Annotated in this window: 49 protein-coding genes; 31 read left to right on the top strand and 18 right to left on the bottom strand. The window is 45.5% G+C overall.

The genetic code is table 11. The annotated features are described in order from the left end of the window. From Q0218_RS06180 to Q0218_RS06145, 8 genes are all read right to left on the bottom strand, one after another. Window positions 1-187: ATP-dependent Clp protease adaptor ClpS (locus Q0218_RS06180; protein WP_297967559.1), on the bottom strand; the 187-nt coding region annotated here is incomplete at its 3' end. Further along, window positions 177-791 (bottom strand): redoxin family protein, encoded by a 615-nt coding sequence (locus Q0218_RS06175; protein ID WP_297967557.1) that lies wholly within the window; start codon window positions 789-791, stop codon window positions 177-179. The genes Q0218_RS06175 and Q0218_RS06180, both read right to left, overlap by 11 nt. A 1-nt stretch (window position 792) precedes the next feature. Then, entirely contained in the window at window positions 793-1,005 is a 213-nt protein-coding gene (locus Q0218_RS06170; protein ID WP_002946585.1) for a 4-oxalocrotonate tautomerase family protein, read from the bottom strand. A 9-nt stretch (window positions 1,006-1,014) separates the two neighbouring features. Continuing rightward, window positions 1,015-1,470 (bottom strand): SsrA-binding protein SmpB, encoded by a 456-nt coding sequence (smpB, locus tag Q0218_RS06165; protein WP_009495234.1) that lies wholly within the window; start codon window positions 1,468-1,470, stop codon window positions 1,015-1,017. 10 nt (window positions 1,471-1,480) lie between these two features. Further along, the gene (locus Q0218_RS06160; protein ID WP_297967554.1) at window positions 1,481-2,224 is read right to left on the bottom strand and encodes a 4-(cytidine 5'-diphospho)-2-C-methyl-D-erythritol kinase; all 744 of its coding nucleotides are present in this window, start codon (window positions 2,222-2,224) and stop codon (window positions 1,481-1,483) included. Further along, complete coding sequence (gene csrA, locus Q0218_RS06155) at window positions 2,224-2,454, bottom strand: carbon storage regulator CsrA (protein ID WP_002946591.1); 231 nt, start codon at window positions 2,452-2,454, stop codon at window positions 2,224-2,226. The genes Q0218_RS06160 and csrA overlap by 1 nt, the downstream gene beginning before the upstream one ends. Continuing rightward, entirely contained in the window at window positions 2,448-3,269 is an 822-nt protein-coding gene (gene truB / locus Q0218_RS06150; protein ID WP_297967553.1) for a tRNA pseudouridine(55) synthase TruB, read from the bottom strand. Before truB ends, csrA begins: the two co-directional genes overlap by 7 nt. A 118-nt stretch (window positions 3,270-3,387) precedes the next feature. Then, a complete protein-coding gene (locus tag Q0218_RS06145; RefSeq protein ID WP_297967551.1) occupies window positions 3,388-5,472 on the bottom strand; it encodes a UvrD-helicase domain-containing protein in 2,085 nt (694 codons plus the stop codon). Window positions 5,473-5,637: 165 nt separating this feature from the next. Between Q0218_RS06145 and Q0218_RS06140 the strand changes: the two genes are divergently transcribed. After that, window positions 5,638-6,510 carry a LysR family transcriptional regulator gene (locus Q0218_RS06140; RefSeq protein WP_297967550.1) on the top strand — a complete coding sequence of 291 codons (873 nt, stop codon included), beginning with the start codon at window positions 5,638-5,640 and terminating at the stop codon, window positions 6,508-6,510. Window positions 6,511-6,677: 167 nt separating this feature from the next. On the opposite strand, the gene Q0218_RS06135 is transcribed toward Q0218_RS06140, so the two are convergent. From Q0218_RS06135 to sstT, 4 genes are all read right to left on the bottom strand, one after another. Then, window positions 6,678-9,638, bottom strand: a complete 2,961-nt coding sequence (locus Q0218_RS06135; RefSeq protein WP_297967547.1) for a TonB-dependent hemoglobin/transferrin/lactoferrin family receptor — start codon at window positions 9,636-9,638, stop codon at window positions 6,678-6,680. 367 nt (window positions 9,639-10,005) lie between these two features. Beyond that, window positions 10,006-10,443: a hypothetical protein gene (locus Q0218_RS06130; RefSeq protein WP_297967544.1), complete on the bottom strand. Its 438-nt coding sequence runs from the start codon at window positions 10,441-10,443 to the stop codon at window positions 10,006-10,008. A 130-nt stretch (window positions 10,444-10,573) separates the two neighbouring features. Further along, window positions 10,574-12,295 carry a M3 family oligoendopeptidase gene (locus Q0218_RS06125; protein WP_297967542.1) on the bottom strand — a complete coding sequence of 574 codons (1,722 nt, stop codon included), beginning with the start codon at window positions 12,293-12,295 and terminating at the stop codon, window positions 10,574-10,576. Between the two features lie 16 nt (window positions 12,296-12,311). Then, on the bottom strand, window positions 12,312-13,616 hold the full coding sequence (gene sstT, locus Q0218_RS06120) for a serine/threonine transporter SstT (protein ID WP_297967539.1): 1,305 nt from the start codon (window positions 13,614-13,616) through the stop codon (window positions 12,312-12,314). A gap of 144 nt (window positions 13,617-13,760) precedes the next feature. On the opposite strand from sstT, the gene metK reads away from it, so the two are divergent. Together metK and Q0218_RS06110 are read left to right on the top strand one after the other, a co-directional pair. After that, a complete protein-coding gene (metK, locus tag Q0218_RS06115) occupies window positions 13,761-14,963 on the top strand; it encodes a methionine adenosyltransferase (protein ID WP_297967537.1) in 1,203 nt (400 codons plus the stop codon). Window positions 14,964-15,094: 131 nt separating this feature from the next. After that, the gene (locus tag Q0218_RS06110; RefSeq protein ID WP_297967536.1) at window positions 15,095-15,562 is read left to right on the top strand and encodes a hypothetical protein; all 468 of its coding nucleotides are present in this window, start codon (window positions 15,095-15,097) and stop codon (window positions 15,560-15,562) included. Window positions 15,563-15,705: 143 nt separating this feature from the next. On the opposite strand, the gene Q0218_RS06105 is transcribed toward Q0218_RS06110, so the two are convergent. Beyond that, entirely contained in the window at window positions 15,706-17,007 is a 1,302-nt protein-coding gene (locus tag Q0218_RS06105; protein ID WP_297967533.1) for an apolipoprotein N-acyltransferase, read from the bottom strand. On the opposite strand from Q0218_RS06105, the gene yajC reads away from it, so the two are divergent. The 15 genes from yajC (at window position 16,980) to cysE (ending at window position 33,833) form a co-directional block, all read left to right on the top strand. Further along, a complete protein-coding gene (gene yajC / locus Q0218_RS06100) occupies window positions 16,980-17,270 on the top strand; it encodes a preprotein translocase subunit YajC (RefSeq protein WP_297967531.1) in 291 nt (96 codons plus the stop codon). The two genes, Q0218_RS06105 and yajC, sit on opposite strands and share 28 nt — an antisense overlap. Beyond that, window positions 17,263-18,843 carry a protein translocase subunit SecD gene (secD, locus tag Q0218_RS06095; RefSeq protein WP_297967529.1) on the top strand — a complete coding sequence of 527 codons (1,581 nt, stop codon included), beginning with the start codon at window positions 17,263-17,265 and terminating at the stop codon, window positions 18,841-18,843. The genes yajC and secD overlap by 8 nt, the downstream gene beginning before the upstream one ends. Continuing rightward, window positions 18,844-19,815, top strand: coding sequence for a protein translocase subunit SecF (gene secF / locus Q0218_RS06090; protein ID WP_297967526.1), 972 nt, complete (start codon window positions 18,844-18,846; stop codon window positions 19,813-19,815). It begins immediately after the preceding gene. 9 nt (window positions 19,816-19,824) lie between these two features. Beyond that, the gene (locus Q0218_RS06085; RefSeq protein ID WP_297967523.1) at window positions 19,825-20,163 is read left to right on the top strand and encodes a DUF6394 family protein; all 339 of its coding nucleotides are present in this window, start codon (window positions 19,825-19,827) and stop codon (window positions 20,161-20,163) included. Window positions 20,164-20,171: 8 nt separating this feature from the next. Next, window positions 20,172-22,643, top strand: coding sequence for a leucine--tRNA ligase (gene leuS, locus Q0218_RS06080; protein ID WP_297967520.1), 2,472 nt, complete (start codon window positions 20,172-20,174; stop codon window positions 22,641-22,643). A 3-nt stretch (window positions 22,644-22,646) separates the two neighbouring features. Then, window positions 22,647-23,180, top strand: coding sequence for a penicillin-binding protein (locus Q0218_RS06075; RefSeq protein WP_297967518.1), 534 nt, complete (start codon window positions 22,647-22,649; stop codon window positions 23,178-23,180). Continuing rightward, window positions 23,170-24,714 (top strand): diguanylate cyclase, encoded by a 1,545-nt coding sequence (locus Q0218_RS06070; protein ID WP_297967515.1) that lies wholly within the window; start codon window positions 23,170-23,172, stop codon window positions 24,712-24,714. Before Q0218_RS06075 ends, Q0218_RS06070 begins: the two co-directional genes overlap by 11 nt. Next, entirely contained in the window at window positions 24,714-25,868 is a 1,155-nt protein-coding gene (locus Q0218_RS06065; protein WP_297967512.1) for a bifunctional folylpolyglutamate synthase/dihydrofolate synthase, read from the top strand. The genes Q0218_RS06070 and Q0218_RS06065 overlap by 1 nt, the downstream gene beginning before the upstream one ends. Then, window positions 25,858-28,815 carry a transcription-repair coupling factor gene (gene mfd / locus Q0218_RS06060; protein WP_297967510.1) on the top strand — a complete coding sequence of 986 codons (2,958 nt, stop codon included), beginning with the start codon at window positions 25,858-25,860 and terminating at the stop codon, window positions 28,813-28,815. The genes Q0218_RS06065 and mfd overlap by 11 nt, the downstream gene beginning before the upstream one ends. Then, window positions 28,812-29,573, top strand: coding sequence for an ATP-binding protein (locus Q0218_RS06055; RefSeq protein WP_297967507.1), 762 nt, complete (start codon window positions 28,812-28,814; stop codon window positions 29,571-29,573). The genes mfd and Q0218_RS06055 overlap by 4 nt, the downstream gene beginning before the upstream one ends. Then, window positions 29,573-30,385 (top strand): TIGR00282 family metallophosphoesterase, encoded by an 813-nt coding sequence (locus Q0218_RS06050; protein ID WP_297967504.1) that lies wholly within the window; start codon window positions 29,573-29,575, stop codon window positions 30,383-30,385. Before Q0218_RS06055 ends, Q0218_RS06050 begins: the two co-directional genes overlap by 1 nt. Before the next feature lies 1 nt (window position 30,386). After that, on the top strand, window positions 30,387-31,613 hold the full coding sequence (locus Q0218_RS06045; protein WP_297967500.1) for a chloride channel protein: 1,227 nt from the start codon (window positions 30,387-30,389) through the stop codon (window positions 31,611-31,613). An 11-nt stretch (window positions 31,614-31,624) separates the two neighbouring features. Further along, window positions 31,625-32,293, top strand: a complete 669-nt coding sequence (locus Q0218_RS06040; RefSeq protein ID WP_297967497.1) for a 3-methyladenine DNA glycosylase — start codon at window positions 31,625-31,627, stop codon at window positions 32,291-32,293. Window positions 32,294-32,374: 81 nt separating this feature from the next. Next, window positions 32,375-33,286, top strand: coding sequence for a cysteine synthase A (gene cysK / locus Q0218_RS06035; protein WP_297967494.1), 912 nt, complete (start codon window positions 32,375-32,377; stop codon window positions 33,284-33,286). A gap of 1 nt (window position 33,287) precedes the next feature. After that, entirely contained in the window at window positions 33,288-33,833 is a 546-nt protein-coding gene (gene cysE / locus Q0218_RS06030; protein ID WP_297967492.1) for a serine O-acetyltransferase, read from the top strand. A gap of 870 nt (window positions 33,834-34,703) precedes the next feature. Here cysE and Q0218_RS06025 read toward each other — a convergent pair. The 3 genes from Q0218_RS06025 to Q0218_RS06015 are packed head-to-tail and all read right to left on the bottom strand — an operon-like array spanning window position 34,704 to window position 37,535. Then, the gene (locus Q0218_RS06025; RefSeq protein ID WP_297967489.1) at window positions 34,704-35,516 is read right to left on the bottom strand and encodes a 3'-5' exonuclease; all 813 of its coding nucleotides are present in this window, start codon (window positions 35,514-35,516) and stop codon (window positions 34,704-34,706) included. Further along, on the bottom strand, window positions 35,513-36,160 hold the full coding sequence (gene rpe / locus Q0218_RS06020; protein WP_297967486.1) for a ribulose-phosphate 3-epimerase: 648 nt from the start codon (window positions 36,158-36,160) through the stop codon (window positions 35,513-35,515). Before rpe ends, Q0218_RS06025 begins: the two co-directional genes overlap by 4 nt. 10 nt (window positions 36,161-36,170) lie before the next feature. Then, window positions 36,171-37,535: an STAS domain-containing protein gene (locus tag Q0218_RS06015; RefSeq protein ID WP_297967484.1), complete on the bottom strand. Its 1,365-nt coding sequence runs from the start codon at window positions 37,533-37,535 to the stop codon at window positions 36,171-36,173. Window positions 37,536-37,750: 215 nt separating this feature from the next. Between Q0218_RS06015 and rpmB the strand changes: the two genes are divergently transcribed. The 6 genes from rpmB (at window position 37,751) to Q0218_RS05985 (ending at window position 43,811) form a co-directional block, all read left to right on the top strand. Continuing rightward, on the top strand, window positions 37,751-37,942 hold the full coding sequence (rpmB, locus tag Q0218_RS06010; protein WP_002945979.1) for a 50S ribosomal protein L28: 192 nt from the start codon (window positions 37,751-37,753) through the stop codon (window positions 37,940-37,942). Window positions 37,943-37,963: 21 nt separating this feature from the next. Beyond that, window positions 37,964-39,094, top strand: coding sequence for a potassium channel protein (locus Q0218_RS06005; protein WP_297967480.1), 1,131 nt, complete (start codon window positions 37,964-37,966; stop codon window positions 39,092-39,094). A gap of 274 nt (window positions 39,095-39,368) precedes the next feature. Further along, entirely contained in the window at window positions 39,369-39,593 is a 225-nt protein-coding gene (locus Q0218_RS06000) for a YdcH family protein (RefSeq protein ID WP_297967478.1), read from the top strand. 390 nt (window positions 39,594-39,983) lie between these two features. After that, window positions 39,984-42,077: an RNA degradosome polyphosphate kinase gene (locus Q0218_RS05995; RefSeq protein WP_297967475.1), complete on the top strand. Its 2,094-nt coding sequence runs from the start codon at window positions 39,984-39,986 to the stop codon at window positions 42,075-42,077. Window positions 42,078-42,416: 339 nt separating this feature from the next. Then, window positions 42,417-43,100 (top strand): hypothetical protein, encoded by a 684-nt coding sequence (locus tag Q0218_RS05990; protein WP_297967472.1) that lies wholly within the window; start codon window positions 42,417-42,419, stop codon window positions 43,098-43,100. An 18-nt stretch (window positions 43,101-43,118) separates the two neighbouring features. Continuing rightward, a complete protein-coding gene (locus Q0218_RS05985; RefSeq protein ID WP_297967469.1) occupies window positions 43,119-43,811 on the top strand; it encodes a metallophosphoesterase in 693 nt (230 codons plus the stop codon). A 2-nt stretch (window positions 43,812-43,813) separates the two neighbouring features. On the opposite strand, the gene Q0218_RS05980 is transcribed toward Q0218_RS05985, so the two are convergent. Then, a complete protein-coding gene (locus Q0218_RS05980) occupies window positions 43,814-44,173 on the bottom strand; it encodes a hypothetical protein (RefSeq protein WP_297967467.1) in 360 nt (119 codons plus the stop codon). A gap of 316 nt (window positions 44,174-44,489) precedes the next feature. Next, window positions 44,490-46,466, bottom strand: coding sequence for an excinuclease ABC subunit UvrB (gene uvrB, locus Q0218_RS05975; protein ID WP_297967464.1), 1,977 nt, complete (start codon window positions 46,464-46,466; stop codon window positions 44,490-44,492). 67 nt (window positions 46,467-46,533) lie between these two features. On the opposite strand from uvrB, the gene Q0218_RS05970 reads away from it, so the two are divergent. The 7 genes from Q0218_RS05970 (at window position 46,534) to Q0218_RS05940 (ending at window position 53,466) form a co-directional block, all read left to right on the top strand. Beyond that, window positions 46,534-46,767: a hypothetical protein gene (locus Q0218_RS05970; protein ID WP_002946661.1), complete on the top strand. Its 234-nt coding sequence runs from the start codon at window positions 46,534-46,536 to the stop codon at window positions 46,765-46,767. Between the two features lie 18 nt (window positions 46,768-46,785). Then, window positions 46,786-47,010, top strand: coding sequence for a hypothetical protein (locus Q0218_RS05965; protein ID WP_295144485.1), 225 nt, complete (start codon window positions 46,786-46,788; stop codon window positions 47,008-47,010). Window positions 47,011-47,324: 314 nt separating this feature from the next. After that, on the top strand, window positions 47,325-47,819 hold the full coding sequence (locus Q0218_RS05960) for a type II secretion system protein (protein ID WP_297967461.1): 495 nt from the start codon (window positions 47,325-47,327) through the stop codon (window positions 47,817-47,819). Between the two features lie 90 nt (window positions 47,820-47,909). Then, on the top strand, window positions 47,910-48,362 hold the full coding sequence (locus Q0218_RS05955) for a hypothetical protein (protein ID WP_297967458.1): 453 nt from the start codon (window positions 47,910-47,912) through the stop codon (window positions 48,360-48,362). Between the two features lie 30 nt (window positions 48,363-48,392). Further along, window positions 48,393-48,788, top strand: coding sequence for a type II secretion system protein (locus Q0218_RS05950; protein WP_297967456.1), 396 nt, complete (start codon window positions 48,393-48,395; stop codon window positions 48,786-48,788). A 1,634-nt stretch (window positions 48,789-50,422) separates the two neighbouring features. Continuing rightward, window positions 50,423-52,669, top strand: a complete 2,247-nt coding sequence (locus Q0218_RS05945; protein ID WP_297967455.1) for a primosomal protein N' — start codon at window positions 50,423-50,425, stop codon at window positions 52,667-52,669. Between the two features lie 164 nt (window positions 52,670-52,833). Then, window positions 52,834-53,466: a DUF417 family protein gene (locus Q0218_RS05940; RefSeq protein ID WP_297967452.1), complete on the top strand. Its 633-nt coding sequence runs from the start codon at window positions 52,834-52,836 to the stop codon at window positions 53,464-53,466. Window positions 53,467-53,724 lie beyond the last annotated feature (258 nt).

The raw sequence follows: 53,724 nt of genomic DNA, 5'->3' as shown, positions 1-53,724 counted from the left end.
GGATTTTTAGCATCACGGCTACCGCGCTTTGCATATCGCGATTAAAAATCTCTACCAGCACGCTCACGACAAAATCCATACTCGTAACATCGTCGTTTAACAAAATAACCTTAAATTTACTCGGAAATTCGGGTTTTTCCTTTAGCGCGACGTCTCGCTCCCGCCGGGTGGCGGTTTTAGCGGGCATTTTTTATTCTCTCGTAATCTTTCGTCATCGCGTCCAAACGGATGCCGCCTAGGTAGTATTTCACGCCGAATTTTCCGCTATCTACGTCGGTTAGCTCCTGATATACGCCGCCTTTTAGCACCATTTTTATCGGTACGCTCTCGAGTCGCTCGTATTTTATATCCTCTAAAATTTGCGCGGCAAGCCTGTCGTTGATTTTAGCGTCGTTTGAGATGAAGTAAAAGGCGTTGTATTTTTGCGCGAAATTTTCCACGACGTATTCGTTCGTGACGTTTTCAAAGTGCGTGAGAGCGACTACCGTAAAGTCGTTTAGATTATCGATCTGAAATTTAGTGAGATCAGGCGCTTCTTTTTGACACGGCGGACAAAACGTGCCGAATATATCAAACATCAAAATTTTATCTTCCTCGCCCTTGATGACAAAGCCGCCCTCGACGCGCTTTAGCGTGAGCTCTTTACCGAACACGCTTTTTAGCGCGATCTCCTCGCCAGTTTTGTAGCCTTCTATCTTTGCGGGAGCCTTTGCCGTCTCGTCCTCGCCGCAGCCTGCTAAAAATATCGCGCAGGCTAAAGCCGCAAAAATCGCCTTTATTGTTTTTTTCATATTATTTTCCTTGTTTTGATCTTAGTTCGGTTATGCTCTCGCCGCCAAAGCCGTAGTCATCGGTGCTAACTTCCTCTATCACGACGACGGTTCTGCTCGCGTCGCGCTTTAGCGTATCGCCTAGCAGTTTTGTCACGCCTGCTATGAGCGCGCGCTTTTGCTCGGCGCTTACGGCCTCTTTTTCTTTTGTGATTTTTATATTTACGTATGGCATCTGCTTTCCTTAAGCGTATTTTTTCATCGCTGCACGCGCTTCTTTGTCGGCTTCTTTACGCTTTATCGTCTCGCGCTTATCGTGCAAATTCTTACCTTTTGCAAGCGCTACTCGCGCCTTTACGATATTTTTGTCGTTTAGATAGAGCGCTAAAACCACTAGCGTGAGGCCATCTTGCGTGACTTGACCGAAAATTTTATCTATCTGCTTGCGGTGCATCAGCAGTTTTCTAGGAGCCCTTTCGTCCGGGCGAAACGCCGAGTGCGTCGTGTTTAGGTGGCTGATGTGCGCGTTTAGCAAAAACAGCTCGCCCTTTATCACGCGCGCGAAGCTATCTTTTAGGTTTGCGCGGCCCGCCCTTAGAGCCTTTACCTCGCTACCCTTTAGCACTATGCCCGCCTCGAAGGTCTCGATGATGCTAAAGTCAAACAGAGCCTTTTTATTTTTGGCTAAATCCTTACCCATTTTTTACCTTTTATTTTAAGAAAAACACGCTAGCGCCGCTACCGCTTAGGAAAAAATCTTTAAATTTATCCATCTGCGGATAAATTTTAAAGCACGGCGCAAAAAGATCGTTTAGCTTGCGATTTTCATATCGCTCCAGCAGCTGCGCCGTCGTCATCTCGCGCATTTTTTCCGCTAGATTTACGTCGATACTATCCATAAAATTTGCCCTAAATTCGCCGTAAACCGCAGGCGTCGAACAAAACACGCTCGGCGTTAAAATTTCTACCTCCGGCACTTCGTCGTCAAAATCGCTTATTATCTCGCCGATACCGCTAACGTTTGCAGCCTCGAAATCGCTAGCGAAAAACGCCACGTCCGCCCCGATATTCGCGCCTATTTTCATCAAATTTTCGCGCGTTAGTTTTAGATTTAACTCCTCGTTTGCCATCTTTAAAAACGTAGCCGCGTTTGAGCTGCCTCCGCCTAGACCCGCACCCAGCGGGATTTGCTTTTTTATCACGATTTTATGCGAGGCGAAAAATTCGTCCAGCTCGTTTTTAAAGCCCGCTTTTTCCAGCTCAAATTTAGCTTTTAAAACGATATTATTTTCGATATTTTCGTTATCGCACTCAAGCGCGAAGCCGCTAGATTTTTCAAAGAAAATTTCGTCGTAAATCTCGCACCGCAAAACAAAGCGAGAGACGATCTCGTGGTAGTTGCCGCGAGTGCCGACGATCTTTAAAAAGGAGTTTATCTTCGCGTAGCTTTTCATTATTTTACGATTTTATCGCTGAGCTCTTTTAGGCTCGCTTCGCCCGCGCCGTTTAAGGCTTGTTTGTTTTCCGCCGCCACGTCCTCGACGAGCTCGGAGCGTAGGATCATCATATTTTTAGGCGCGTCGATACCGATTTTTACGCCGCCTTTTGAGATACCTACGACCGTGATTTTGATATCGTTTCCCAGCATTATGCTTTCGTCTTCTTTTCTTGCGAGTATTAGCATTTTTCGACCTTATTTAGTTTATATGTTACGGTTTCGTCTTTGATTTCAATGATACTAAAAAAATCATCAAAGTTTATTAAATATAGCCCCTGGGCGCCAAATTTTAGCTTTTCTACGCTCAGTTTTTTGCCCAGCATCACGTCTGCAGGACCCCCTAGATATTCGTTTTGCGGTAGAGAGATATAATCAAGCGGATTTAAAAACCTCTCGTTTTCATAAACGAATTTGCCTTCGCTCACGCGTTTTAGCGCGCTTAGAGTGGCTCTCGCGCCAAGCTTTTGGGCTAAAATTTGAGCGTACGAGCGCACGTACGAGCCCTCGCTAACGCTAATACGAAAGCTCAAAAACGGATGCATATATGCCCTCAAATTTACGTCAAAAACGCTCATCGTTTGGCTTTTTAGCTCAAATTCCTCGCCCGCTCTTGCTAGCTCATACGCGCGTTTGCCGCCCACGTGCTTGGCGCTAAATTTGGGCGGTACGTAGGCGATCTCGCCTTTTAGTTCGCTTAGCGCAGCCTTTACGTCCGCTAAATTTAACTGCGGACAAATCGTGATCTCCTCGATATTTTCGTTATCTAGGCTAGCGCTTACGGCTCCCAGCCACATCGTCGCTTCGTAGATTTTGGGCGTTTTATCTACGTAGTTAAAAAGCCGCGTGTGGTTACCTAGAGCCACGATCAGGCAGCCGCTGGCAAACGGATCTAGCGTGCCTGAAAAGCCCGCCTTTTTGACGCCGTATTTGCGCTTTAGCTGGCTTAGGAAATGATTTGAGCTGATGCCTGCGGGCTTGTTTGCGACAAAAAGCGCATTCATTTAAATTTGACCTTTGGAGGTTGCGTTAAATTTGATCCGCGAGCGTCAAATTTGAGCGCATAAATTTGATCAAATTTGACGCGGTATTTAGCCTGCAAGGCCTCAAATTTGCACATCCTCACACCGCTTTTTCGACGAAGCTAGACATTATCTCGCGGCTGATTCCGCCGAAATTTATCGTTAGCTTTAGCTCTTTTTTGATCTTAGTTACCGCCGTCACGCGTCCGATACCGAAAATTTTGTGCTTGACGAGGTCGCCTTTTTTGTATTCGCTAGCGGTTTGCGCTTGCGTTTGGATGATGAGACTGCCGCTGCAAACGCCCGCCTCGCTTAAAAATCTGCTCTTTTCCAGTCTCGTTCGCTGACCTTTATAAAAGCGCGAATTTACAAAGCTTAGCGTCAGGGTTTTTTTGGCGCGAGTGATGGCGACGTAGGCTAGGCGCCGCTCCTCTTCGATGTCGCTACCGTCTCCTAGAAGCGGGAAAAATCCCTCCTCAAGCCCGATCACGAAAAGATGCTCGAACTCAAGCCCCTTGCTAGCGTGTATGCTCATGATCGAGATCGCTTCGCCGCCGATGTTGTCCTGCTCGCTTTGTAGCGCGATCTCGTTTAAAAACTCTTCTATAGAAAAGCTTGGGTTTTGCTTGATTTGGTCTTTTATCATCGCGTAAAACTCGTCGATGTTCGCCACGCGTTCGGAGCCGTCGGGCAAGCTCTCGTAGTATTTTTTGATGCCGAATTTCGCTTCTAGTTTATCCACTAGCTCATAGGGCGAGTCGCACTCTTTTAGCTCCCTTAAATTTGCCGCAAATTCGCCAAGGCTTGAGACGATTTTTTTGCTTAGATCCTTGTCGTTTTCGTTCAGGCTAGATATCGCTTCAAATAGCGAAAGTTTATGCTCGAAGGCGATTTTTTCGATCTTTGCGAGGCTTACCTTGCCAAGGCCGCGTTTTGGGCGGTTGATGACGCGCTTTAGCGAGAAGTCGTCGTTCTCGTTTGCGACTAGCCTTAGGTAGCTGATCACGTCTTTGACCTCGGCGCGCTCGTAGAATTTAACTCCGCCGACCATTTTATACGGGATTTTTTCTTTGGTTAGGCCTTCTTCGAGGGAGCGGGAGAGGGCGTTTATGCGGTACAAGATCGCGATATCGCTAGCCTGCGCGCCGCTATCAAGCAGCTTTTTGATGCGTTTGGCTACCTTTAGACTCTCCATCGTTTCGTCGTCCGATTCCATTAGCGCGACGTCCTCGCCGCCTTCTTTGGTACTTTTTAGCTCTTTACCTAAGCGGTTTCTGTTATGGTCGATGAGCTCGTTTGCCGCGCGTAAAATTTGACTCGTCGAGCGGTAGTTTTGCTCTAGCCTTATGACCTTGACGTCTTTAAACTGGTCTTTAAAATTTAATATATTTTCGATTTTAGCGCCGCGCCAGCCGTAGATACTCTGATCATCATCGCCCACGACTGCGATATTTTCGTGCGTGCAGCAGAGTTTGCGCAGGAGCTTGTACTGAAGGTCGTTGGTGTCTTGATACTCGTCCACCATGATGTAGGAGTATCGCTGTGAGATTTCGCGCGCTAGAGCCTCGTCCTCGTCTAAAATTTTATAGCTAAGGCAGAGCAGGTCGTCAAAATCCACGAGGTTGTTCGCCGCCAAATACTCCTCGTAAAGCTTGTAGATGTTTGCTAGCTTTGCGTGGTAGCCGTCTTTGAAATTTTGCCCGTTTGCAAAGATATCGCCTTGGTTTAAAACCTCCTCTACGCTTAAAAGCGAGTTTTTAAAATTTGAGATTTCGTTAGCTAAAACCGAGGTTGCGATGTCGCCCTCAAAGCCTTTTAAGATACGCTTTTTATCGTCGGTGTCGATGATGACGAAGTTGTTTTTGCGCTTTAGGCGGTCGATGTAAAATTTCAAAAACAAAAGCCCGAATTTGTGAAAAGTGCAAAGTAGCGGAGTGAAATTTTTACCGGCGGCGCCTAGCATATTTAGCGCGCGGGTTCGCATTTCGCTTGCGGCTTTGTTGGTGAAGGTTAGCGTTAGAGTATTTGACGGCGGGATGCCTAGCTCGCTTATGAGATAGGCTAGGCGAGTGGTGATGGTTTTGGTTTTGCCGCTGCCTGCTCCGGCTAAAATCAGCATCGCTCCGTCCGTATGCGAGGCGGCCTCGCGCTGGCTTTCGTTTAGGTCGTCTAGTAGATCGGACATTAAATTTCCTACTTTTTCGTTTTAAGATTATTAAATTCTAACAAAATAAGCTTAAAAATCGCCGTTGTTATAAATTCGGGTCAGATTAAGAGCGTTTTCAGATATAAATCAATACAATGTTAAAAAGATGATTTTATAAGCTGATATAATAATAAGGAGTCTGATGTGATCAATGACTTTAGTAAATTTTATACCTTTATGGAGATAGTTAAGGAGCGTAGTTTTTCAAAGGCTTCAAGAGTGCTGGGTATCTCGCAGCCGGCAGTTACTCTGCAGATGAAAAAGCTTGAAGAGGCGCTACAAACCACGCTAATAATGCGCAAGAAAAACGGCATCGTCCTAACTCGCGAGGGCGAGAAATTTTACAAACTCTGTACCCAGTTTGAAAGCGCGATGTTTCGTTTTAAAGACGAGCTAGCTCGCATAAAAACGGACAAAGCGCCGCTAGTAATCGCCACCACGCAGCTTATCGCCGAGGCGGTCATATCGATGCTGCTAGATAAAATCTCTCAAAGCGTAGGCAGCGAGCTAGATATCAGGATAAAAGAGCAAAGCGAACTCATAAACTACCTAAAAGACCGCCGCAGCGACATCGCTATCATCCTGGAGCAGTCGCTTGATAGCAGCTTGCTCGTTAAAAAGCTATTTGACTACGAGCTTATTTTGGTTTCTAATAAAAAAATCGCCGAAAGCGTGAAGGCTGAGGAGCTAGTTAAATTTAAATTTATCAAAGATAGAACCAGAAACTACCTTGACGATATTTTACAAAAGTACGGCATAGACGCGAATGCGCTTGACGTGGCGTATTCGCTAGACGGCTCGATAATGGTTTGTCGCGCGATGATATCAAACGACGCCGATACTTACGTGGCGTTTTTGCCGAGATTTTTGATCGAGGATAAGCTAAGGGAAGCAAAGCTTTTTGAGATAAATATCGCCAAATTTAAGCTAACTCGCTCGGTCTATGCCGCCGCGCTAAAAGAAAACGAGGAAACGCTGCATAAATTTTTAAAGATCAAAGCGAGTTTTGATTTTTAAACCTCTTTTGATTTAGCCTCTACGCCGCATAAATTTAAAATGCTCCGGCGCAAATTTACGCAAAGAGCTAGTCTTGGCTTAATCTCAAATTTTAAACCGAGCCGCTAAAAATAAGTAAAAATAAAAGCAAGGAGACGGGCAAGAGCCCGTCAGAATAAGAATGCGGCTTAAAACGTAAATTCCCAGTTTAGCCTGAAATTTCTGCCAGCCGAGTAGAAGCGGTTGATACCTAGTCCCGTGGTTCTATCGATCATGTTCATAGTACCAAAAGGCCTAATGGAGCGCGCAGCGTCCCAGGTGATGTATTTTTCGTTAGTTAGGTTATAAACGCCTAGCCTAAACGTCAAATTTTTAATCGGTCGCACGTAGGTTACGACGTCTACTAGCGTGTAGGCGTTGCTTCGCCATTTTGAGTGGCTGTTTGTATTGTATGGATTGCCGTACGGGTCGGTATCTAGGCGCCAGAACATATTATAGGTGTCTTTTTCTTTTTTAGATGCGACGCTAGTGACGTAGATGTCGGCGCCGAATTTATCCGCAGCGCTTGCGTAGCCTAGACCGTAGATCGCAGTAGTCGGCTGGATGGCATTCATCGGCACTTTACCGTCGTTATCGGTTTGTACTCTGCCTTTTTGCAGCGTTAGTTTGTAGCTAGCGTGAAAGCCCTCTAGCGCGTCTGAAATTTGACCAAAATGCAGCATAGAGTTTATCTCAAAGCCTCTTACGGTAGCCTTGCTGCGGTTTACGTTGCCGTATAGCGCAAAAGGTATGGTGTTGCCGCCGCCGCCCGTAGCGTAGCTTTTGGTGCCAAGCGAGATTAGGTCTATAAAGTTATCGTATTTGGTTTCAAAAAAGCTAGTAGTTATAAAGCTTTTTCCCTCGTGCAGCGTTAATGCAAGCTCTTTTGTCTTAGCTATTTCCGGTTTTAGATCCGGATTTGGTTGGATGGTAAAATCAGGATGCTTAAATGCCAAATATAGCTCGTCCGAAGTGGGCGCTCTAAAGCCTTTGGAGTATTTTAGCTGCACTCTAAAATAATCTAGCGGATCGATGTCGGCTCCTATAGCATAAGAGCTATTCGTAAATTTTTTATCCCTAGCGATGTATTTTATGTTTGCTAGCGCGTTGTTTGGCGCTTCTTGCTTCCATGCGTCATGCGCTCTTTGCCACTCGCTTCTATCTGCATAGTCCCACCATTTTGGCTCCGGACTAGGATTATACGGTACGAAAAGACCTAACACCATATCGTCGGGGATTTTAGGCGTGGAGCCCGGGACGTAGTTTGGTTTATATTTTATCTTGTCGTAGCGGTAGCCTAAATTTATCCCCAGCCAGTCGTTTACGCGCATATCGTCGTTTAGATATAGCGCGCCTTCTTTTGTTTTAACCGGGATTAGAAAAGACGTGAGCGGCTCGGTTCTAGGACAAAGCGCGTAAAGTAGCGTTAGCGGCGCGTTTTCGCACGTATAGGGCGTACCCGAAAAATCCGTGCCTAGCGTCTTAGGCGCCCACCACCTGCTGCTCGTAGCGTCGTAGCCTTGCTTGTTCGTCATGGATTTTTCGGTTCTAGCAAAGCTTAGTCCGTATGCGATATCGTGCTCGAGGTCGCCCGTTTTGGCGTATTTGTTAAAGTCTAGGTTAAACTGCTTGGTGTTAGTATCCAGATCGCGCTCTTTCCAGTCGCGGCTTAAGTAGCCCTTGCCGTACGGGGTGATTAGGTATCCGCTCTGCGAGCTTTGTTTAAAGGTCTTGCCCGTGCTTGCGTCGGTATAGCTTTTATCCAGCGGAACGGTTGATTTGACGTATTGATCGGTGGCGTAGTCGTATTTTAGCACGTCGATGTTGGGCTTGGAGCAGTCAAATACCGAGCAGTCAAGCCACGTATTGCTTACGTTTTGATTGATGCTAAATTTATTCTGCTCATGGACGTTTCCTTGGCTATCTACGAGCCTGTTTACCCACGTTAGTCCGCCGTACTGGGGATCTATCTCCTGGGTTCGTTGCAGGGTTACTTCGCCGCCGTATTTATCGACAACCTTATTGTTTTTAACCTGAAGTCCGATAGGATTTGAAATTTCAGAGCAGTTTTCTCCTGCTTGGCAGTGCTCCTCGGTTCTGGCGCGGGATTTGATTTTTTGGTTGGAGTATGTAAATTTCATCGTATCCCATAGCGGAGTTTCGCTAAAATTTTCATAGGCAAAAGCGCGATTTTTCCTATCCATCATATCGTCGTTGTATCTTAGTCCGGTATCTACGATCTCGTCCCTGTTGCTAGAAAGCGTAAGCGTGTATGATAGGTCTTTGCCTTGAGATCGGTTTTTGTAGGTATCTGACATAAATGTAAATCTATGCTCCTCGTGAGGCTGGAAGCCTAGCTTAATGAGACTGCTCGTTTTTTTGATGTAGTACGGGTCGGCCTTTTCTCTGGTTCTGCCTAGCACGCTATCGTCATAGTCCTTATAACCGTAGTTTTCCGTCTCGTGGTGTCTACGCTTGGTTTGTACGGCCAGGATATCAAACCACTTAAACCTACCGGCTAAGGTATGCGAGTGCATGGTTTGATTATCGGCGGTATTGTAGCCGCCTTTGTAGCCGTAGAAATAATCCTTGTCCAGCAAAAGATCCCTTGCGTCTTTTGTCTCAAACATCACGGAGCCGCCCAGAGACCCAGAACCCGTACGAACGGAGTCTGCGCCTTTTGAGATGGTGGCTTGTTTTAGCGTTTCAAACTCTACGCCGTTGCGGGTATTGTTAAAGTTTCCGTATCCTTCAAATAGCTCCTTAAAGCCTTGCGAGCTTAGCGTCTGAGCCTGATGTAGGCCGTCTACCGTGATAGCTACGCGGTTTTCTTCTACGCCTCTTATCGCGTAGCCGCTTTGGCCAAAACGCCCGGCTTCCACCGTCGTTACGCCCGTTTCGTATCGCACTAGGTCTTTGTTATCAGAAACCTGCGTTTTGGTTAGTTCTTTGGAGCTTTTTACGTTTTGGCCTACCTTTTTTTGCAGCGGATCGCTTTGCGCCTCCGCTTCGCCGCTAACCGTTACTTCTTTTAGCTCGACCTCGGCTTCTTTTGCGTTTAAATTCGACAAAAGAAGCAAAGCGGCAAGAGAGAATTTAAGACGGTTCATTTTCTATCCTTATTAACGATAATTTTGATATTCATTTGCTATTAAATGTGAAATGATAATAAATATTCGTTTATAGTTTGATTAAAAAATGGAATTTAGTTTAAAAATTACAAGTTAATTTCTAATATTAAGAAATAAGAGAATCTTTACTAGCAAAATCGCTGCAATTAAGATAGCGTTTTGCCGAAGTAAATTTAGTAAATTTAAGACAAAATCCGCGTCCGTCAAAATGCATACGCAAAGCACAGTGAGCGCTATAAAGCCGCCTATTTGGGCAAAACTAATATCGCCCGGCCCAATAAAGGAAAAGCGTATAAAAGTAAACCTATAAAAAATAGCGCGAGCAAAACGGCGGATAAAATTTTGCTCACTTTTTAAATAGATCTTTATTATTCGGGTTTGACATTAGCGCCGACATCGACTTTTCGAGCTGGCTTTTTTGAGTTTTATATACGGAAAAATTTACCAAAATCGGGCTATTTTCTACTAAAATTTGAACGATAGCTCCAAGCGGAAAGCTAACGACGCTGGCAAAATTTTCCTTACCGAAGCCAGCCTCGAAGCTTAACTCCTCCGGCGTGAGTTTGGCGCTGCTAAAAGTATAGCCAGCAAGCGTAAAGACGATAACGGGAGCCGTAAAAGTGCCCCTAATATAATCCGGCAGCTCGGGGTCAAATTTGACTAGATCAAGGTTAGCCATCGCCGAAAACGCGCGGTCGTTTTTTAGCAGGTACTCCAAGCACTCAAAAACGTGGCGTTTCATTATCGCCGAAAATTTCTCGTCGTCTAAAATCTCATCAAGCATCTTATCTCCTTTTGCGCCATTTAAATTTTGCCGTCTGTCGCGGCGCCGAATTTGACCTTAAATTAACGTAAAATTTAGCGTCAAATTCGTAGCCGTCCGGGCCTTCAAAATTTAGCCAAATTTGTGCTCGCTATGCTTCTTGGCAAAACTCCTCCACTAGCTTTCTAACCTCGTTTATGCCGATCTGCCAAAATGCCGCGTCCTCGATATCAAAGCCAAACATCCCGACCAGCTCTTTTGGCGAGCGTGAGCCGCCCGCGCTTAAAAACTCGGTGTAAATTTGCACGAAATTTTCGCATTTGCCGCTTTTATAAAGCCCAAAAATCGCTAGCACCAAAAGCTGCGCATAGGAGTAGGCGTAGCAGTAAAACGGCGTATGGATGAAGTGCGGGATGTAGCTCCACCAAATTTTGTAGTAGTCGTTTAGAGCGACGCTTTTTCCAAACATCTTAGCGCTTTCTTCGAGCCAAATTTTATTTAGCTCCTCGGAGCTGATCTCGCCCTCGTGCGCGTGAACTCGGCGCTCAAAGGTCGTGAAGTTTATCTGGCGATAAAGCGTGGCGAAGATATCCTCGATCTTGCCCGCGAGTAGGGCGGTTTTTTCTTTGCCTTTTAGCGTGTTTTTGACGTGATCGAAAACCAGCATCTCGCAAAATACCGATGCCGTCTCTGCCGTAGTTAGCGGCGTGTCGGCGTTTAGAAATCCTACGCTTTCATAGGCTAGGCTTTGATGCGCGGCGTGACCCAGCTCGTGCGCTAGCGTAAAAAGATCCCGCCTCTCGTCGGTGTGGTTTAAAAGCACGTAAGGATGGGCATTTGCGACGCCTGATTGCGAAAAGGCGCCGCCTCGTTTGTTTTCGGCCGGATAGACGTCGATCCAGCCCTCTTTAAACGCGCGAGCGGCTATATCGCCGAATTTTGGACTAAATTTGGCAAAAGTTTCAAGTACGATTTTTTTGCACTCTTCAAATTTATAAACGCTCTTACTCTGCTCAAGCGGCGCGTATCTATCGTAGTCGTAAAGCTTTTTAAAACCTAAAATTTTGCGCTTTTTGTCGTAAAATTTAATCGGCAGATCAAAGCTCGTCTCGGCAGCCTTTATAAGCGCGTCTACGCTGGCTTTGGTCGTTTGGTTTGAGAAATGCCGAGGACTTTCGGGCAGGTCGAATTTTCTCAGTTCGCAGCTGGTTTTTAGGTTGGTTTTTATCATATTATAGATGTAGCTAAGCAGATGCTGCTGCGGCGCTAGGCCGCCCGAGAGGCTCTTTGCGGCCGCTTTTCGCTCAGCTCGGTCTGGGCTGTGAAGTTTTGACAAAATTTCCTCTTCGCCTAACATCTTGCCTTTAAATTTAAACTTAAGCGCGCTTAGCGTCTCGTCAAAAAGCCGTGAAAAGCCTTCCGCGCCCGTGTTTGCCGTGCGGAGTAAAATTTGCTCCTCTTTCAGGCTTAGCTGGTGGGCTTTTTCTTTTGCGATATTGGCTAGATAGTAGCCAAGTCTTTGGCTTTTGGCGATGATTTTGTTTTGTCTGGCTTCGTCAAATTCGTTAAATTTAAGCTCGAAAAATAGCAGATGATTTTGCGCCTTTGAGCTAAGCTCGTCAAATTTGGCGTAAAACGCGCCCTTTGAGGTGTCTTTTGAAAAAACAAGGCTCACGTAAATTTGCACGCGAGCGATGTTTTCTAGTAAATTTTCATACTCGTTAAGCGCGCCTAAAAATTCCTCGTCGCTTAAATTTAAAAATTTATCCGAGTATTTGGCTTCAAATTTTTCGCACTCGTTTTGCAACGAAAGAGCCGAGGTCTCCAGCTCTTTTTCGTTTTTAAAAAGCGGGGTCAAGTCCCAAACGTTCATTTTTGCGACCTTAAATTTACTCTGACGTTTCAGACGCTACGGCTGTGAAAAGTACGTCTGAGGCGCTATTTACGGCTGTTTCTACCGAGTCTTGGATCACGCCGATGATAAATCCTACGCCGACAACCTGCATCGCGATGTCGTTACCGATGCCAAATAGCGCGCAAGCAAGCGGCACTAGCAGTAGCGAACCGCCCGCAACGCCCGAAGCCCCGCACGCGCCAAGAGCCGAGATAAAGCAAAGCAGTAACGCGTCGCCAAAATCAACGGTAATAGAAGGGATCGAATTTACCGCCGCAAGCGCCAAAACGCCGATAGTTACGGCAGCGCCGCCCATGTTTATGGTAGCTCCTAGAGGGATCGAGATTGAGTAGAGCTCCTCTTTTAGTCCTAGCTTTTTGCAAAGCGCCATATTTACGGGGATGTTTGCCGCCGAGCTGCGGGTGAAAAACGCCGTAACTGCGCTCTCTCTCACGCAAGTCATCACGAGCGGATAAGGATTTTTCTTGGTTAGGACAAACACTATCGCAGGATAAACGACGAAAGAAACGAAGGCCATGGAGCCTACTAGAACGAGGATTAGTTTTAGGTAGCCCGCAAGCGCGTCAAAGCCGGTATTGTGGATGCTAATGGTAACTAGACCAAAGATACCAAACGGCGCTAGGCGGATGATAAATCTAACGATTTTAGTCACGCCGTCGCTAACGTCTTGAAAGACTTTTTTAGTCTCGGCGGTGCAAAATCTCATCGCGATACCGCTGCCCACGGCCCAGGTAATGATGCCGATGTAGTTGCCGCTAGAAAGCGCGGTGATAGGGTTTTGAACCATTTTAAAGATGAGGTCTTTTAGCACCTCTACGATACCTTGCGGAGCGCTCATATCGGCGCTTTGTACGCCTTTTAGCATAAGCTCCGTAGGAAAAAGAAAACTAGCGACTACGGCGACCACGGCGGCTAAAAACGTACCTACTAGATATAGTCCGACTACCTTTTGCATGCCTTTGGAGTGGCCGAATTCTTTTACGATGATAGAGGCCGCCACTAGCACGAAAACCAGGATCGGCGCGATGGCTTTAAGCGCTCCGACGAAGAGATCGCCCAAAACGGCGATAGAATTTGCTACTGAATTTGCCGCGTCCGTTAGCCCTTTTTTAGCAGCGGCTAGCTGCGCCGTATCGGTTACGCCCTCTGCTATGAGCTTGTTAAAATCCGCCGATTGACTATGCGTCCAAAAGCCTATCGCCGCCCCCAGTAGGATGCCGATTAGAATTTGAACGATCAAATTTCCGTCGGCGTATCTTTTTGCCAGTTTGCCAAACATTCTAGTGTCCTTGCTTTAAAGTTTAATTTTAGTTTAGGATTATAGCCGAATTTATGCCGAATTTACAAGCTTTGAGCGAGATTAATTTCAATTTTATTATGAAATGTTACAATTGCGAGATTAAATTTCATAAAAGGAAACGCTATGTATCTATTTACTTCAGAGGTCGTAAGTCCGGGGCATCCGGATAAATGCGCCGACATCATCGCAGATAGCATCGTCGATACGATCTTGATGCAAGATCCAAACGGCCGCGTCGCTAGCGAGGTTTTCGTCGCGGGTAAAAACATTATAATAGGCGGAGAGATAAACTCTAAGGTTAAGCTAAGTTTTAAAGACTACGAGGCGATCGTTAAAAACGCACTAGCAAAAATCGGCTACGACGGCAAGTCTAAATTTACTAAAGAGCAGTGCCTGCATCCGGACGACATCGAGATAAAAGTCTGCGTAAATCAGCAAAGCGCCGATATAAATCAAGGCGTCGATCAAGAAGGCGGCGAGATAGGCGCAGGGGATCAAGGCATAATGTTTGGCTTTGCTAGCTGCGAAGCGAACGAATATATGCCAGCAGCCATAACATACGCTAGGATGCTTTGCGATAAGGTTTATAAATTTGCCAAAGCTAATCCCGATAAACTCGGCGTCGATATCAAAACTCAGGTTACCGTAGACTACGGCACGAAGGATAACTTTGAAAACTGCAAACCTCAAAGCATCCACACTATCGTAGTTTCGGCCCCTTGCGTCGAGACGATGAAGATAGAGGAACTGCGCGCCCTGGTGCAAACCCTCATCGACGATGCGGGCTTGCCAAAGGGTCTATATGATAAGAGCAAAACGCTAATCTACATCAACCCGACCGGTCGCTACGTAAATCACAGCTCGCTTCACGATAGCGGACTAACGGGTCGCAAGCTCATCGTAGATAGCTTTGGCGGATATAGCCCGATAGGCGGCGGCGCGCAAAGCAGCAAAGACTACACCAAGGTCGATCGCAGCGGTCTTTATGCTGCGCGCTGGATAGCTAAAAACATCGTCGCGGCCGGCCTTGCTAAAAAGTGCATCGTCCAGCTAAGCTACGCTATCGGTATGGCAAAGCCTACATCCGTCAGCGTCGATACGATGGGCACGCAGATCGCGGGCATAAACGACGATATGCTGTCAAATTTCGTTAGCGAAAACTTCGCCCTCACTCCGCGCTGGATCACGAATAAATTCGGCCTGGATAAACCCGGCAAAGATACGTTTTTATACGCTAAAGTAGCAGCCAAAGGTCAAGTCGGAAACGCCAAATATCCGTGGGAAAAGCTTGACGCGGTTGATACTTTTAAAGCTTTGATTAAATAATTTTGAAAGCCCGCTAAATTTAACGCGGGCTTAAATTTACCCTCAAATTTAAGGCTTCGTATGAAATTTCGTCCCACTTTACGTCTTAAATTTGCTTCAAAAACGTGCGACAAATTTTAAAGAGAGTTAAAATGCAAACAGAAGCAAAACAAAACGGCAAAAACAAGGCGCTTGGACTCGTTCTGCTCGGGCTTTGCGCTTTTTATTTTATTTGCGCGCTAGGCATTTTCGTATTGCCTTTTGACGTGCTGGCTCGCTCGTCTTTGGCGCGAGTTTTCGTAGAAGCTATGCTTAAAATTTACCCGGCCGTAGAGAGAGCTTTTACTCATACCGATTTTGCGCAAAAGGCCGCGTTTTACATCGCTTATATGGGGATTATCAAGGTCGTCACGCTTGTCGGTTTCGTAGCTGCTTGCTTGCTGTGCAGTAGTAAAGAAAATAAAGCTTACACCTTAAAGATGATAATAAAAGAAAATCCTGTAAAAAGATTTTTTCTTTCTATTTTTATCATTTTTGTGAGCAGTTTTTTTGTGTATTGGGATTTTAGCGGTTACCACATCGGCTATCGTCATCCAAGATACTCGCCTGAATATGAATGAGTACTGAAATCTCCAGGCAAGCTGTTTTGGCAGATGTGTATTGATTTTATGCTTGTAGTTTTTGTTGCGGCTTGTATATTTTACGTATCATTGCAAATTCGGTTGCTTTTTAGCAAACGCAAAAACGCCTAAATTTAGCAAATTTATCTGAAAAATTTATCGAGCAAGCCTTGTTTTGGCGTTATTATCTCAGACGGCGAGCCGTTTACGCTGTGATAGATGGCTTTGCCGTATTTCGTCGCGTAGTATTTGAGTAAATTTCGCTGTAAATTTGGCTCTGTGCTAGGCACAAACCAGCCGTTGTTAGTTACCGCGATCATGACGTCGAATTCCCCCGTAAAAAGCTCGTCTCTAGTCGCTTCGTAGCAGATCGCGTTTCTGATTTTTACGCCCTCTATCTCGTAGTCGCTAGGAGCGCTCGCCGTCTCAAAATCCTTCGCGCCGCCGAAAAATATTTTATTTATCAAATCTCGCGCAAACGCCGGTAGCGGGATCTCTTCGCCAAAAGGCACGAGGATAAATTTATCCATCCGCCACATCTTGCCTTGCTCAAAGAAAAATACCGAGTTGTAGCTCGCGCCGTTTTCTAGGGCTAGTGCGCCGGCGAGGATAGCGATCTTTTGGGATTTTTCGAGCAGCTCGGCGATGAGATTTCGCTCGTGCGTCATATAGGCAGGAAAGGCGCTCTCGGGCAAAATAACCGTCCTAAATCCCGCGCTTATCGCCTCGTCTATGACGGCTAAATTTTGATTTATAAACTCGTTTTTTAGCCGCTTTTGCCACTTTAGCTCTTGCGGGACGTCGGTGTTTGCTAGCTTTACCTCAAAAGGCAGAGTTTTAAAATTTGGCGTATCATACTGCACCGCGCAGGCTAAAAGCGCGGCAAAAGCTATAAATTTGAAGCGGTTTTTGACGTAAAACAGGCACAAAATCGCGGCGAAAATAAACGCAAGGGCGAGTAAATTTGGCGCAAACATGCCCGGCACGAAAACGGCTTCTAAATTTAACCAGTTAAAGCCGAAAGGATGGATGTTGGAAACTAAAATAAGCAGCAAAGCCTTTAGCCAAATTTGAGCCGGGATACCCGCTATCAAAAACAGCGCGCCGTAGATGATCCCGATGGCTAAAATTTCAAGCGGGATGAGGTAGCTAAGCTCGTAATAAACGAGGCTAAAGCTGATCCAGTAGAACCACAAAATCCCGATAAAAAATCCCGTCCAAAAAAAGCCGCGGCGGTCAAATTTAAGCAACAAATAAAAGCCCGCGATCGCAAAAAAAGGCGAGATAAAATTTAAAATTTCGCCGTCTAAAACGTCGGCTAGTATAAAATTTGAGATTAAAATCGCGCCGACAAAGGCTTTTATTATAATTTTAGTGCTAAAATAGGGGCTTAAAATTTTTTTTATCAAGGAACCCCATGCAAGAAGGAAATTTCGTAGCTTCATTACTGCCTCTAGTCGTGCTTTTCGCGATATTTTATTTTTTGGTTATCAGACCGCAGCAAAAACAGCAAAAAGCTCATGCCGCGATGCTAGCCGCACTCGAAAAAGGCGACAAGATCATAACTAGCGGCGGACTAATCTGCGAGGTGATAAAACCGGAAGATGATTTTATCAGAGTTAAGCTTAACGACGACGTAATCGTGCGCGTTTCACGCGAATTTATCGCGAGAAAAATAGAAAAAACAGAGACGAAAGTAAATGCGTAACGGCAAAATAACATATAGGCTGATCATCTTTGTTTTGGCTTTGATTTTGGGCATTATATTTTCCGCGCCGTCCTTTACGGACAAGCTAGGCGGCTCTAAAATCAGCCTCGGACTTGATTTGCAGGGCGGACTTCATATGCTTCTTGGCGTCGAGACCGAGGAGGCCGTACACTCAAAGATTAAGTCAATCGCCGCTAGCGTGAACTATTTTGCGAAAAAAGAGGACGTTTTGATCGATAGCTTTAAAATCCGCGAGGACAAGGTGGACTTTGAGCTGCTTGATGCGGACGAAGCCGCTAAAATCGACGGTATGCTAAAAGATATCAAAGGTCTTAACGTACAAAAAGACGGCCTAAAATACTCGGTCGGTTTAACCGATGCCGAGAAGGCCGAAACTATCGAATACGCGATAAATCAAGCGGTAGAAACGATCAGAAACCGACTCGATCAGTTCGGCCTAGCCGAGCCTACCGTAGCAAGACAGGGCAAGGATAATATCCTAGTCGAGCTTCCGGGTATCAAAACGGCTGAGGACGAGCAGCGCGCACGCGATCTCATCGCAAAAGCCGCGCACCTCCAGCTGATGGCCGTCGATGAAAAGCGCCAGTCGCAGGCAAACTCTATGAGCGAGGCCGAGGCTGAGAGCTACGGCGACATCATCTATCCGGACGTCAAAAACGAGCAGATAAAATACGTCGTAAAAAACATCCCCGTACTTGACGGAGCTATGCTAACGGACGCTAGAGTTGCCTTTGATCAGCGCACGAACTCGCCTATCATCAGCTTTACCCTAAACGCCGAGGGAGCTAGAATTTTTGGTGATTTTACCGGTGCGAACGTCGGCAAGCGCCTAGCTATCGTGCTTGACGGCAAGGTTTACTCCGCCCCTTCGATAAACGAGAGAATCGGCGGCGGAAGCGGCCAGATAAGCGGCGGATTTAGCGTCGAGGAGGCTCACGACGTAGCTATCGCGCTTAGAAGCGGCGCTCTTTTGGCTCCGGTAAAAATGCTAGAAAAACGAAGCGTGGGACCAAGCCTTGGCGCCGATAGTATAAGACAATCTATGATCGCGCTAGCCTCGGCATCGGTCTTGGTGGTACTGTTTATGATAGTTTATTACGGATTTAGCGGCATTTTGGCAAATATTGCGCTTGTCGCAAATATCTTAATATTAGTCGCCGTGATGGCGATGTTTGGCGCTGCTCTAACGCTACCTGGAATGGCCGGCATAGTGCTAACCATCGGTATGGCCGTGGATGCAAACGTCATCATAAACGAGCGTATCAGGGAGCTACTGCGCGACGGAGCCAGCATCGCAACGAGCGTGAAAAAGGGCTACGAAAATGCGATGAGTGCGATCATAGACGCAAATTTGACCACGCTTATCACGTCAGTCGTGCTTTATGCCTACGGCACCGGACCGGTTAAGGGCTTTGCCGTGACGATGGCTATCGGTATCATAGCCTCGATGATAACGGCGATTTTGGGTACTCACGGTATGTTTGATACGATTATAAATAAAATAGAAAAAAGCGGTAACACGCGGTTTTGGTTCGGTTATAAAAGGGTATAAATGCAATTTTTCTCAAAGGCACATGTTTATGATTTTATGAGCAAGCGCTACATCGCGCTAGCCGTCTCGGCCGTGCTATTTTTCGGTTCGCTTTTTTTGATGGCGACGAAAGGCTTTAATTACGGCATTGATTTTTCGGGCGGTACGCTCATCCAGGTGAAATACGATAGCGCGGTCTCGCTAGATAAAATTCGCGAGGCTTTAGCAAAAGACGAAGCCTATAAAAACGCGAGCGTTACGGAGTTTGGCTCGGCAGAAGAAGTTACTATTAGATTTTCTGGGACGAACTCAAATTTAGGCAGCGACGTCGGAGCTAGCGTAGCCGAGCTTTTAAAAGATACGGGCAAATTTGAGATCCGCCGCACCGACGTAGTGGGTCCAAAAGTCGGCGATGAGCTACGCGAAAAGGGCGTGATGGCGCTTGCGATCTCGCTTGTGGGGATTTTGATCTACATCGCGTTTAGATTCGAGTGGAGATTTGCAATGGCGGCGGTGGCTTCGGAGATTCACGACGTCGTGATTACGATGGGAGCTATCAGTCTTTTTGCTATCGACGTAAATTTAGACACTCTTGCGGCGATCCTTACGGTCGTGGGCTACTCGCTAAACGACACGATCATCGTCTTTGACCGCATCAGAGAAAATATCAAAAGCAGCAAGAGCACGCATCTTGATACGATAATAAACGAATCGGTCTCCGCGACACTAACTAGAACGATACTCACATCAGGCACCACGCTCATCACGGTAGTCGTGCTGTTTTTGTTCGGCGGAGATATGATACACGGATTTTCTTTGGCGCTGATAGTAGGCATCGTCATAGGTACGCTTAGCTCGATATTCGTTGCCGCGCCTATGCTTTTGTGGTTTAAATTTAGCGTAGAGAAATACCGCGCGACGGAGGTTGAAAAGGCGCGCGCTCAAAGAGAGAAACAAAAGCAACGAGAGATGTTTGAAAAAGGCGCTATATAAGGAGAGGCGATGAATTGGGGTAAGGTTGTTTATATTTTTTTCGCTCTCATGAGCCTAACGACGACGGCAGGATTTTTGTACGACAAAAACGAGATTGCGCTTTTTATAGCCGCGAGCGTAAATTTGATTTCGACGTTGCTAAAAATCGGCGTTAAAAATATTTTTGCCGCCGAGCTTTTCGCTAGTTCTTTAGTGGCTGATTTGCATCTTATTCCGGCGTTTGGGATACTTCAGGTAAACGGCAATGCTAATATCGCTTATTCGCTAGCTATCGGAGCTACGATCGCAAATGTTTTTTCGCTCGCCTTGGTTTTGGTCGAGTCAAGCAAAACGCAAGAAGAATTTTAGGAGTAAAAATGAGTGAAAATTTAAAATACGAGCCTGCGAAAATAGAAAAAAAATGGAGAGAGATTTGGAGCAAAAGCGGCGAATTTGAACCCAAAGACGACTATAGCCTACCTAAAAAATATATCCTAAGCATGTTTCCATACCCTAGCGGACGCATCCACATGGGGCATGTGCGAAACTACTCTATCGGAGATGCCCTAGCTCGCTACTACCGCAAAAAAGGCTATAACGTTTTGCATCCTATCGGCTTTGATAGCTTTGGTATGCCTGCGGAAAATGCGGCGATAAAGCACAAAATCCATCCTAAAATTTGGACTTACGAAAATATAGACTACATGCGCGGCGAGCTTGACGCTTTAGGACTTAGCTTTTCTAAAAAGCGCGAATTCGCGACGTCTGATCCGCTTTATACTAAATTTGAACAAGAATTTTTCATCAAAATGTATGAAAAGGGGCTAGTTTACCGAAAAAGCGCGGTAGTAAATTGGTGCGAATACGACCAAACGGTGCTTGCAAACGAACAGGTTGAAGACGGATGTTGCTGGAGATGTGGAAATGCCGTCGTCCAGCGCGAACTACCCGGCTACTACCTAAAGATAACTAGCTATGCGCAGGAGTTGCTGGACGATTTGAAAAAATTAGAGGGCAAATGGCCGTCTCAAGTACTTACGATGCAGGAAAACTGGATCGGTAAGAGCTTTGGGCTCGAGTTTAAATTTGAGCTAGACGAGGAGTCGAAGCGGATTTTAGAGGGCGACGAGCCAATAGACGGTTTTGAGGTATTTACCACGCGCCCTGATACGATTTACGGCGTTAGTTATGCAGCTTTAGCGCCTGAGCACAGGATCGTAAAAAGACTGCTTAACGCAGGCAAGTTAGAGTCTCAAAAAGCGGAAAAAATCAGAAAAATCTTAAACCAAAGCCCGCGCGAACGCCAAGCTAGCGAAAAAGACGGACTATATCTTGGCATAAACGTCTTACACCCGCTAACCGGAGAAAAAGTACCGGTTTGGGTAGCCAATTTCGTCCTAGCAGACTACGGTAGCGGCGCGGTTATGGCAGTGCCGGCTCACGACGAGCGCGACTATGAGTTTGCAAGTAAATTTGATCTGCCGATAAAGCCGGTGGTTAAGCCTACGCAGGGCGAATTTGAGGGCGGCAAGGCGCTAACTGAGTACGGAATATCTATAAATTCGCCACTCATAAACGGTCTTGGCAGCGAAGAGGCAAAACTAAAAATAATAGAAAAATTTGAAGCGGACAAGATCGGCAAACGCGTCGTAAATTTTAAAATCCGCGACTGGGGTATCTCCAGACAGCGCTACTGGGGCGCGCCGATACCGATGGTGCACTGCAAGCGCTGCGGCGTCGTGCCTGAAAAGATCGAAAATTTGCCCGTGACGCTGCCTGACGACGTACAGATAACGGGCGAGGGAAATCCGCTCGATAAACACGAGAGCTGGAAGCACGTAAAGTGCCCAAAATGCGGCGGCGAGGCTATCCGCGAGACCGATACGATGGATACGTTTTTTGAGAGTAGTTGGTATTTCGCTAGATACGCCAGCGACGAAAAAACGTGGCAGGATCGCGCGTTTGACGCTAAAAGCGTGAATTATTGGATGAACGTGGATCAGTATATCGGCGGTATCGAGCACGCGATCTTGCACCTGCTTTACGCGAGGTTTTTTCAAAAGGCGTTGCGAGACCTGGGCTACCTAAGAGACGACGAGCCGTTTGAGCGACTGCTTACTCAGGGCATGGTGCTAAAAGACGGCAAAAAAATGAGTAAAAGTAAAGGCAACGTGGTTGATCCGGACGACATCATCAACAAATACGGCGCCGATACGGCGAGGCTTTTTATCCTCTTTGCCGCGCCTCCGCAAAAAGAGCTTGAGTGGAACGATAGCGCGGTCGAGGGCGCGTTTAGGTTTTTAAACCGCTTATACGAACGAAGCGCGAATGTCAAAAAATGTACTCAAATCCCGCAGATAGCGCACGCAAATTTGAGCAAAGAAGAAAAATACGCGCGAATGAAGGTTTATGAGGCGCTTAAAAAATCAAACGACGTTTATGAGGAAAATTTTGCCTTTAACACTCTAATCGCGGCCTGCATGGAAGCCCTAAACGCCGTAAACGCGCAGGATAATGAGGACGTAACGACGGAAGCCTTTTTTATCGTTTTAAATTTGCTCGAGCCTATCGTGCCGCATATAGCAAACGAGCTTAGCGAGCAGCTATTTGGCAGAGCAAATTTTACGAAAATAGAAATCTTAAACGAGGTTTTTGAGCAAGATAGCTTAAATTTAGCTATCACGGTTAACGGCAAAAGGCGAGGCGAATTTGAGGCGTCAAGTAGCGCTAGCGACGATGAGATCATAGCTTTAGCTAAACAAAGCGCAGAGAAATGGCTCGAAGGCAAAGAAATAATCAAACAAATTTACGTAGCCGGCAAGCTCGTAAATTTCGTAATAAAAGGCTAAATTTTGAAAACTAAATTTTTACTATTTTTAACGGCTTTTATCTTGGTGGGATGCAGCTATAAGCCGGTCTCAAAGATAACTAACGACATAATGGGCGAGCGCGTTTACGTAAACGTGCTTATAAGTAAAGAAGAACCTAAAAACAGCGTTTGGATAAAAGACAGCGTGCTTGAGGGCATCGTAACTAGGCTGGGAAAACGTATAAGCGACGATAAAAATGCGCCTACGTCTATAACCGTGTCGATAAAAACGCTTAGTTATCAGCCCTTGCTTTTTGACGAGTACGGCTATGTAACGTCTTATAAGGCGATTTTGGCGTTAAATTTCGACACCAGGTTAAAAAACGGCAAGATACTATCGGTGACTACTTCGGGCGAGCATGACTTCACCGTGTCGCAAAAGATAAGAGATACTAGATTTGCCGATGGCGTCATCAGCGAAAGCGATAGATATAATGCCGTAAAACAGGCCTCTCAAGAGGCTTTTGACGAGTATATCGCTACGCTTGCCGTAAAAGGTCTAAAGCGTGGCGACTAGCGTCAATCAAGTCATAAAAGAGACTATCCAGACCATAAAAGAGCGCGGACTCGTGCTAACTCCGGATAACTACGCCGAAGTTTTTTGCCAGACGGCAAAAAAAAACGGCGTTATAGTGCCTGATTGTCAAAAGCTAGAAAAATACGTCGGTAGACTAAACGATGAATTTAAGGCGCAGCTAAAACAAAAAAACGTAAAAAGCGTGGACGAGCTTTTTGCTTTTATGGCCTCTAGGTTAAATTCTCCCAGCCTCGTCGAGTATCCAAAGCTAGTAGCCGCACTATGCGCTATGAGTAAAAAAGTACTTCAAGCAGCGGCCGCGCTACATAACAAAAGCGCAAGAAAGCTTGCAGAAGCCAGTATCGAGGCGCTAAACAGACGTACCGACGCTCAAACCGCCGACAGGATAAAAGATAAGTGGTTTGATTTTTTGACTGATTATGACGACAGCTTTTTAAAAAGGCTTAACGACTACGGGATAAAAAAAACGGATGATTTAGCGGAGATGGTCGCAGAGCTTGACGGCGCGATTAGGAGCGCTGGAAGTGCTGGAGCGTGCGAGGAGTTCGTCTCGCTTTTGACTGCTACGCTAGAGCCGTCCATCACCGATAAAATAATCGGCGATATAGATAGGATAACTAAAAATTTAAAAGACGAGCCTAGGCTGCTTGAAAGTTTAAAATTTAGAAACGATATAAAAAATTTAACCAAAAAACGCATCGAGCTGGATAAAGCTGAAATTTCAAGCAAGATAGCCGCGCTAGATAAGGTGCTAGAGGGCATAGACGGGCGAATTTTGAGGCTCATAGACAGCTCCAAGGACGGCTCTGATAAGATGGGATTTATAAGGCGCGATTTGGGTCTAATAAATTTAAGCAAAGATAGCTTTGAGGGTATCAGAGATAAGATGCTGGGTATCGCGGATATGCTTGACGGCGAGATAAGGCAACTAGGCGAGCAGATGATGAGCGATCAGCTAACGATAAAAGAGCTACAAGAAAAAATAAGCGCCCTTGAAACCCAGTTAGAAGACGCAAAAGCGCAGAGCAGAGAGGATTTTTTAACCAAGACAGCGACGAGAAAAGCGTTTGTCGAGGAGTTAGAGAGATTTGAAAACGAATATCTAAAAAACGGACTTGACTACTGCGTATGTTTTTTTGATATAGACCATTTTAAAAAGATAAACGACGCGTACGGCCACGATGCGGGCGATACCGTAATAGCTAGCGTAGCCAAAACGCTGTTAAAAGCCTCGCGAAAAGAGGATATCGTCAGCAGGTACGGCGGCGAGGAGTTTGTCGTTTTGCTACCGGGCTTAAGTTTGGAGCAAAGCGTGGAATTTGCCAGTAGAGTTAGAACTACGCTTAAAAACTCGAAATTTTTATATAAAGAAGAGCGTATTAGCGTTACGATTAGCTGCGGCGCGGCCGTACGTAGCGCGTATCAAAGCTCCGCGGCGGTACTTGAGGCTTCGGACAAGATGCTTTATGAAGCCAAGCAAAACGGCAGAGATCAGGTGATGCCTAAAATTTAATGAAACTAGAAGATTTTTTAGAAAACAAACCCCTTTTTTATAAGGAAATCAACCGCGCGCGCATGCCAAACACCTTTAAATTCGTACAAGGCGCGTTTAAAATACCAAAAATCATCCATATTATCGGTACGAACGGCAAGGGCAGCACGGGGCGATTTTTAGCGCAGATGCTCGCTCGCAACCATAGCGTCGGACACTATACGAGCCCGCATATTTTCGAGTTTCGCGAGAGATTTTGGATGAACGGCGCCGTAGCTAGCGCATCCGAGATCGAGACGGCTCACGAGAGGCTGATTAAAATTTTGCCCCCCGAGGTCGCGCGCTCGCTTTCGTATTTTGAGTACGCGACGCTGCTTTGCGCTCCGCTTTTTGAGGGGTGCGACTTTTTCGTCTGCGAGGCGGGCGTTGGAGGAGAATTTGACGCTACGAACGTATTTGACAAGCACCTTAGCCTCTTTACTCCGATCGGTTTTGACCACACGGCGCTGCTTGGCGACAAGCTAGAGCAGATCGCGACGACTAAATTTAACGCGATGGCGGACGTTGCCTTGATGAATGATGATATGAGCGAGCTTTGCGTCGGTATCGCTAGAGGGATCGCTGCCAAAAAAGGCGCGGCGTTAAAATTTGCTTCCGATAATTTAACCGCCGAGGATAAAAACGAGATCAAAATTTATGCGCAAGAATTCGGCTTGCCAGAGTTTTTGCATTCAAATTTAACCCTTAGCTCTTCTGCGTTTAAGGAGCTAGGCTTTAGCTTAAATTTAGCAAATTTAGGCGCGCTTGATCTAAATGGACGCTGCGAAAAGATCGCGCCAAACGTAACGATCGACGTCGGACACAACGAGATGGCGGCGCAGGCTCTAGCTAAAAAATTTGCGGGCAAAAAGCTAAATTTGATCTTTAACGCCTTTGCCGACAAGGACATAAAAGCCGTCCTAAAGGCGATCAAACCGGTCGTTAAAAAAACCTACATCATCGAGTATGAGACGCCCGGCCGCGAGCTTGCGACGACGCAGGTGAAAGAGGCTTTGAGGGAGCTTGATATGGAGTTTGCCTACTTTACGGACGTGCGCGCGGACGAGGAGTATCTGGCGTTTGGGTCGTTTTACCTCGTGGAAGCCTTCCTAAAAAGGTACCGCGGTGCAAAGTGAGGTTTTTGAGTATTTTTTAAACGGAGGCGATGCGCAGCTACTAGTCTGCGAGGACGACAAGGAGGCTATCGCGGCTCTTAGCGCGGCGGAATTTGCCGGGCTTAAGATCTTTAGATTGCCCGATTTTAGAGCGCGCGAGGGCGATGATCTGCGCAGCTTTAGCGCCGAGCTTTTCAAGTTATCGTCCGAGCTAGCCAAATTTTACGAATTTGAGGGCAAAAAGCTCCTTATTAGCCCCGTTTGCACGGTCCTAAACAAACTTCCGGGCAAAAAACACCTACAAAAGCTTACTTTAAATTTCGGCGATAGAATCGATCCAAAAGAGCTAGCCCAAAAACTACTGCGCTTTGGCTACGAGGCGGTGGGTATCGTGGAGAGCGAGGGCGAGTTTTGCGTACGCGGCGAGATTATAGACATTTTTTGCGTCGGCGCGCAGGAGCCAAATCGCATTTTGCTTTTTGACGGCGAGATAGAAAGCATCAGACACTACAGCACACAGACGCAAATTTCAAACAAAACCGAGCTAAAAAGCCTTGAAATTTCGCCTTTCATAGCGGCTTTAGGCGAAGCCGAATTTGAAAAAACCTCCGAAAAAATAAAAGAGATCGAGACCGACGCGCTAATCAGCGACCTAAAGACGCTTGGATTTTGGGCGATAGATGGGTTTATTGATTATACGCGAGAATTTAAAACGGTTTTAACGAAAAAATTTGACGGCTTTGAGCGCGATCTGGGCGAGGTGGCAAATTTGCCCGTATTGCCCGCGGCTAAAGTTTATAAAGACTTAAGCGTAACTTTAAACGCCGATTTTTTCGAGCTAAATAAAAATAAAAAAATCAAAGTCTTAGCGCGCAACGAGGGGCTTTTTAACGCATTAAATTTGAGCGAATATAAAAACGTAGAGTTCGTGCAAACCCAGGCTGCGTTAAATTTGGTCTCACCAGGCGAAATCATCGTATCGCTAAATAAATTTGAAAAGAAAAAGCGCGCCAAAAAACCGAGTCTAGCGATCGACGAGCTAAAGGCGGGCGACTACGTCGTGCACGAAGAGTACGGCATCGGCAAATTTACTGGGCTTGAAAAGCTAACGGTGCTAGGCAGGACGCGCGAGTTCGTTGTCATCGTTTATCAAAACGAGGACAAGTTGCTTTTGCCCGTTGAGCATCTAAATTTGATCGACAGATACGTCGCGGGTAGCGGTAGTATCGCGGTTTTAGACCGCCTAGGCAAGGCAAATTTCGCCAAGATAAAAGAAAAAGTTAGAGCCAAGCTTTTCGTTATCGCCTCAAAGATTATTTCGCTAGCCGCCCAGCGCGAACTAATCCGCGGCGAAATCATCGAAAAAGACGATGCGGAGTATCTAAATTTCTTGCAAAACGCGGGCTTTGCCTACACGAGAGATCAGGAGCGCGCATCAAGCGACATCGCAAACGATCTAAAAAGCGGCAAAGTGATGGATAGGTTGCTTAGCGGCGACGTGGGATTTGGTAAAACCGAAGTTGCTATGAACGCGATATTTAAGTGCGTAAAATCGGGCTTTCAGGCGCTATTTTTCGTGCCGACGACGCTTCTTAGCTCCCAGCATTTTAAAAGCCTAAAAGAGCGGCTGGGCAAATTTGACGTTAGCGTCTTTAAGCTCGACCGTTTCACGAGCGCGAAGGAAAAAGCGGTAGCCGTAAAGGCGCTGGAGACAGGACAGCCTTGCGTTTGCGTGGGTACGCACTCGCTTTTGTCGGTTAAGCCCTCAAATTTAGGCCTCATCATCATCGACGAAGAGCATAAATTCGGCGTAAAACAAAAGGAAAAACTAAAAGAGATTTCAAGCGCCTCGCACGTGCTATCTATGAGCGCGACTCCGATACCGCGCAGCCTAAATATGGCGCTTTCAAGCGTCAAGGGCTACTCCGTATTGCAAACTCCGCCAAGCTCGCGCCTAGACGTGCGAACTAGCGTGCGCGAGTGGGACGAAAAGGCGATAAAAGAGGCCGTAATGCGCGAACTGCGCCGCGGCGGGCAAATTTTTTATATCCACAACCACATCGCCACGATGCCTCAGGCAAAAAAGCAAATTTTAGACATCATGCCAAATTTACGCATCCTCACGCTGCACTCCAAAATAGACGCTAAAACGACCGAAGAGGAGATGATGAAGTTTGAAAACGGCGAATACGACGTGCTGCTAAGCACTAGCATCGTAGAAAGCGGTATCCACCTGCCAAACGTAAATACCATCATCATCGAGGGAGCGAATAAATTCGGCATCGCAGACCTACATCAGCTACGCGGACGCGTCGGCAGAAGCGACAAGCAGGCGTATTGCTACTTCCTAGTCGAAGACAAAAACGCTCTAAGCGAGGACGCGCTAAAACGCCTAGTCGCGCTTGAGAGCAACTCGTTTTTGGGCTCGGGCAGCGTGCTGGCGTATCACGATCTGGAAATCAGAGGCGGCGGCAACCTAGTGGGCGAAGCTCAAAGCGGCCATATCGAGGCGATCGGCTACTCGCTCTACATCAAGATGCTGGAAGAAGAGATAAATAAACTACTAAATAAAGAGAGCTTTGAGAGCGCGAAAATCGACCTAAAGCTTAGCATAAACGCGTTTTTAAACTCGGAGTTTATCGGCGAGGATAGGCTGCGCCTAGAGCTATATAGACGGCTTAGCAAGTGCAAAGAGGTTGCCGAGGTTTACGAGATAGAAGGCGAGATCGAGGATAGATTCGGCAAGCCCGACATCTACACCAAGCAGTTTTTAAGCCTCATTATAATTAAAATTTTAGCGATAAAAGCTGGCTTTAAAGCTATCTCAAACGCCGAGCAAAATATCGTGCTAACCGCGCAAAACGGCGAACAAACCAGACTAAGATCAAAGAGCAAAGACGATGACGACGTAATAGAGGAGATATTGATCTATCTTAGAAAACTAAATAAAGGACGGGCGGAAAAATGATAGACTGGAACACAACTGCCGCAGCGATTTATCGGCGCAAATTCGGCGCTTTAAAGGGCGTAACGGACGTTGATTTTACGCAGCTTGAGGGGCTTGTGGGGATCGAAAAACAAAAAGAAGAGCTCGTAGAAAATACGCGTAAATTTTTAGAAGGCGAGGGCGCTAATCACGCGATACTCTGGGGCGCGCGAGGCTGCGGTAAAAGTAGCTTGGTTAAGGCCGTTTTTACTAAATTTTATCCCGAAGGCCTTCGGTTAATCGAGCTAAAAAACGACGAGCTAGAGATGATACCCGAGATCATTTACGAGATCAGGGATAGCAGTTTTAAATTTATCATTTTTTGCGACGATCTTAGCTTTGAGACGGGCGATAGGAGCTATAAATTTTTAAAACCAGTGCTTGAAGGCTCGATCGAAAAAGCGCCTAAAAACGTGCTAGTCTACGCCACCTCAAACCGCCGCCATCTCATCAGCGAGCTAAAAAGCGACAACGAAGGCACCAGAGTCTGCGAGACGGAGCTGCACTATAGTGACGCGGTCGAGGAAAAGATCGCGCTTAGCGATAGATTCGGGCTTTGGCTTAGCTTTTATCAGGGTAGTTTTGCGGACTATCTAAAGATAGTTGATTTTTATTTTAAAGATTTCGTAGGCGACAGAGCGATGCTTCACGAGCTAGCAAAGCAATACACCCAGCTACGCGCGAGCCGCTCTGGACGCACGGCAAGGCAGTTTTATCTAAGCTATAAAGATAAAATTTGATGGCAAATTTAACTAAAGTGGGCTTTGTGGGCGACATCGTCGGACGCGCGGGAAGAAGCGCGGTTATACAAAATTTGCCCAAATTTAAGCGGGAATTTAAGCTTGACTTTATCGTCGCAAACGCCGAAAACGCAAGCGGAGGCTTCGGTCTAACCACCACAAACGCGCACGAGCTGCTAGAGTGCGGAATCGATGCGATCACGGGCGGCAACCATAGCTTTGATAAAAAAGACGTAGTCGCGCTGATGGACGCCCTGCCTATCATCCGCCCGTATAATCACTTCGCCGGAACCGCTGGGCGCGGCGCGATAAATTTGAGTAAAGATGGCAAGAGTCTAAGCGTGGTAAATTTGATGGGACACTACGGCTTGCCGCATACGAACAACGCCTTTTTAGAGGCCGAGCGCGCGTTAGATGAGTGCGAGAGCGAAAATATCCTCATAGACTTTCACGCCGAGGCCACGAGCGAGAAAAATGCCTTTTTTAGGCTGTTTTGCGGGCGAGTGGGAGCCATAGCCGGCACTCACACGCACGTTGGCACCGATGATTTACAAATAGTTAGCGGCACTGCTTATGTCAGCGACGTCGGGCTTAGCGGGGCGTTTGACGGCGTCATCGGCATGGACGCGGAAGCGCCGGTGAAGAGCTTTTTAACGGGGCTCAAGCACTCGTTTAAGGTAAATGAAAAATGCAGGCGGATTTTTCAAATGGTCGTGTTTGAATTTGACGGCGGGCGCTGCACGGATGCCTTTAAGATCCGCGTCATAGACGGAGTTGGCGAGCCTTTGGTGCAGCCAGCGGTGAAGCTTTAGCGTGAAAACCAAGCGTAAATTTATGCAACCGAGTGCGGATTTTAGGCTATTTTTGGCCGTGCTTTGCGTAGGGTTTGCCGCAGGCGCGGGCGCTGCGGCGCTAACCGAGGTCATACATTTTGCCGAGTTTTTAGCATTTGGTCGCGCAAAGAGCGACTTTGTCGTCACCCCTGATCAAACTAGCGCATTTAGGCGTTTTGCGGCGGTTTTAGCTTGCGGGGCGATTGCTAGCATAGGTTGGTACTTTTTGCATAAATTTAAACCGTTTTTAAGCGCCGGCGAGATAATAGAGGGCAAAAATCCTTCGTTTGCGTCAAATTTAGCTCATGCGTTTTTGCAGGTTTTTACCGTAGGTCTGGGCGCTCCGATCGGCAAAGAAGTCGCTCCGCGCGAGCTTGGCGCGCTGTTTGCGTCAAAAATTTGCGCCTTTTTCGCTCTTGATGCGGCTTGGTGCCGCACTCTTGCGGCTTGCGGGGCCGCAGCTGGGCTTGGCGCGGTTTATAACGTACCCTTTGCCGGAGCGATTTTCGCGCTTGAGATTTTGTTAAAAAGATTTGATAAAAGGGCGGCTTTGGCGGCATTTGGCGTCTGCGCGGTCGCTGATTTTACGGCGAATTTTAGCGTGCCCCGCGAGGCTCTTTACGTCGTTAGCGACTTTAAATCAACGCCTGCAAACCTTGCGCTAGCCGCATTTGTAGGCGTTATAGTCGGCATGACGGCTAAATTTTATCAAGCAGGCGTCGCTAGAGCCGAAGCAAACCGCATAAAAGACGGTAAAATTTTGATATTTTTACCGCTTGCTTTTGCGGTTACGGCGCTTGCGGGCGCGTTTTTACCAGAAATTTTAGGTAACGGTCAAGCTGCGGCGCAAACGGCTTTTAGCGAACAAATTTCAGCCCTTTATGCGCTTGGTTTGCTAACGGTAAAGGGCGTTTGCGTACTTGCGCTTTTAAAATGCGGCGCATACGGCGGTACTCTTACGCCCAGTTTCTCGCTAGGCGCGCTTTTAGGGCTTTGTTTAGGTCTTACGGCGGCGAATTTCGCGCAGGTAAATTTAAGCGCGGCGGCTCTTTGCGGAGCGGCGGCGTTTTTGGCGATAAATTTAGACGCGCCCTTTACGGCATTTGCGCTGGCTGCGGGCTTTTGCGATATAAATCTAAGCGCCGCTACGGCCGTAATGCTAAGTATCGCTTGCGCAATGGGCGCTAGAAATCTGCTCTCAAAATAAAAAGGAAAAATATGGATAGCACGCAGCTTTTTTTGGCGCTAAAAAACGCGGGCGTAAAGGCTGACGCAGACGGCCCATTTTGGTGGCCGGGAGCCGGGACTTTTGAAGTCGTAGTCGGCGCCGTCTTGATACAAAACACCAACTGGAAAAACGCCGATAAAGCGCTAAATAATCTAAAAAACGCAAATTTGATGAGCCTTGAGGGCATCGTAAAAACTCCCGCAGCTGAGCTTGCCTTGCTCATAAAGCCAAGCGGCTTTTACAACACCAAAGCAAAACGCCTAAAAACGCTTTGCGAGGCGATTTTTAAAAGATTCGGAGATTTTGAAAATTTCAAAGAAAACGTTAGCCGCGAGTGGCTGCTAGGTATCAAAGGCATCGGCGCGGAGAGCTGCGACGCGGTGCTTTGCTATGCGTGTGGGCGCGAGGTGATGGTCGTAGATAGCTACGCTTTGCGGATTTTGAGCTTTTTGGGGTATGAGTTTGAAAGCTACGAAGAGGCGCGCGAGTGGCTAGAGGCCGTAGATAGCGAGCAAATCTGCGAGGCGTACGGACGCGAGCTAGAGATGAATGAAATTTACGCCAAATTTCACGGCAAGATAGTGGAGTTTTGTAAGGTGCATTTTAACGGCAAGAAGCTGGACGAAGCGGGAGAGAAAATATTAAAAAATCTCGCATAATTAAATATTTTTTATATAAATATTTTAGTTGTATTTATTAAATTTAGATATTATTACGCAATTTTTAACAAGGAGTCAAAAATGGTATATGAAAATATAATTCACACCGTCGGCAAAACGCCCGTAGTTAAAATAAATAGCGTGCATGAAGAGGGCATGGCTGAAATTTACGCAAAGCTCGAATTTTTTAATCCGGGCGGATCGGTAAAAGATAGAATCGCCGCAAGTATGATCCTTGGAATGCAAAAAGAGGGCACTCTAAAAAAAGGCGACGTCATCGTAGAGCCTACCAGCGGCAACACCGGTATCGGCGTAGCTATGACGGGCGCGGCTTTAGGCTTTAAAGTAGTGCTAGTAATGCCTGAAACCATGAGTATCGAAAGACGCAAGCTGCAAGCGGCATTTGGCGCGGAGTTTGTTCTAACCGAGGGCGCAAAGGGCATGAAAGGCGCGATCGAAAAGGCAAACGAACTCGTACGTGAAAAAGGCTACGTCATGCTAAGTCAGTTTGAGAATAAATTTAACCCGCAGGCTCACGAGCTAACGACGGCAAAAGAGATAATAGACGACTTTAAGGAGCTTGACGCTTTTGTTTCCGGCGTAGGTACAGGCGGTACGCTAAGCGGCGTAGCTAAAGCGCTAAAGGCAAACGGATATAACACCAAAATCATAGCCGTCGAACCAAACGACTCTGCCGTGATTTCGGGCGAAAAACCGGGACCGCACAAGATCCAAGGCATAGGCGCTGGCTTTATCCCGGCTACTCTTGATACCTCTTATATCGACGAGATAGAGCGCGTGGAAAACGACGAGGCTTTTGACGCCGCTAGGAAGCTGGCAAAAGAAGAGGGCGTATTGCTAGGCATTTCAGGCGGCGCGGCTTTGGCTGCGGCGATAAAGGTCGCAAAGAGGCTGGGCAAGGGCAAAAAGGTGCTTTTCGTAGCTCCCGATAACGGCGAGAGATACCTTAGCACCGCGCTTTACGAGGCGTGAGTTGGGCTTTATCGCTGAGCTAAACGAGCTAGTCGCGACCGTACGCGAGAAAGACCCCTCGGTGGCCTCGTGCTGCTACGGGGCCATTCTCATAAACACTCCGGGCATCCACGCCGTCGTTTTTCATAGAGTAGCGCACTTTTTGTATGTTAAAAATTTACGTTTTTTAGCGCGTTTCGTCTCGCAAATTTCGCGATTTTTAACGGGCATCGAGATACATCCTGGCGCTAAGATCGGCAGGCGGCTTTTTATCGATCACGGCATGGGCGTGGTTATCGGCGAGACTGCGGAGGTGGGCGATGACGTGCTGATATATCATCAAGTGACGTTAGGCGGCACGGGTAAGGAACGCTGCAAGCGCCATCCGACCGTAAAAAACGGCGTCACGATAGCAGCCGGCGCAAAAGTGCTGGGAAATATCCTAATCGGCGAAAACGCCAAAATCGGCGCAAACTCCGTCGTACTAAAAAACGTGCCGGATAACGCTACGGTCGTAGGCATCCCCGCTAGGATAGTACGCATAAACGGCGAGCGAGTCGGCGAGTAGATAAATTTGCCCTAGTTGGTAATTTTTATAATCCCGCTCATTTTTTAGTTTAATCTTAAAGTTTAAAAATTAAATTTCGCTTTTCATCCTAAATTTATAGCATTTCATGACCTTTTATTTTGCATCCTTTTATGCGCGTTTATGCCGTATTTTTGGCGCGGCGGCTAGTCGTTTTTTTATTCGTAAGAAAAATCGTTTTTGCGCCCTAAAACCGTTTTTAGGCTTGCGGTATGCTAAGATAAGCTCATCGCGCCGGTAGGCTTGGCTAAATTTTAAGACAGCGCCGATCGCCGTTTGGTTTGATAAGCGTAAATTTTTATAAAATTAGCGAGCTCGTTTTTGATTTTAGCAGACGGCAAGGGCGTTTAGAAGCGGAGCGTTTTTGAGCGATAAAATTTGCGAGAATGATTATAGCCGGTAGTTTTTGCTATATAAATTCGGATTTTATTTGCTTTAGGCATCCTGCCAAGCAAAAATTTCTCGTGCTATTAAAATTTGGGCAAAAAGGCTTGCTAAATTTAATCAAATTTTACCGCCTGATTTTATTCGTCGTTTAAAAATTAGGCATTGCATCAAGTACCTGCAAGTATACGGTTTTGTTTGGGCGGAGATTTTATTGCTAGAGCGGTAAATTCCGCCTTGCTTGCAGCTTGCGGGATTTATCTAGTCGGCGAAAAATATCGTTTTAGAAAATGCTAATTTCCCGAGTTTTTGCCGACGTAAATTTTGCCTTACGGACTTTTTTGTCGCGATTAAATTTAAAGCCGTTTTGCCGGTTATTATCAAATTTAATGGACTTTAGCATAAAAACGTATCAAAACCGAGTTTTTAAGCCGAGGCTTTACGCGCAAAATTTCGCGTTTTTCGGTTTTACGGATTGTCGTCCGTGAGATGCGGCAAGCTTGGAGTTTGAGTTTTTAGTCGCTTTATCGTTTTAGCCGATTTACTAAATTCTATTAGATCCTCGACCGTTTTTACCTCGCTAGGAAGTTTTTGCAGTGAATATTTAAAAATTTCAGCCGCCGCGATAGCGTCGTTAAGGGCTCTGTGATGGGCATTATTTATGCCTAAAATCTCTTTTAGCGTACCTAGGCCGTATTTTGGCGAGGCTATAGTGCGGCGGGCTAGGTCGATCGTGCAGAGTTTGCGGTTTAGTAGCTCTCCGTATCCTAGCGCCTCCAGCGTCGCGCTGATAAAGCCGTAGTCAAAGCGAGCGTTGTGTGCCACAAAAACGCTCTGACCCAAAAAGACCTTAAACTGCTCCATGACAAAGGCAAGGCTTGGCGCGTTTTTTAGGTGTTCTGCGGTGATACCCGTTAGTTCGCTGATATTTTCAGGGACGTAGGGTGCGTGCACGAAGGTTTCAAATTTGCCGATTGTTTCGCCGTTTTGTAGCTTTAGCGCGCCGATTTCGATGATCTGGCCGCTATTTATACCGCCGCTAGTTTCTATATCTACGACGCAAAAAATTTGATCTTTTATCTCTTTGCGGCGAGTTTTTAGCTCGATTTGGTTTTTTGCGGTGCGGGTTATGTCAAGCCCCAGCGCGCGCCACATCTGCACGTCGCGAACGTCGAAAAGCTCGGCGTATTCGTCCATTTGCTTGGTTGCGGCGACGAAGTCGGCGTAGGGCATGTTTCGCTTAGCGATTATGGCTAGTAAATTTTCAAAATCTTGGTTCAAAACTCGAGCTTTAGCGAGCGGATAGAGTGCTCGTATGAATTTGACGAAAATATATAACTGCCCGCCACCACGATATCCACGCCCGCTTCATCGAGCTGCGCGACGTTTAGTCCCGTCACGCCGCCGTCGACTTCGATCATGCATTTAGCATTTTTGCGCTCGATCATTTCGCGCAAATTGCGGGCTTTTTCGAGCACCGAAGGGATAAACTTTTGACCGCCGAACCCTGGATTTACGCTCATTAGCAGCACCATATCGACCTCGTTTACGATGTGCTCGATCGCCCAGATCGGAGTATGCGGATTTAGCACGATAGCAGGCCCGACTCCGTGGCTACGGATGTGATCTATTAGGCGTAGCGGATGTTTTTCTTCCTCGATGTGAAAGCTTAAAAATTTAGGCTTCAGAGGCAAAAAAAGATCGGCAAAAAAGGTGTTGTTTTGAACCATCAGATGTATATCCAGCGGCTTTGTAGCGGCCTTTGCTACGGCGTTTACTACGACGGGGCCGATGGTTAAATTTGGCACGAAATGCCCGTCCATCACGTCAACATGTACAAGATCGGCTCCGGCTTCGCAGATGGCCTCGATCTCGGCCCTTAAATTTCCAAAATCCGCCGATAAAATACTAGGCGCTACATACATCTTTTATCCTTTATTTACTTAGAAAAAATATCGCATCCGAGCCGTCTATATCAAGCCGTACCAAGACGCCTCGGTTTTTATTGTTTTCGTCTTGAGTTACCTCTAAAATATGCGGCAGGGTAAAGCTCACGGTTATGGCCTGCCTAGCTAGCTGCGATTCGATACGGTCGCAAATGACGCTTAGCAGATCGGCATACGCTTGAGATAGGCTTAAATTTTCGCTATTTTGAAGTAAAATTTTACACATCTTTTTGATATCGTTTTTTTGTAGGCAGAGGATAAATTTAGCCTCCAGATCGCCGTAAAATGCAACCGAGCCGATATTAAATTTACCCTCTTGGCAGCTAAAACGCTCTATGGCGGTGCTTATTTTCGTAACCGTAGAACCGGACATTGAGGCTAGAGTGTCCGTTACCGTCGCTAAAAGGCTCGGCAAGGCGTTTATGATATCTTTAGTAAGATTTTTGGGTCTTTCTTCCCCGGAGCCGCCTCCGCCCGCGATAGTACCGTCGTCTTCGTAAAATTCGCCAAGGCTTTTATAAACCAAGATGCCGTAGTCCTCAAGGTCGTTTTTTAGGACTTGGGACGTGCTGGCTAGTTTTAGGCCGCATACGACGATAGCAGCTCCATACTCGGCGCAGACGGTAGAGAGCTTGGCTAAAAAAGATACTCCGTGGATATTTATCGAGCTTGATTTACTCATATCAAAGACAAAAAATTTAAAGCCTATTTTTAATGAATTATTAAACGTCTTTTGGTCAAAATTATTTATGAAAGCCGAGTCGATAAAGCCCTCTAATTCGTATATGACGACATTTTCTTTGAGCGTGGTTTTTATGTCTTTTTTACTTGATTTTATCTGCGTGAGATAGACCGAGTACTCAAAGTTTTTATGAAGGCTTTTAAATTCTTTTAAATCCTTAGCTATTGTCGGGATATAGCCGGTACCCGAGAGCTTAAGGGCGATTTGGCGTTTTTGGTCGGCATCGTCGTTAAAAACTATGATGCGTCTATTTGCGTATTCGGGTTTAAACTCTCCCCAAAATAGCGCCGCTACGTTTGCGGTCTCGAAAAAAGATAAATTCGTCATGCCCTTTGACATTCTTTTGAGAGCTTTAAATTTAACTTCGTTATAGTCGCAAAAGCCTACGCTAGCGCCGTTAAATGCGGCTAGCTTTAAAACGGCTTCAAGGATTAGATTAAAACCGATTTTATTAAAATAAACGGCGTTTTTAAGGGATATTAATATGTAGCGAGGGGATTTTTGGCGAATAGAATTTATATTTTTTTCGCTGATTTCATACTTAGATACGTCTCCGTCAAGAAAGCCCAGAGGATAAAAAATGGCCGTATCGTCTTTAAATTTTAATCTCATAAAACGCCTAGAAATTTCCCGATTTATAGCAGGGCTTAAATTTGCCCGCAGATCTCGCAAAATAAAATATGTTTAAATTTTATTATTTTATCCTTTTTATCCATAATTTTAGTTTAAAACACTGCACTCGCGTAAAAACCGACCGGAGCATTTAAGTTAATATTTTGCTTATTTTAGATAAAATCAGGAAAAATTTTTAATTTTAAGGAAATAAAATGTCAAGAGTATGTGCAATAACAGGCAAAGGTCCGATGGTAGGCAACAACGTTAGCCACGCCAAAAACAGAACTAAAAGAAGGTTTTTACCAAACCTACGAACTATCCGCGTAACGCTAGAGGACGGCACTACGAGAAAGATCAAGGTAGCTGCTTCTACGCTAAGAACTATGAGAAAACAGTCACGCTAAATTTACCGCAAATTTGAGGAGTTGTCTTTGTTTAAAAAGATTTTAAAATTCCTCAACTGGTCGAGTTCTGCCAAACCTCAAATCAATCTCAATACCGAACTCTACGAACAACTTCGCCCGTTTCGCCTACCGCTCATCTTAGTCGTTTTGATGATGACGATCGGCGCTATGGGTTATGTCGCGATTGACGGCTTTAGCCTATCTGACGCGATATATCAGGCGGGTATGACTTTTACGACCGTCGGATTTACCGAGGTTGCGCCTATTTCCCCGGCTGGACGGCTTTTTACCATCACGTTTATTTTACTCGGTTTTGCCGTTTTTACGTTTTCTACGGGTTTGATGCTCGAGGTTTTAAAAAAAGGCGCGCTCGTAGCGATCATAAAGGAGAGACGAATGCTATATAAGATCGCAAGGTTAAAAAACCACTTTGTTATCTGCTATCACAACCAATACACACTAGAGCTAAGCCGAGAATTTAGAGAAAATCACATCCCCTTCGTCGTCATCGACCCGCGCGAAGATCTGCCCGAGATCGCAGAAAAAAATAAGTATCCATACTACATCGTCTCTCAGCCCCACACGCAAACCGCGCTTTTAAAGACGCATTTTTCAAGCGCAAAAGGTATGATCACGCTAAGCTCTAATATCGCCGACAATATCGCGCTTATCGCGACCGTAAGGCTTTTTGAAAAAGAGATCGGACGTAAAAAGCCCTATTTTATAATGACGAACTCCGACAACCAAGACGATACCGAACGCCTAAAAAAGCTCGGTGCAAATAGCGTCGTGAGCCCATCAAAGCTAGTCGCCCAGCGCCTTAGTGCGATGAGCGTGCGTCCGGATATGGAAAATTTGCTCGAGCAGTTTTTGTATAAGCAAGACTCGCCGATCGACATCGAGGAGATCCTGGTTCCCGACTACTCATGGGTGCGCTTTAAACGCCTAAAAGAAACAAATCTACGAAACATAACAAACGCCGACGTCGTAGGTATCAAAGACGTGAATAACAAATTTATCCCGATGCCAAAGGGCGATACGCTAATCGGTACGGGTACGAAGCTACTAGTCATCGGCACTGGCGAGTCGATACGCCTAACCAAACGAGTCATAAAAAGTAGACATAAGCCAGAAGAGCTAAAATACGTCTAAAATTTGAGACGATTTATGCGTATTTTAATTTTTATTTTTGCCTAGATAGCCGTAAATTTAACGCTAAAATCAAGGATCGATCCGATCTTTTACTCAAATTTAAATTTTACAAAAGCATCTTTTGTATTTGGATAGCGTAAAAATTTAAGCTATTTAGAAGCGAAACCAAACTGCCGTAAATTTTAGGGAATGCTCCGAATTTGACGCTTTTTTTAACCCTCTCTTAAAATAATATTCGCTAAAATTAAATCAAACTTTAATTAAAGGAGCAAAGATGTTTCACGAGGATAGAGAGCTTATAACCAAGCTAAAAGGTACAAATGCGCACTTTACATCGCTTTTTGATAAGCACAATGACCTGGACGAAAAGATCGCCGAAATGCAAAAAGGCAACTTCTACAACGATGCCGAAGTAGATGCTTTAAAGCGCGAGAAACTGAGACTAAAAGACGAAATTTACGCCTTTTTAGCCGAGTATAAAAAAGAAAATAATCTTTGACTTGTCCGCGGCGGACTATTTGCTCCGCCGTTTTCTACCTCAAATTCTCTCAAATTTTCATCTTTGATAGTTGTAAATCGCGCTAAATTTAATTCAAAACAAGAATGCAAAATCGCTACAAAAATATCAAATTTGACGCAAAGCCGTAAATTTTGTTTTTCAAATTTACGATGCTACTACATCGAAATCTTTTTGAGTGCCCAAAAAACCGCTATTCCTACGCATAAAATAATAACCGCCCAAATATAATCCATCTTTTTCCCTTGCCTATTTTTGCCGAAGCTTAATTTATTTTTTGTTTATTGTAACACAAGCTCGCATCTTTTTCGGATAGACCGTGATTTAAGATAAAATTCGCTAAAATTTATAAAACATTAAAAAGGATGGAAAATGGATGAGACAAAGAGTGTTTTTATCAACCGAGAGCTTAGCTGGTTGCGTTTTAACTCGCGCGTTTTAGCCCAATGCGAAAAGGCGTTGCCGCCGCTTGAAAAACTAAAATTTATCGCGATTTATATGACGAATTTGGATGAATTTTATATGATCCGCATCGCGGGGCTAAAGCAGCTTTTTGCCGCTGGAGTTGCTGCTAGCGGTAGCGACGGCATGAGCCCGCTCGATCAGCTAAGAGAGATTAGAAAATACATCAAAGACGAGCTATCTATCGTAGAAAGGCACTACAAAGACGCGCTAAAAGAACTCGCGCAAAACGGGCTTTTTATGAAAAATTACGACGAAATTTCGCCCGAGCTCCGCGCCAAATGCGACGAGTATTTTTTCTCAAACATCCTGCCCGTCATCGTGCCTATCGCGGTGGATGCTACGCACCCGTATCCTCATCTAAACAACCTTAGCTTTAGCCTAGCCGTCAAGCTTGCCGACGCGGATAGCCCCGAGATAGTGAAATTTGGCATGATACGTATCTCGCGCGTTTTGCCGAGATTTTATCAAGCGGCCGACAACGTCTACGTACCGATAGAAACGATCGTGCATCGCCACGCGGAGGAGATTTTCCCGGGCTACAAGCTGCTTAGTTCGGCAGCGTTTAGGGTGACGCGAAATGCCGACATCGTCATCGAGGAGGAAGAGGCGGATGATTTTATGATGATCCTAGAACAAGGGCTCAAGCTACGTCGCAAGGGGGCCTTTGTCCGCATGCAGATACAAAAGGACGCCGACGCCGAGATAGTCGAGTTTTTAAACTCGCATATGAAGATTTTTTACAAAGACATCTACGAGTACACCGTCCCGCTCACGCTAAATTCGCTTTGGCAAATCGTGGGAAATAAAGAATTCTCGCACCTTTGCCTGCCGCCGTACGCGCCAAAGACATTGCCGCCTTTTAGCACTCATCTCTCGATGTTTGACGTCATCGATAAAGAAGACGTGCTAGTCGTGCATCCCTACGAGAGCTTTGATCCCGTCGTACAGTTTATCAAAGAGGCGAGCAAGGATCCGCGCGTGATCTCGATCCGCATGACGCTCTACCGCGTCGATAAAAGCTCGCCTATCATCCAGGCTCTCATCGACGCCGCAAACGACGGCAAACAGGTAACCGTGATGGTCGAGCTAAAGGCGAGGTTCGACGAGGAAAACAACCTGCACTGGGCAAAGGCTCTAGAGGATGCCGGCGCGCACGTGATATACGGCATCACGGGCTTTAAGGTGCACGCAAAAGTGAGCCAAGTCATCCGCCAAGAGGGCGGCAAGCTCAAATTTTACATGCACCTATCCACGGGCAACTATAACGGCGGTTCGGCGAAAATTTACACCGACGTGAGCTATTTTACGAGCAGGGCGGAGTTTGCGAGCGATACGACGACGTTTTTTCACATACTTTCCGGCTTTTCTAAAAACCGCCGCTTGCAGACGCTTTCTATGTCGCCGATGCAGATAAAAGAGCGCGTGCTGGAGATGATAAAAACCGAAACCGCGCACGGCGAGCAGGGCAGGATTGTGGCCAAGATGAACGCGCTGGTTGATAGCGACATCATAGACGCGCTGGTAAAGGCTAGTAGCGCAGGCGTGAAGATCGATCTCATTGTGCGCGGCATCTGCTGCGTGCGTCCTGGCGTGAAAGGCCTTAGCGAAAATATCCGCGTGAGATCGCTCATCGGCAAATACCTTGAGCACGCGAGGATATTTTATTTCAGGCACGCTGACCCTCAAATTTACATCGCTTCCGCCGACTGGATGCCGCGAAATCTCGAGCGCCGCCTAGAGCTCATGACGCCGATAATCGATAAAAATTTGCAAGAGCGCTTGCTCGAGTTTTTGCGCTTGCAGCTTAGCGATAACGAGCTAGCTTTTGAGCTGCAAAACAGCGGCGAATACGCCAAGGTGAGACCTAAAGAAGGCGACGCGCGCATAAACTCGCAAGAGGTGCTCGAGGAGTACGTGAGCGGGATATACAAGGCGACGAAAAAGGATACCGATAAGGGGAAGAGCGAGCAAATGGTGGCGAAACTTTTGAAAGAAAGTTAAGCAGCTTTTAGGAAGGCTCGTCTCGCGAGCGCTTTTCCGAGATTTTGCAAAATTTCGCTCCGCAGGCTATATGCCTAGCGCACGCTCAATTTTGCTTCTTCTGCTTGCAGCTGCGAGCTTGTGAAGCAGAAAACTCGAAAAATCGTCTCGCGATACTTCACCTTATTATTCTCTATTCAATTTTGAAGTCAAATTTTTAGATTTCGGCTTCAAAATTGACGCACCGAGACCTGCACCTTGAAACTTCTAAATTTGATGGACAAATTTGAACCGCCTTGCAAGTAAAATTTAATGCTTATGGTAGTAAAATTTTGCAAATTTATATTTTTAGGAGAAGCGATGAAAAAGCTGATTATTTTTATGATTGCGCTACTATTTTGCGGATGTGGCATAGCGTCAAAGGGCGATGGAAGCTCAACTAGCGAAAATTTACACATAGCTAGAAAGGTTGCAATAGACATTGCGGGTGGGCGGATCAAATTTGACCAAACGGCTCATGAAAAATTCTGGCGAAATTTAAATGCGTCAAAAATGTATCTGCCGAGCAAATTTAACCCGTACATCAACGCTGATAGGGACGCGCTGGAGTGGATAAAGGTCGATGCCTATGCTATGATAAATTTAAACATAGAGTTTTTAAAATCTGCCCTTGCGACCTCGAAAAACGGAACGGTAACTAAAACCGATAAATTTAAATCCTATGAGAAAAATATTGAAAAGTTAGCTCCGAGCGTAGCTACTTATGCGACCGAGCAGCAGTATAAATCAAAAATGATGATAAAAGAGATAATTGCTAAATACGCCGACGAGCTCAGCGATTGTGTAGGTGTAGATAAATTTAGTCTTTCTCAATATGCTATGCGGATTGTCAAAATAAGCGATAACGGCAGACTAGTGTATTTTGATTTTGAGGGCGTCAAATTTAGAGATCTCAGTAGGGATGGCGTGAATGCGATCTTGAATGGCTTGGAGTATAGAAAAGATAGCCTAGACAATCTTTTTGATAAAAACTATCGTTGGTAGTGTATAAATTTTAGCAAAATGAACGACCAAATTTACCTCATCGGCGACGTTCACGGTTGCTATAAAACCCTTTGTGCCTTGATAGATCGCTTGCCGCGCGGCGCTGATTCTAAAATTTGCTTCGTGGGCGATCTAATAGACCGCGGCGAGGGGAGTTTTGAGGTCGTGCAGTTAGCGATGCAGCGCGGTTATGCGGTCGTAATGGGCAATCACGAATACCGCCTTTTGCAACACAAGGACGCATTTTTACGTGGTGAAATGCCTAACGATCCGCGCTGGTTTTTCCTCAACGGCGGCGCGCAGACTTTCGCATCCTACGCCAAAGCCAGCCGCACGGAAAAGCTCGCGCACATAGAGTTTTTATCAAATTTGCCGCTTTATTTGGAATTTGACGAGTTTAAAAACACGCAGGACAGGCGGCTCGTGGTATCGCACTCGGCGGCCGGGCGGATGTGGCCGCTGCGTAACTCGGACGGCGATAGTGCGGCGGAGTTTAGGCGACACGTGCTTTGCGGTAGAGGCGATTTTAGCCAAAACGATGGCGTCTTTAACGTCTACGGCCATACGCCAATCGCTGAGCCTGATATCACGGAATTTGGCGCAAATATCGACACGGGCTGCGTCTATAAGCATGATTTTGGCCATCTTTGCGCGCTTGAGTTTCCGAGCATGCGAGTCTTTATGCAGGAAAATATCGAGGAGGGCGGGTGAGGCTATTGGGCTAAAATTTCATCGTAGCTTTCTTTGATATTAACTATTTTATTATCTATAAAATCACAACTTAGGCGTAAGATTTTGCCGCTCGAAAATATGTCTCTGATATGCGCCGCTAGGATGCCTGCATCTTTGTCGGTTAAGCAAGGTATCCTAAAAACAACTTCCGTTTCTATGTCGTCTACAAAATTTGTTTTTTTGTTTAGATTTTGATATAAATTTCTTGTTGTGATTCTGACCGCAGAGCCATAGTACTTGCCGTCAAGTGTACACTCTGCTAGCGTTTTTATTAAGCCGCCTTTTATATCAAAGATGGAATAAAAATCTCGTTCCGTAATTTTAATCTCCTCTTTTAACATTTTGTATGCTCCTCTTTTGATTAAAATTTTGCTTTTTACAAATATGTCATATTTTAGTAAAAATTGGCTAAATAAATTTTGTGTCATTTTTAAAATTTGACATTTTCAAGACTCGGGTCTCGGTGAGTAAAATTTGAAGCCAAATTTACAAAATTTAGCCAAATTGGACTCCAAATTTGAACGCAAAACGATAAGGCGGAAGTATTTTGCGATAGATTTAAATGTTGTGTAGATAAAATTTTGCGTAGGCTGGACAGGTAGTCCGCCGAGCAAAATTTTAGCAAACTCATTTAAAGATACGCAAAAGACAACGCCTTCATAGTTTACGTATCTTGGCGATTTCGTCGCGTAGCGCCGCCGCCTTCTCAAACTCCAGCTGCGCCGCCGCCTCCAGCATCTGTTTTCTTAGCTCTTTTATGATACTCGCTCGCTCGCTAGCAGGCATTTTTTCCAGATTTGCGCCTTTTCTTAAGATCTCCGTGCCGTCCTCGACATGCAGGCTCTCCTCGATATTTCGGCTGGCCGAGCGCGGCGTGATGCCGTGGGCGCGGTTGTACTCCTCTTGCATCTTGCGGCGTGCCAGCGTCGTATCCATCGCTTCTTGCATGGATTTGGTGATCTTTTTGGCAAACATCAGCACTCGGCCGTTTACGTTTCTAGCCGCGCGCCCCATCGTTTGGATCAGGCTCGTCGTCGAGCGCAAAAAGCCCTCCTTGTCGGCATCCATGATGGCTATGAGGCTAACCTCGGGCAGGTCAAGCCCCTCTCTGAGTAAATTTATGCCGATGAGCATATCAAACTCGCCCCCGCGCAGCCCGCGGATGATCTCGTTTCGCTCGACGGCGTCGATGTCTGAGTGCATGTATTTGACCTTGATGCCAAGCTCGGTGTAGTAGCGGCTGAGCTCCTCGGCCATCTTTTTGGTGAGCACGGTGACTAGCACGCGCTCGTTTCTCTCGATGGTTTTTTTCGCCTCGTCAAATAAAATCTCCACCTGATTTTCGCTGTCTTTTATCTCGATTAAGGGATCAAGCAGTCCGGTCGGGCGTAAAATTTGCTCGTAGACGTGGCCGCGGCTTAAATTTATCTCGTATTCGTTCGGGGTCGCCGAGACGAAAAGAAATTTGGCGCGTTTGTTTATAAACTCGTCAAATTTAAGCGGACGGTTATCAAGCGCGGACGGGAGGCGAAATCCGTACTCCACCAGCACCTCTTTGCGGCTGCGGTCACCTGCGTACATACCGCGAAACTGCGGCAGGCTCACGTGGCTTTCGTCCACGATGACTAGGTAGTCCTTGCCGCCCAGCTCGAAATAATCAAACATCGAGTAGGGCGTCTCTCCCGCCTTTTGTCCTGTTAGGTGGCGCGCGTAGTTTTCTATGCCCTTGCACATGCCCGTGCTACTCATCATCTCTAGGTCAAATTCCACTCGCTGTTTTAGGCGCTGCGCTTCTACGAGCTTGCCTTGGTCGTTAAATTCTTTTAGCCGCTCCGCCAGCTCCTCTTCGATCTGTTTGATCGCGATTTTTAGGCGGTCTGCGCCCACGATAAACTGGCTGGTCGGGTAGAGGATAAATTTTTTCAGATCGTGTCTTTTTTTGTTTTCCAACACATCCAGGCTATACATTGTCTCGATCTCGTCGCCGAAAAACTCGATCCTAAACGCCTCGTCGTTAAAATACGCGGGATATACGTCCACCACGTCGCCGTTTACGCGAAAGTCGCCGCGGTCGAAATAAACGTCGTTTCGCTTGTATCCCATATCCACTAGCTTTTGCAGTAGCGCGCGCTGATTGATTTTATCGCCGACGTTTAGATATGCGACCATGCCTTGGTATTCGCTAGGATTGCCTAAGCCGTAGTTGGCCGACACCGATGCCACGCACACGACGTCGTCAAAGCTGAGCAAGCTTGCCGTCGCAGAGAGGCGTAGACGCTCGAGTTCTTCGTTTACGGAGCTGTCTTTTTCGATGAAAAGGTCTTGACGCGGGATGTAGGCCTCGGGCTGATAGTAGTCGTAGTAACTGATGAAATACTCCACGTGATTTTTAGGGAAAAAGCCCTTAAATTCGCTGTAAAGCTGCGCGGCAAGGGATTTGTTATGCGTCATTATTAGAGTAGGCATATTTAGCTCTTTTATCACGTTTGCCATCGTAAAGGTCTTGCCCGAGCCCGTGACGCCTAGAAGCGTTTGATATTTGTTGCCAGATCTTACGGAGGCTACGATGTTAGCGACTGCACGGGCTTGATCCTCGCTCGGGCTAAATTTGGACGAAATTTCAAAATTTTTCATTTTTTACCTTAAAAATCAGCTTTTTTTGTTACAATTACATAAAATTATACCAAAACTAAGGAAAAAGATGTTTGATAACGATAAAGTGTTAAATACCCTAACCGACAAGGTAAACGACCTGCTGGCTAGATATAACGAAATCTGCGAAGAAAACGAGTCTCTACGCAACGAACTAATCAGCGTCAAAGCCCAAAACGAAGCCAAAACAAACCAAATCGCGCGCCTAGAAGAAGACCTAAGAACCAAAAACACCGAGAGCGACGACGTCATCCGTAAGATCGAAGCGGTACTGGGAAAGTAAATTTAGGCGACGCGACTAATGAAAAAAATAACGGTAAAGATAGCCTCCACATCCTATAATATAAGCCTCGAGGATGAATTTGCCCAAAGCTTTGAAAAAGAGTGGGAGACGTTTACCGGGGGGAAGAGATGTCTAGACGTTAAGGAGCTGCTTAGCGCCTATGTACAAAAATGCTACGAGAACTACCAGCGCGAGCGCGAACTGCGCTCTTTGGCGCAAAAGCTAACTAAAGAATTTAACTAAAAATATCTAAATTTATACATTTTCCTGTCACCGTAGTCTACTTTTTAGACTTTTAGCGCGTTTTTGAGAGCGCACTTTACTGCATTTGTTTGGATTTTTATGTTTTTAGTGCGATGTGTTTGTCTATGTTTCAGACTTTTATAGGCGTTTTGCGGACGATAAAGTAGCAACTATGGGCTAAAATAGGCTATTTATTCACGTTTTTCTTAAAATTTGCATTGATTTTTTACAAATTTATATTTTTTTAAGTATTTTATATATATAATTCCGCCAACTGCATAAGTGTATGCAGAAATAAACACAAGGAGTCTCATATGAGAAAAGGTTTTACAATGATTGAGTTGATCTTCGTGATCGTTATTTTAGGTATCCTAGCTGCTGTTGCTATCCCAAGACTAACTGCTACTCGTGATGACGCAGAGATATCAAAGGCTGCAACAAACTTAACTACATTGATTAGCGACATAGGCGCTTATTATACATCTCAAGCTAAATTTGATGATCTTAAGGCAATGACAAACGTTCAATTTGCAAACGGCGTTACTGCTACCGTAGGACAACTTGAAGCTGCTGGCAAAAAATGCATAAAAGTAGAACTAACTACTTCTGTTGGCTCTGATGGTAAACCTGCTTTTCTAAAAGTTAGCAACGGTGATAATAGTGGTGATTCTATATGCACAAAAGTTCTAGAAAGCAGAGGTGTTAAGTCTATTAAAGATGGCACATTTAACTATGTTAAAAATGATGGTACTAATGGAACAAGCAATGCAGGCGAGGTAGCTATCAGCGGTCTATCTGTTAGATTCTAATATCAACTTAGCTTGATTTAGTACTTAACCCAGACTCCTACTTTAGGATGTCTGGGTTTTTTTATTTATATCAAATATAAGGTAAAGATTATGAAACGAGCCTTTACTACGATGGAGCTTATATTTGTCATAATTATACTTGGCTTGCTTGCTGCTTTTGCTGTACCCAGATTGGCTACTAGTAGAGACGATGCTGACTTTGTTCAAATTTTATCCAACACAAAACAGCTGATGATAGACATAATGTCCTATAATGCTTCTCAGGGGGGTATTGATAGCGATATAAAAAAGATGACGAATGTGCAAAATGTTTCTTTTAGCGGCTCTGTTACGCTAAATAATATTATTTACCCTAATTTTTTATACTTTAATGCTAGAGATTGTGTTTTAAAGTTTGTCTTTACTTATGATGCCAATAATCATGTGATTATCAAACTTGATCCTAGTATGGTAGTAAATGACTGTAAGGTACTAGCTAGAAACAATGAATTTGAACATCTTAGAAATAGCGAATATCCTGTTGGTTCTAAAGTGAATTGGTAGGTATTATTTTTTGATTAAAGGGTTTATATTATGAGACGTGGTTTTACGATGCTTGAACTTGTTTTTGTTATCGTTATTTTAGGTATTTTATCTAGTATAGCTGGTGTTAAGATTTTTGCTACTAGAGATGATGCTTTGATTGCTAGAGCTAGGAGTGATGTAGCTTCTATAAGAAGTGGCATAATCAATAGATACAGTGCAAATATGATGAGGGGTAGTTTTGGTTATCCTGCTCAGCTCGAAAAAAGTGGTAGTTCGGTGCCTTTTGATGACGTAATCCAAAATGGTGCAAAAGACTGGACAAAAAGCGGTAACAATTATACTTTTAAACTAGGTTCAAAAACAGTATTATTTACTTACGATTCTAGAAATGGTACGTTTGACTGCCCTCATAGTCAGTCGTTGTGTAAGGCCCTTACGGAGTAGGCGGTTTTTTAAAAAGGTTGCTAACGGCTTAAGTTCCAGAGTGTTTGTATAGCACTATAAAAATTTACCCAAAATTTAATTAACATCAAAGATAAGATTTTTCGGCTATATTTTAAAATGTAGCCGAATTTTTACGGCTTTTAAATTTATAAAATATATTCTCTATTATATCGTTTTTTATGATTTATTTTTCCATAAATAAACTAAATTTTCTTAAAGACTAAAAAACGAATTTTAACTATGTATGCCTTTTGCAAATATACTCCATTGGTTTTTAAATTTTTAACGATATATTCTATTGTATTTTTGCTATTTTAGTTACGGCTTGGTGGTAGAAAAATATTAAGATCCAAAAGCTCACAATAAACAAATGATTAATTAGCAAGCAAAAAATCATAATTTGGACATACGTAGCATAAGAGAAACTAAAAAAATAAGAAATTAAACCTTGCCGCCTAGCAATGTTTTTATTTACTCAAATTTTAAGTCGTTTTTAGCTTTTGCATCCGCCTTATTTATCACTGTTGCTTTGTTATTGTGACGCAAAAATTGCCATGGCGTTATGTGTTATTTTTTTTGTAAGTCCGTTTAAGTAAAAATCTCTGCTTAAGATACACGGCAATTCCAAAAATTAAAGGATATAATATTATGGTCAAATTAAATCCTTTATTTGAAAATCTATCTCAAGAAATGGCCAAAATGAATTTAAGCGTAGCAACCGTCTTTTCGGCAGATGTGCATAAAAGGCGTCAAAGTCGGCTTTGCTTGATGCCCTTTCTAGTCTACTCTGTAATCCCATAAAAGCAATAAATATCAAATCAAAGTTGCAACGGTTTGGTTGGTATAAAATCAGATAAAAAAGGTTGCCTACGAGTACGACATTGCCGCTTCATACGGCATTTGTCGCTATCATAAAAGCAATTAGGCGATATAGGCTAGACATGGTATCTGCAAAAATAGCCAAAGCCGCGCGACTCTATAGGTCACAATACATGCTATCGCGACTTTACGTATAATAATGCAATGATAGCAAGGAAACGGGATTAACGAAGCAAACGAATAATTTATCGAGATCCAACTGAACATAAATACCGAATTTAAGTGATTTTAGAGAGGGAGGCAGATTAAAGAACAAATTTAAAACCGCTGACGATGGAGATAGAACCGGCGTAATGAGGTACAGGCTAGATAAATTTGAGTTGCGAGCCAAAACGGCCGATCGGTAATAATTAGCAACCGACTCCGCCCGAGGTAAAATAAATACCGCCGCCAAATTTATAATACCGAATTTAACTTCGCAAACGGCCTAAATTTAAGTAAAACGCATTAAATTTAAGCACTAAAATAGCGGGGCTAAGGTTTGCTAAAATTTAGCAAAGCCGTAAGTCAAAAGGTAAATTTGTTATAACGAGACAAGATGATAAAACGGTAGATTATGAGAAACGGCAACTAGGCGAGACTCCGCCGACTACGAAATAAAAACTTCGGCGCGGCTTTGCGGAGCGCAAATCGCGCCTCCTGCCGCAAACCGCGCATAAATTTAAGCCGCTACCGAAAATGACGATTTTTGGGATTATTATTGTAAAATGCGGATCTAAAAACCGACTAATACCAAAATATACAAAAGGCAAGCCGTGTGCGAAGATGAGATAAAATACTACGAAATTTTGTTAAGCGGGTTAAATTTGGCGCCGCTCACTTATCACTACGGCGGTGATTTAGAGCCTTTTTGCGCGGTTACGGTTACGGTTAGAGGCAAAGAAACGCTAGGCTACGTTTTTAGGCAAGTAGCAAAACCTAGCTTTAAAACCGCCCAGATATCGGCCGTGCGCGCGCAGACTTTAACTCAGATTCAGATTTCGCTACTGAGGTTTATCTCGCATTATTACGTCGTAAATTTATCCGTCACCGCAGGGCTTTTTACTCCGCTTGACGTAGGCACGCCGTGCCCGGCGTTTTGCGAAAAAAAAGCGGACGAGCGGGCTTTGGGCGATAATAGCGACTTAAATTTAAACGCCAAAATCCGTAAAAAAGAGGGGCAAAATTTAACCCTAGAGCCAAACGATGCCGCGCAGACTAGCGATTTGGATTTTGGATTTACCTCCGTAGTCGGCGTTTCTAAGGCTGGCGCATGCCAAGCAAATTTAAAACCAAATTTTGCCAAAAATGCTAGCCAAAACGGCGACGCGACTTTGAGGGAGGCGAGTTTATCGGCGGGCGCTTCGTCGCTACAAACGGCTCAAAATAAAAAACAAACGCTAAATTTGATAAATCGCCAAGAATCGGTCGCAGGCAAAAAAACCTTTGAAACGCCAAATTTAAACGACGAACTAGAGCCTAAAACCTTCTTAAAAGCCCCGAGCCTAAACCCGGCCCAACAAGAGGCGCTAAATTTTACCAAAAGCCGTAAAACCAGCCTTATTTTCGGCGACACGGGAAGCGGTAAAAGCGAGATTTATTTTTCGCTCATTCGCGAATATTTGCTTGCCGGCCGACAGGTTTTGCTTTTGATGCCGGAAATCTCGCTCACGCCGCAGATGACGAAGCGGCTAAAGAGCTATTTTGGCGAGAGTTTTGGCGTGTGGCACTCTAAAATCACGCCAAAAAAGCGCGGCGAAATCCTGCAAAAGTTTCAGAGTCGCGAGATAAATTTGATCGCCGGCGCGCGCTCGGCGCTATTTTTGCCCTTTAGCGAGCTTGGGCTAATCATCGTCGATGAGGAGCATGACGATAGCTACAAATCCGCGCAAAATCCGCACTACAATGCCCGCGACCTCGCGATATTTTTAGCGAGCAAATTTGACGTAAAAGTCGTGCTAGGCTCTGCCACGCCAAGCGTAACCAGCTTTGCTAAACAACCGCATTTTAGGCTAAGAGGAACTTTTTTTAAAAGCGAGAAAAAATTTATCTACGACGAGAGCGAGACTGGGCTAAGCAGCGCCGTGCTTGGCGAGCTTGCGGCTAGTTTTGCGGGCGGCAAGCAGGCGGTCGTTTTCCTGCCGACGCGCGCAAATTTCCGTTATCTATCGTGCCGCGAGTGCGGCAGCACGATAAAGTGCCCGTTTTGTAGCGTCGGGATGAGCTTTTATAAAAAGCGAAATCTGCTAAAGTGCCAGTACTGCGGCTTTACGGCGGCCGCGACGTGCTCGTGCGAGAAGTGCGGTAGCCAGATGATCGAAGCAAAAAAAATCGGCACCGACGAGCTAACGGAAGCCTTGCGCTCAGCGTTTCCCGCAGCTAGGATAGAAAAATTCGACCGCGACGAGATCACGACGCAAAATAAGCTTGAAAAGACGCTAAAAGCCTTTAACGCGGGCGAGATAGACGCGCTTGTCGGCACGCAGATGCTTAGCAAGGGCCATGATTATCACAACGTGGATTTGGCTGTTATCATGGGCGTGGACGATCTTTTGAGCTTTCCTGATTTTCGCGCTCGTGAGCGGACGTTGGCGCTGGCGATGCAGGTGGCGGGCAGGGCAGGGCGCTCGGGCGAGGGGCGCGTGGTCGTACAGAGTAGGCAGCGGGAGTTTTTTGAAAATTTTATCGCGGATTACGACGCGTTTTTGGAGGAGGAGATGCTCGCTAGAGAGCCGATATATCCGCCGTTTGCTAGGCTTTTGCGCGTTGTCGTTTCTGAAAAAAACGAGCAGGCGGCAAAACAAAGGCTTGAAATTTGCGTAGCCGAGCTTGAAAATTTACGCGCCGTCGAATCTTCGCTAGAGATAGTCGGACACGGCAAATGCGCGATCGAAATACTGGGCGGAAAATACCGTTTTGAGATTTTGCTGCGCTGCGCCTCGCACGCTCCGCTTATCAAAGCCGCTCGCATCTGCGCCGCACACGGCTTTGACGTCGATATGGATCCGATAAATTTCTCGTAGTATCTTATTTCTAGGGCTTAAACATAACTAAATTTTTATTTGTGATAATGTTTATCTTTTTTAAGCCTATTTTTATACGATTTAATTATAATCCCGTTATAATTTTATCTAGCCTTAAATATACAGTCTAATTAAAATTATAAAAATCACCCTAAAGGAACTTAATGCAAAAATTTTTACAAGCCCTAGCAGGCTCGCAAAAATATTTCGTAAACTACGTTAGCGTCGCGATTTTCATCGTGATGGCGTGGATAGGCGGACTCAAAGTCGTGCAATACGAGGCCGACGGCATCGTGCCGTTTGTAACCAATAGCCCGTTTTTTAGCTACATGTATAGCAAAAAAGATATCGTAGATAACGGTAAGGGCAAAATGGTCGCCGAGTACAACCTACACAAAAATCCGGAAGGCTTGGTCGTGCCTAAAAACATCGAGTGGCATAAACAAAACGGTACTTATGCGGTTTCGTACCTGATCGGCGCGATGATCTGCACTATCGGCACGCTCGTGCTGCTTGGCATCTGGTTTCCTAAACTAGGGCTTGTCGGCGGGCTGCTGACGTTTGGCATGTCTATCGTAACGCTTAGCTTTTTGATAACTACGCCTGAGACTTGGGTGCCAAATCTAGGCAATCCGGCGCTCGGCATCACTGAAAGTCCTAATCACGGCTTCCCGTATCTATCGGGTGCCGGACGACTGGTGCTAAAAGATATAATAATGTCTGCTGCGGGACTAATCGTAGCCTCAAATGCGGCGCGCAGGCTTTTGGAGCGCTGCAAAAGCTGCGCAGGTAAGTAAAATTGCGGATTTTAGCGAGCGGTAGACCTAAATTTAGTTATTTCTCCGCTCGCGGTCGTTTTTATCCCTAAATTTACGGTCTTGCCGTAAATTTATCTTCTTTTTCTATCCCAGACTAAATACTAGTTTTAAAATCGACTTTTGCTGATTTTAAATTTGCCTTTGCTTCTTGTTCGTCAAATTTAATAATCCAAGCGTGTTTATGGATACGGCTAAAATTTGCCGCCGCCGACTAGATCATGCAAAAGTCGGGGTGGA

It is taken from the genome of uncultured Campylobacter sp., from assembly GCF_938039245.1.
Lineage (GTDB): Bacteria > Campylobacterota > Campylobacteria > Campylobacterales > Campylobacteraceae > Campylobacter_A.
The sequence above is the reverse complement of the archived record's forward strand: the minus strand, read 5'-3'. Positions and strand labels throughout refer to the sequence as shown.

Coding starts and splice junctions, on each gene's coding strand:
- Q0218_RS06175 (WP_297967557.1), bottom strand. CDS start 791: ATGAAAAAAACAATAAAGGCGATTTTTGCGGCTTTAGCCTGCGCGATA.
- Q0218_RS06170 (WP_002946585.1), bottom strand. CDS start 1,005: ATGCCATACGTAAATATAAAAATCACAAAAGAAAAAGAGGCCGTAAGC.
- smpB (WP_009495234.1), bottom strand. CDS start 1,470: ATGGGTAAGGATTTAGCCAAAAATAAAAAGGCTCTGTTTGACTTTAGC.
- Q0218_RS06160 (WP_297967554.1), bottom strand. CDS start 2,224: ATGAAAAGCTACGCGAAGATAAACTCCTTTTTAAAGATCGTCGGCACT.
- csrA (WP_002946591.1), bottom strand. CDS start 2,454: ATGCTAATACTCGCAAGAAAAGAAGACGAAAGCATAATGCTGGGAAAC.
- truB (WP_297967553.1), bottom strand. CDS start 3,269: ATGAATGCGCTTTTTGTCGCAAACAAGCCCGCAGGCATCAGCTCAAAT.
- Q0218_RS06145 (WP_297967551.1), bottom strand. CDS start 5,472: ATGTCCGATCTACTAGACGACCTAAACGAAAGCCAGCGCGAGGCCGCC.
- Q0218_RS06135 (WP_297967547.1), bottom strand. CDS start 9,638: ATGAACCGTCTTAAATTCTCTCTTGCCGCTTTGCTTCTTTTGTCGAAT.
- Q0218_RS06130 (WP_297967544.1), bottom strand. CDS start 10,443: ATGCTTGATGAGATTTTAGACGACGAGAAATTTTCGGCGATAATGAAA.
- Q0218_RS06125 (WP_297967542.1), bottom strand. CDS start 12,295: ATGAACGTTTGGGACTTGACCCCGCTTTTTAAAAACGAAAAAGAGCTG.
- sstT (WP_297967539.1), bottom strand. CDS start 13,616: ATGTTTGGCAAACTGGCAAAAAGATACGCCGACGGAAATTTGATCGTT.
- metK (WP_297967537.1), top strand. CDS start 13,761: ATGTATCTATTTACTTCAGAGGTCGTAAGTCCGGGGCATCCGGATAAA.
- Q0218_RS06110 (WP_297967536.1), top strand. CDS start 15,095: ATGCAAACAGAAGCAAAACAAAACGGCAAAAACAAGGCGCTTGGACTC.
- yajC (WP_297967531.1), top strand. CDS start 16,980: ATGCAAGAAGGAAATTTCGTAGCTTCATTACTGCCTCTAGTCGTGCTT.
- Q0218_RS06105 (WP_297967533.1), bottom strand. CDS start 17,007: ATGAAGCTACGAAATTTCCTTCTTGCATGGGGTTCCTTGATAAAAAAA.
- secD (WP_297967529.1), top strand. CDS start 17,263: ATGCGTAACGGCAAAATAACATATAGGCTGATCATCTTTGTTTTGGCT.
- secF (WP_297967526.1), top strand. CDS start 18,844: ATGCAATTTTTCTCAAAGGCACATGTTTATGATTTTATGAGCAAGCGC.
- Q0218_RS06085 (WP_297967523.1), top strand. CDS start 19,825: ATGAATTGGGGTAAGGTTGTTTATATTTTTTTCGCTCTCATGAGCCTA.
- leuS (WP_297967520.1), top strand. CDS start 20,172: ATGAGTGAAAATTTAAAATACGAGCCTGCGAAAATAGAAAAAAAATGG.
- Q0218_RS06065 (WP_297967512.1), top strand. CDS start 24,714: ATGAAACTAGAAGATTTTTTAGAAAACAAACCCCTTTTTTATAAGGAA.
- Q0218_RS06055 (WP_297967507.1), top strand. CDS start 28,812: ATGATAGACTGGAACACAACTGCCGCAGCGATTTATCGGCGCAAATTC.
- Q0218_RS06050 (WP_297967504.1), top strand. CDS start 29,573: ATGGCAAATTTAACTAAAGTGGGCTTTGTGGGCGACATCGTCGGACGC.
- Q0218_RS06040 (WP_297967497.1), top strand. CDS start 31,625: ATGGATAGCACGCAGCTTTTTTTGGCGCTAAAAAACGCGGGCGTAAAG.
- cysK (WP_297967494.1), top strand. CDS start 32,375: ATGGTATATGAAAATATAATTCACACCGTCGGCAAAACGCCCGTAGTT.
- rpe (WP_297967486.1), bottom strand. CDS start 36,160: ATGTATGTAGCGCCTAGTATTTTATCGGCGGATTTTGGAAATTTAAGG.
- Q0218_RS06015 (WP_297967484.1), bottom strand. CDS start 37,535: ATGAGATTAAAATTTAAAGACGATACGGCCATTTTTTATCCTCTGGGC.
- rpmB (WP_002945979.1), top strand. CDS start 37,751: ATGTCAAGAGTATGTGCAATAACAGGCAAAGGTCCGATGGTAGGCAAC.
- Q0218_RS06000 (WP_297967478.1), top strand. CDS start 39,369: ATGTTTCACGAGGATAGAGAGCTTATAACCAAGCTAAAAGGTACAAAT.
- Q0218_RS05995 (WP_297967475.1), top strand. CDS start 39,984: ATGGATGAGACAAAGAGTGTTTTTATCAACCGAGAGCTTAGCTGGTTG.
- Q0218_RS05990 (WP_297967472.1), top strand. CDS start 42,417: ATGAAAAAGCTGATTATTTTTATGATTGCGCTACTATTTTGCGGATGT.
- Q0218_RS05985 (WP_297967469.1), top strand. CDS start 43,119: ATGAACGACCAAATTTACCTCATCGGCGACGTTCACGGTTGCTATAAA.
- Q0218_RS05980 (WP_297967467.1), bottom strand. CDS start 44,173: ATGTTAAAAGAGGAGATTAAAATTACGGAACGAGATTTTTATTCCATC.
- uvrB (WP_297967464.1), bottom strand. CDS start 46,466: ATGAAAAATTTTGAAATTTCGTCCAAATTTAGCCCGAGCGAGGATCAA.
- Q0218_RS05970 (WP_002946661.1), top strand. CDS start 46,534: ATGTTTGATAACGATAAAGTGTTAAATACCCTAACCGACAAGGTAAAC.
- Q0218_RS05965 (WP_295144485.1), top strand. CDS start 46,786: ATGAAAAAAATAACGGTAAAGATAGCCTCCACATCCTATAATATAAGC.
- Q0218_RS05960 (WP_297967461.1), top strand. CDS start 47,325: ATGAGAAAAGGTTTTACAATGATTGAGTTGATCTTCGTGATCGTTATT.
- Q0218_RS05955 (WP_297967458.1), top strand. CDS start 47,910: ATGAAACGAGCCTTTACTACGATGGAGCTTATATTTGTCATAATTATA.
- Q0218_RS05950 (WP_297967456.1), top strand. CDS start 48,393: ATGAGACGTGGTTTTACGATGCTTGAACTTGTTTTTGTTATCGTTATT.
- Q0218_RS05940 (WP_297967452.1), top strand. CDS start 52,834: ATGCAAAAATTTTTACAAGCCCTAGCAGGCTCGCAAAAATATTTCGTA.